Annotated in this window: 43 protein-coding genes and 1 pseudogene; 16 read left to right on the top strand and 28 right to left on the bottom strand. The window is 57.7% G+C overall.

Annotated elements, in window-relative coordinates; translation table 11 throughout:
* Nucleotides 1–25: 25 nt before the first annotated feature.
* Genes Q7U76_09350 through Q7U76_09360 form a run of 3 tightly spaced genes read left to right on the top strand, consistent with a single transcriptional unit; the run spans nucleotide 26 to nucleotide 4139 of the window.
* Entirely contained in the window at nucleotides 26–1075 is a 1050-nt protein-coding gene (locus Q7U76_09350) for an ATP-binding protein (GenBank protein MDO8356581.1), read from the top strand.
* The gene (locus Q7U76_09355) at nucleotides 1072–3597 is read left to right on the top strand and encodes an ATP-binding protein (GenBank protein ID MDO8356582.1); all 2526 of its coding nucleotides are present in this window, start codon (nucleotides 1072–1074) and stop codon (nucleotides 3595–3597) included. The genes Q7U76_09350 and Q7U76_09355 overlap by 4 nt, the downstream gene beginning before the upstream one ends.
* Nucleotides 3549–4139: a DUF3365 domain-containing protein gene (locus Q7U76_09360; protein ID MDO8356583.1), complete on the top strand. Its 591-nt coding sequence runs from the start codon at nucleotides 3549–3551 to the stop codon at nucleotides 4137–4139. The genes Q7U76_09355 and Q7U76_09360 overlap by 49 nt, the downstream gene beginning before the upstream one ends.
* Nucleotides 4140–4175: 36 nt before the next feature.
* Here Q7U76_09360 and Q7U76_09365 read toward each other — a convergent pair whose 3' ends face one another.
* From Q7U76_09365 to Q7U76_09385, 5 genes and pseudogenes are all read right to left on the bottom strand, one after another.
* A complete protein-coding gene (locus tag Q7U76_09365; GenBank protein MDO8356584.1) occupies nucleotides 4176–5273 on the bottom strand; it encodes an AI-2E family transporter in 1098 nt (365 codons plus the stop codon).
* 33 nt (nucleotides 5274–5306) lie between these two features.
* On the bottom strand, nucleotides 5307–5762 hold the full coding sequence (locus tag Q7U76_09370; protein ID MDO8356585.1) for a polymer-forming cytoskeletal protein: 456 nt from the start codon (nucleotides 5760–5762) through the stop codon (nucleotides 5307–5309).
* Nucleotides 5763–5823: 61 nt separating this feature from the next.
* The gene (locus Q7U76_09375) at nucleotides 5824–8121 is read right to left on the bottom strand and encodes a PBP1A family penicillin-binding protein (GenBank protein MDO8356586.1); all 2298 of its coding nucleotides are present in this window, start codon (nucleotides 8119–8121) and stop codon (nucleotides 5824–5826) included.
* Between the two features lie 263 nt (nucleotides 8122–8384).
* On the bottom strand, nucleotides 8385–8690 hold the full coding sequence (locus Q7U76_09380) for an acid-shock protein (protein ID MDO8356587.1): 306 nt from the start codon (nucleotides 8688–8690) through the stop codon (nucleotides 8385–8387).
* Nucleotides 8691–8797: 107 nt separating this feature from the next.
* Nucleotides 8798–8887 (bottom strand): annotated as a pseudogene (locus Q7U76_09385) (cupin).
* A 129-nt stretch (nucleotides 8888–9016) separates the two neighbouring features.
* Here Q7U76_09385 and Q7U76_09390 point away from each other — a divergent pair.
* Both Q7U76_09390 and Q7U76_09395 read left to right on the top strand, forming a co-directional pair.
* Nucleotides 9017–9262: a hypothetical protein gene (locus tag Q7U76_09390; protein MDO8356588.1), complete on the top strand. Its 246-nt coding sequence runs from the start codon at nucleotides 9017–9019 to the stop codon at nucleotides 9260–9262.
* Between the two features lie 69 nt (nucleotides 9263–9331).
* On the top strand, nucleotides 9332–9694 hold the full coding sequence (locus Q7U76_09395; protein ID MDO8356589.1) for a response regulator: 363 nt from the start codon (nucleotides 9332–9334) through the stop codon (nucleotides 9692–9694).
* Between the two features lie 16 nt (nucleotides 9695–9710).
* Here Q7U76_09395 and Q7U76_09400 read toward each other — a convergent pair whose 3' ends face one another.
* Nucleotides 9711–11126: a sodium:solute symporter family protein gene (locus tag Q7U76_09400; protein MDO8356590.1), complete on the bottom strand. Its 1416-nt coding sequence runs from the start codon at nucleotides 11124–11126 to the stop codon at nucleotides 9711–9713.
* 256 nt (nucleotides 11127–11382) lie between these two features.
* Here Q7U76_09400 and Q7U76_09405 point away from each other — a divergent pair, with 256 nt between their 5' ends.
* The 3 genes from Q7U76_09405 to Q7U76_09415 all read left to right on the top strand — a co-directional run bounded on the left by Q7U76_09405 (nucleotide 11383) and on the right by Q7U76_09415 (nucleotide 15009).
* A complete protein-coding gene (locus Q7U76_09405) occupies nucleotides 11383–11733 on the top strand; it encodes a hypothetical protein (protein ID MDO8356591.1) in 351 nt (116 codons plus the stop codon).
* 340 nt (nucleotides 11734–12073) lie between these two features.
* On the top strand, nucleotides 12074–12754 hold the full coding sequence (locus Q7U76_09410) for an FKBP-type peptidyl-prolyl cis-trans isomerase (GenBank protein ID MDO8356592.1): 681 nt from the start codon (nucleotides 12074–12076) through the stop codon (nucleotides 12752–12754).
* Between the two features lie 404 nt (nucleotides 12755–13158).
* Nucleotides 13159–15009: an ABC-F family ATP-binding cassette domain-containing protein gene (locus tag Q7U76_09415; GenBank protein ID MDO8356593.1), complete on the top strand. Its 1851-nt coding sequence runs from the start codon at nucleotides 13159–13161 to the stop codon at nucleotides 15007–15009.
* A gap of 54 nt (nucleotides 15010–15063) precedes the next feature.
* On the opposite strand, the gene Q7U76_09420 is transcribed toward Q7U76_09415, so the two are convergent.
* The 3 genes from Q7U76_09420 to Q7U76_09430 form a co-directional block, all read right to left on the bottom strand.
* Nucleotides 15064–15678 (bottom strand): response regulator, encoded by a 615-nt coding sequence (locus tag Q7U76_09420; protein ID MDO8356594.1) that lies wholly within the window; start codon nucleotides 15676–15678, stop codon nucleotides 15064–15066.
* A gap of 25 nt (nucleotides 15679–15703) precedes the next feature.
* The gene (locus Q7U76_09425) at nucleotides 15704–18382 is read right to left on the bottom strand and encodes a PAS domain S-box protein (protein MDO8356595.1); all 2679 of its coding nucleotides are present in this window, start codon (nucleotides 18380–18382) and stop codon (nucleotides 15704–15706) included.
* A gap of 284 nt (nucleotides 18383–18666) precedes the next feature.
* Nucleotides 18667–18804 carry a hypothetical protein gene (locus tag Q7U76_09430; GenBank protein MDO8356596.1) on the bottom strand — a complete coding sequence of 46 codons (138 nt, stop codon included), beginning with the start codon at nucleotides 18802–18804 and terminating at the stop codon, nucleotides 18667–18669.
* A gap of 225 nt (nucleotides 18805–19029) precedes the next feature.
* Here Q7U76_09430 and Q7U76_09435 point away from each other — a divergent pair, with 225 nt between their 5' ends.
* Entirely contained in the window at nucleotides 19030–20280 is a 1251-nt protein-coding gene (locus tag Q7U76_09435; GenBank protein MDO8356597.1) for a murein transglycosylase domain-containing protein, read from the top strand.
* 47 nt (nucleotides 20281–20327) lie between these two features.
* Here the strand turns inward: Q7U76_09435 and Q7U76_09440 are convergent, their stop codons facing one another.
* Nucleotides 20328–21905, bottom strand: coding sequence for a hypothetical protein (locus Q7U76_09440; protein ID MDO8356598.1), 1578 nt, complete (start codon nucleotides 21903–21905; stop codon nucleotides 20328–20330).
* Nucleotides 21906–22435: 530 nt separating this feature from the next.
* Between Q7U76_09440 and Q7U76_09445 the strand changes: the two genes are divergently transcribed.
* A complete protein-coding gene (locus Q7U76_09445) occupies nucleotides 22436–23560 on the top strand; it encodes a hypothetical protein (GenBank protein ID MDO8356599.1) in 1125 nt (374 codons plus the stop codon).
* Nucleotides 23561–23709: 149 nt separating this feature from the next.
* Here the strand turns inward: Q7U76_09445 and sigZ are convergent, their stop codons facing one another.
* On the bottom strand, nucleotides 23710–24318 hold the full coding sequence (sigZ, locus tag Q7U76_09450; protein MDO8356600.1) for an RNA polymerase sigma factor SigZ: 609 nt from the start codon (nucleotides 24316–24318) through the stop codon (nucleotides 23710–23712).
* A 34-nt stretch (nucleotides 24319–24352) separates the two neighbouring features.
* Nucleotides 24353–24799: an ArsI/CadI family heavy metal resistance metalloenzyme gene (locus Q7U76_09455; GenBank protein MDO8356601.1), complete on the bottom strand. Its 447-nt coding sequence runs from the start codon at nucleotides 24797–24799 to the stop codon at nucleotides 24353–24355.
* 382 nt (nucleotides 24800–25181) lie between these two features.
* On the opposite strand from Q7U76_09455, the gene Q7U76_09460 reads away from it, so the two are divergent.
* Nucleotides 25182–26786 carry an NAD(P)/FAD-dependent oxidoreductase gene (locus Q7U76_09460; GenBank protein MDO8356602.1) on the top strand — a complete coding sequence of 535 codons (1605 nt, stop codon included), beginning with the start codon at nucleotides 25182–25184 and terminating at the stop codon, nucleotides 26784–26786.
* Here Q7U76_09460 and Q7U76_09465 read toward each other — a convergent pair whose 3' ends face one another.
* The 3 genes from Q7U76_09465 to Q7U76_09475 are packed head-to-tail and all read right to left on the bottom strand — an operon-like array spanning nucleotide 26787 to nucleotide 29096.
* The gene (locus Q7U76_09465) at nucleotides 26787–28028 is read right to left on the bottom strand and encodes an FAD-dependent oxidoreductase (GenBank protein MDO8356603.1); all 1242 of its coding nucleotides are present in this window, start codon (nucleotides 28026–28028) and stop codon (nucleotides 26787–26789) included.
* Nucleotides 28029–28057: 29 nt separating this feature from the next.
* Nucleotides 28058–28648: a DNA-3-methyladenine glycosylase I gene (locus Q7U76_09470; GenBank protein MDO8356604.1), complete on the bottom strand. Its 591-nt coding sequence runs from the start codon at nucleotides 28646–28648 to the stop codon at nucleotides 28058–28060.
* Between the two features lie 34 nt (nucleotides 28649–28682).
* The gene (locus Q7U76_09475) at nucleotides 28683–29096 is read right to left on the bottom strand and encodes a hypothetical protein (protein MDO8356605.1); all 414 of its coding nucleotides are present in this window, start codon (nucleotides 29094–29096) and stop codon (nucleotides 28683–28685) included.
* A gap of 208 nt (nucleotides 29097–29304) precedes the next feature.
* On the opposite strand from Q7U76_09475, the gene Q7U76_09480 reads away from it, so the two are divergent.
* The gene (locus tag Q7U76_09480) at nucleotides 29305–30087 is read left to right on the top strand and encodes a carbon-nitrogen hydrolase family protein (protein MDO8356606.1); all 783 of its coding nucleotides are present in this window, start codon (nucleotides 29305–29307) and stop codon (nucleotides 30085–30087) included.
* A 7-nt stretch (nucleotides 30088–30094) separates the two neighbouring features.
* Here Q7U76_09480 and Q7U76_09485 read toward each other — a convergent pair whose 3' ends face one another.
* The 6 genes from Q7U76_09485 to Q7U76_09510 all read right to left on the bottom strand — a co-directional run bounded on the left by Q7U76_09485 (nucleotide 30095) and on the right by Q7U76_09510 (nucleotide 34194).
* Complete coding sequence (locus tag Q7U76_09485) at nucleotides 30095–30571, bottom strand: GNAT family N-acetyltransferase (protein MDO8356607.1); 477 nt, start codon at nucleotides 30569–30571, stop codon at nucleotides 30095–30097.
* Between the two features lie 208 nt (nucleotides 30572–30779).
* A complete protein-coding gene (locus Q7U76_09490; protein ID MDO8356608.1) occupies nucleotides 30780–31310 on the bottom strand; it encodes an alpha/beta hydrolase in 531 nt (176 codons plus the stop codon).
* A gap of 39 nt (nucleotides 31311–31349) precedes the next feature.
* The gene (locus Q7U76_09495; protein MDO8356609.1) at nucleotides 31350–32021 is read right to left on the bottom strand and encodes a DUF3365 domain-containing protein; all 672 of its coding nucleotides are present in this window, start codon (nucleotides 32019–32021) and stop codon (nucleotides 31350–31352) included.
* Between the two features lie 363 nt (nucleotides 32022–32384).
* A complete protein-coding gene (locus tag Q7U76_09500) occupies nucleotides 32385–32849 on the bottom strand; it encodes a hypothetical protein (protein MDO8356610.1) in 465 nt (154 codons plus the stop codon).
* Between the two features lie 131 nt (nucleotides 32850–32980).
* Nucleotides 32981–33556 carry an outer membrane beta-barrel protein gene (locus Q7U76_09505; GenBank protein ID MDO8356611.1) on the bottom strand — a complete coding sequence of 192 codons (576 nt, stop codon included), beginning with the start codon at nucleotides 33554–33556 and terminating at the stop codon, nucleotides 32981–32983.
* 29 nt (nucleotides 33557–33585) lie between these two features.
* Nucleotides 33586–34194 carry an outer membrane beta-barrel protein gene (locus tag Q7U76_09510; GenBank protein ID MDO8356612.1) on the bottom strand — a complete coding sequence of 203 codons (609 nt, stop codon included), beginning with the start codon at nucleotides 34192–34194 and terminating at the stop codon, nucleotides 33586–33588.
* 414 nt (nucleotides 34195–34608) lie between these two features.
* On the opposite strand from Q7U76_09510, the gene Q7U76_09515 reads away from it, so the two are divergent.
* Nucleotides 34609–35247 carry a hypothetical protein gene (locus tag Q7U76_09515; GenBank protein MDO8356613.1) on the top strand — a complete coding sequence of 213 codons (639 nt, stop codon included), beginning with the start codon at nucleotides 34609–34611 and terminating at the stop codon, nucleotides 35245–35247.
* A 94-nt stretch (nucleotides 35248–35341) separates the two neighbouring features.
* Here Q7U76_09515 and Q7U76_09520 read toward each other — a convergent pair whose 3' ends face one another.
* Nucleotides 35342–36076 carry an NADH-cytochrome b5 reductase gene (locus tag Q7U76_09520; protein MDO8356614.1) on the bottom strand — a complete coding sequence of 245 codons (735 nt, stop codon included), beginning with the start codon at nucleotides 36074–36076 and terminating at the stop codon, nucleotides 35342–35344.
* Nucleotides 36077–36387: 311 nt separating this feature from the next.
* On the opposite strand from Q7U76_09520, the gene Q7U76_09525 reads away from it, so the two are divergent.
* Nucleotides 36388–36579, top strand: coding sequence for a DUF2934 domain-containing protein (locus Q7U76_09525; GenBank protein ID MDO8356615.1), 192 nt, complete (start codon nucleotides 36388–36390; stop codon nucleotides 36577–36579).
* 61 nt (nucleotides 36580–36640) lie between these two features.
* Here the strand turns inward: Q7U76_09525 and Q7U76_09530 are convergent, their stop codons facing one another.
* The 3 genes from Q7U76_09530 to Q7U76_09540 all read right to left on the bottom strand — a co-directional run bounded on the left by Q7U76_09530 (nucleotide 36641) and on the right by Q7U76_09540 (nucleotide 38384).
* Entirely contained in the window at nucleotides 36641–37057 is a 417-nt protein-coding gene (locus Q7U76_09530; protein MDO8356616.1) for a hypothetical protein, read from the bottom strand.
* A gap of 258 nt (nucleotides 37058–37315) precedes the next feature.
* Nucleotides 37316–37873 (bottom strand): pyridoxamine 5'-phosphate oxidase family protein, encoded by a 558-nt coding sequence (locus tag Q7U76_09535; protein ID MDO8356617.1) that lies wholly within the window; start codon nucleotides 37871–37873, stop codon nucleotides 37316–37318.
* Between the two features lie 40 nt (nucleotides 37874–37913).
* Nucleotides 37914–38384: a cupin domain-containing protein gene (locus Q7U76_09540; protein ID MDO8356618.1), complete on the bottom strand. Its 471-nt coding sequence runs from the start codon at nucleotides 38382–38384 to the stop codon at nucleotides 37914–37916.
* Between the two features lie 302 nt (nucleotides 38385–38686).
* Here Q7U76_09540 and Q7U76_09545 point away from each other — a divergent pair, with 302 nt between their 5' ends.
* Entirely contained in the window at nucleotides 38687–38905 is a 219-nt protein-coding gene (locus Q7U76_09545; GenBank protein MDO8356619.1) for an addiction module protein, read from the top strand.
* Nucleotides 38902–39201: a type II toxin-antitoxin system RelE/ParE family toxin gene (locus Q7U76_09550; protein MDO8356620.1), complete on the top strand. Its 300-nt coding sequence runs from the start codon at nucleotides 38902–38904 to the stop codon at nucleotides 39199–39201. The genes Q7U76_09545 and Q7U76_09550 overlap by 4 nt, the downstream gene beginning before the upstream one ends.
* 40 nt (nucleotides 39202–39241) lie before the next feature.
* Here the strand turns inward: Q7U76_09550 and Q7U76_09555 are convergent, their stop codons facing one another.
* The 3 genes from Q7U76_09555 to Q7U76_09565 all read right to left on the bottom strand — a co-directional run bounded on the left by Q7U76_09555 (nucleotide 39242) and on the right by Q7U76_09565 (nucleotide 42193).
* Nucleotides 39242–39973 (bottom strand): MBL fold metallo-hydrolase, encoded by a 732-nt coding sequence (locus tag Q7U76_09555; GenBank protein MDO8356621.1) that lies wholly within the window; start codon nucleotides 39971–39973, stop codon nucleotides 39242–39244.
* A 248-nt stretch (nucleotides 39974–40221) separates the two neighbouring features.
* Nucleotides 40222–40950, bottom strand: coding sequence for a hypothetical protein (locus Q7U76_09560; GenBank protein ID MDO8356622.1), 729 nt, complete (start codon nucleotides 40948–40950; stop codon nucleotides 40222–40224).
* A 526-nt stretch (nucleotides 40951–41476) separates the two neighbouring features.
* On the bottom strand, nucleotides 41477–42193 hold the full coding sequence (locus Q7U76_09565) for a hypothetical protein (GenBank protein ID MDO8356623.1): 717 nt from the start codon (nucleotides 42191–42193) through the stop codon (nucleotides 41477–41479).
* Between the last annotated feature and the right edge of the window lie 116 nt (nucleotides 42194–42309).

Here is a 42309-nt window from a genome sequence, read left to right on the forward strand (position 1 = left end):
ACTCTGCCATAGGGAGACCGCCTGAATGGAACATTCCGACCCTACCAAGGTCGCCATTCTGGGAGCAGGTCGCGGCGGCCGCGCGCTGTTGGATCTGCTGCACCAAATCCCGTCGATTGAGATCGTCGGCATTGCCGACCGTGATCCAGCTGCGCCAGGGCTGCAACGCGCACGTACGCTCCACATCCCCGTGACCACCAATGTGCCGGACTTGATCGACAACCACGGCGTACAGCTCATCATGGATGTCACGGGCAATCCGGAGATGGAAACCTATCTGAAGGCCCATAAACCTCCTACCACGGATATCCTGAGCGGCTCCGCCTCCCGCCTACTGTGGGAATTGGTCCAACACGAATCCAAGCTCGAAGGCGAACTCCTCCAGGCGGAAAAACTTGCCGGAATCGGCTCATTCGCGGCGGGCATTGCGCATGATATCAACAACCCCCTGCAACTCATTTTAGGCTTGGCGGAAAACCTCGCAGAGGAACGTGACTTGGCAGCTGTCCACGAACAAGCGTTAGACATCATCGAAGCCGTCAAACGGACGAGTGCCATCTGCCGGGACCTCACCCGCTACTCACGACGCGCATCCCCGCATGAAGACATATCGGTATCGATCAACGCAAAATTGGACGAGGCACTGAAGATCGCACGTTATGCATCGAGCTTTCACGACATCGAGATGATCAAACAATACCAGCCCGGCGCCGCCGTCAAAGGGAACCCCGATGAGCTCCTCCATGTCTTCGTCAACCTGATCACCAATGCGGTTCATGCGATGGAGCAGGCGGGCGGCACATTGACGCTCGAGACCAGAGTCCTCGGCGGACAGGTCGATATTCGAATCTCCGATACAGGCAGTGGCATCGCCCCGGAGAAAATCCCCGAGATCTTCGAGCCGTTTTTCACGACGAAGGCTCCGGGTAAAGGCACGGGCCTGGGACTCTATAACGTCAAAACCATCGTCAGCAAAATGCATGGCCATATCACGGTCGAGAGCAAGGTCGATCAGGGAAGCACCTTTACCTTGACCTTCCCCCATGCCCAACCGGGCGAAGAGGGATGTCTATGATGACTCCCGCAGCCCCTCCAGCGCGCACCGACTCGAGATGGGGGCTCCAACTCAAACTCATTCTCTCCATGTTGCTGGTGGGCGTGGTTCCCCTCATGGTGGGCCTCGGCCTCGCATTTTGGCAGGGCTCGCGCGAGATTCAGACGGTCAACGGCGAAAGCTTCAAGGCCCTGGCTGAGGAGTCGGCCAGAAAAATCGATCTCTTGGTATCAGACGAAGTGGCACGGACGTCACGGATTGCGGCTGACCCTTTGATTGTCCGTGAGCTGGAGCAACGGCGCGATGCCCTCCTGGACATGACCGACGATGAACGCCGCCGCACGGTGGGAAAGCGCAAGAAAGGCTGGGAGGACAAAGATCCCATAGCCGTCCAGGCCATTACGGGAAGCAACATAGCCAGCCTCCTTCAGGAATATTTCTCGGGAGCCAAGAGTGAAGCCGATCAACTGATCCCGCAAGTCGTCCGATCCGCCACCAAGATGTTGTATGTCACCGACATCGAGGGCAACCTGGTAGCCGCGTTGACCACAATCCCTCCCTTTGCCAATAAAGATACGGTCTGGTGGAACGGCACCTTCCATCACGGGGTCGGGCAACTCTTCATTGAAGATGTGCACTTCGATGAGCGAGCCCAGACCTATGTCATCACCATCTCGCTTCCCATCATGGACCGCATCCGGTATGGGACGATTGGGGTGATCCATCGCGTGATCGACGCCAAGGACTTTTTCTCGCCCTCCATCGCGCCGATTCGCTTCGGCAAAACCGGACATGTGATGCTGATCGACCATCGCGGCATCGTCATCAGCTGTCCCATTCTGCCGACCGGCGTCTCGCTCTCCGACGTACAGCTCATTCCCCTCGTCACGCCCTTTCACCCAGGTTGGGTCAGTGCTCCAAGCGATGGCCACGGCGGACAATCACGCTCGATTATTGGATTCGCCCCGGTGCCGGAAACCAGCCGTGCCACCAACGGCGACCTCCTCAACGGATCCTGGCATACCTTCGTGTGGCAAGCCTCCGACGAACTCTTTGCTCCGATTCGTCACTTGCTCACCTGGATGGCCGTCTTCAGTCTCGTCTCCGTCGGATTGATGGCATCGCTCGGCTACCTGGCTGCCAATCGAATCGTCACACCCGTGCGCCGATTACAGGCCGCCGCACAATTGATCGGACGCGGTGAGCTGCTGGAGCCCATCGACATTCGGACCGGCGATGAAATTCAGGATCTGGCCGACGAGTTCAATCGCATGCATCGTCAATTGGAAACGGCCTTTGCAGGCCTGACCGATCAAGTAGCGATGAAGACACAACAAGTGGAGTCCTTGATTCACTCGACAGACCAGATCCTGGATGCCGTCCCGACCCCGATCATCATGGTCAATCAAAACGAACAGGTGCAGTACATCAATCGGGTCGGACGGGATTCCTTTCAGTCCATACTGGACTCGACCCAATCGATCCCGTTATTCGAGATCCTCCCCGTCGATGCCGCAGTACGCGAACACCTGCGAACAGAACTCAGACGTGTGCGAAACGGAGAGGATGTCGCCGCCCTTGCATCAGGAGCGGAAGATGCCGTGGTCGTCAACCGCGCCCGTGACCCCTTGGCCCCCGCGATGGGCGCGGCAGATCCCAGCAGCCGGCAGGACATTCAGATTGGATCACGGCGTTATCACTATCAGTGGTTCCGCATGGCAGGGGGCAACCAGGGAGAGGATCGGATCGGCCTGGTCTTCAGGGACACGACAGACGACAGTCGTCTTCAAGACCAGCTCATCCAAGCCGAGAAATCTGGCAGTCTCGGAACCCTTACCGCTGGAATCGGGCATGAGTTGAATAATCCGCTCTTCGGCATTCTCGGGCTGGGAGAGGCCATCGAAGACGAAACCAGCCTCGAACGTATCAGATCCTATGCCCGCGATATCGTCCAGCATGGCCGTCGAATGGCTGCGATTATTCGAGACTTCACCGGCGTCACGACCCGCGAAACATCGGACCAGCGGCAACCGGTCCACCTCGAACGAGAGCTCGATCAGGCCATCGCGACACTCACTGGCAGCATGGACGTGGCAGGACTCACGATCGAGAAAACCTACGCAGGAGACACCACGGTGCTCGCCCTCCCCGACCAACTCCGACAAGCCTTCACGAATCTATTGATGAATGCCATCCAGGCGATGAAGGGCCGTGGCTCCTTGCGCCTCTCGACGGTCCTGGCCAATACATCCGTCGTGACCACGATTGTCGATTCAGGCCCCGGCATTCCGAAACAACATCTGACGAAGATTTTCGATCCGTTCTTTACGACCAAGGGACAAGGCGACGGATCCGGACTTGGCCTGACCGTCGCGCGCCGGATCATCAAGAAATTTGGAGGGGACATCAGGATTGAGAGCCAGGAGGGAAACGGCACCTCGTGCATCGTCACCCTCCCGGTGATCCCGCTTTCGCCATCCCCACAGGAGGCTTCATGCACCGAATCCATGTCTCGCTCTGCGCCGCAACCCTCAGCGTCTTAATCGCTGGGTGGTGGGACCCGTCTGCCTTCTCTGCCAAAGAACGCCCGGGATCGCCCGGCATTCCAGTGGAGAAAGTGGCGGCTTATCTCTACGCCGTCATCAAGGCCGATCGCACGGTCTACACGACGGAGATCGTCAATCGGCTCCAGGAAAAAGGCGTCACCACGGCGTCTGAACATTGGGAACAGGAGAACGCGCTCATGTTGCCGGCCCAGTTCCTCCAGCATGCCGGCAAGCTGGCAGCCGAGAGCGGAAGCGGAATCCGGTATCGACTGATCAGTCTCTGGCCTATTTACCGCCGCAATGCGCCGGCCAGCGACCTGGAGCGAAGCGCGCTGGAGTCTCTCAGGAAGAATCCCGATCAGCCAGTCACGGGAATCGTCACCAGCGGGCGCAAACAGTTTTTTCAGGCCATCTATCCCGACGTCGCCGTGTCACCGGCCTGTATCAACTGCCACAACAGCCATCGCCTCAGTACGAAACGGGACTTTAAGCTCAACGATGTCATGGGCGGGATTGCGATCACGATTCCGCTGGAATAACGGAGGTGGCGAGAGGCACATGGCTAGGGGCTAGAGTTACGACGGTGCGGTGGGATTCGGGGATACAACGGGAACCGGAGCGTGATAGTCCTCACGGTAGATGGCAATCACCGTCATCAGAATGCTCATGAGGATCGGCCCCACGAACAGCCCGATCAGACCATAGAGCGCGAGACCCCCGAGAATGCTAAAGACGAGAAACAGCACCGGCATCTGGACGTCCTGTCCGATGAGCCAGGGCCTCAGAAACTGATCGACGGTCGACACCACGCCAACCCCCCAGATCAGCATCACCAGCGCCTTCCCCATCGATCCGACCGTGAGAAAATACATCACGACAGGACCCCATACGAAGGCCGTGCCACCGAACGGTAGCGGCGCGAGGAGGATCGTGAGCGCGGTGAGCACCACCGCAAAAGGAGCGCCCAGCACGGCATAGGCTGCGCCGGCCAACAGGCCCTGAGCGATGGCAGTCAGGAGTACGCCCTTCACGACGGCGCGAATCGTGATATCCATTCGCGCAAAAATCTTCTGCTTCTGCGCCTCCCCGAGCGGAACGAGCTCGTAGAGAAACTGGAGCCAGCGGCGACCATCCTTGTACAGAAACCAGAGCGTAAACAGAATGATGAGAAAATCACTGAGCAGAATAAAGGCGTTTTTGAGCAGGTCGCTTAATTGATCGATAAAAAACTTGGAGACCACTTGCGCACTCGACCGAACCAACGCCTCTAACGCGTCAGGCTGCAGAACATAGCGTCCGATCAGACTGTGGAGGGTGCCTCCGATCACCGGCAGCTTCGAGAGCTGTTCCGGCAAACGCTGGATCCCACCGGCTTCGATCCAGGTCTGCACCGCCAGCTCTGCGCCGACCGCTTCTCGCACCAGCATCACCGCCATCAGCAGCACCGGCACGACCACCATGGCCAAGACGCCCAGGGTCAGGCACCAGGCTGACAGGGCATCGCGCCCGCCCAAGCGAGAGGTCAACCGCACGTGAAGTGGAAACGTCATGTGCGCGAGAATCACCGCCCACAACACGGGAAGGAGAAACGGCTGAAACATCAGAGCAATCTGATAGAGGAGCAGTGAGAAAAATGCGAAAAATACGGCGGTGAAGAGCTGCGGCTTTGTCATGAGTTGGCTACGAACAGGAGAGAACCGGCAGACCTATCGGAGCACTTCGCCTCGAGAATCTTTATCGAGCACCACAACCTGCTTGGCCCGGTGTGCGGAGAGATCCCGGACGCTGCCCGGCAACTTCGGTTGCTCCTCAGGCCAGGAGGTCACTCCCATATCCGTGATCCCTTGCATCTTGGCGCCTTCTTCCATGATGAACAACGGCGTATGGACTTCTCCAATGAGTGTCGCCGTCTTCAGCAACTGCACGCGCTCCATGGCCGTCACCTTGGCCTTGATGCGACCGCTGCTGATCACCGTGCCGGCCGTAATCATGCCCTGCACGAGTCCGTCCTCGCCGATGATGACTTGCCCCTTGGTCTGAATTACGCCGTCGAGACGGCCATCGATCCGCACCGTCCCATCGACATGGATCTCGCCCTTCAGCAAGACCCCTTTGGCTAACAGAGTAATGTTGTCATCTCCGGCAAAGCCACTACTTTTCATACGTCATTCCCCCTTCACACTCCATCATTCACGCAGCTTACACCATTCGTCTCAGCGCGGCCTAGGAGAATCCAAAAGTATGCCGGAGCCGTTCCCAGATTCCTCCTCCATGCACTTCACAATAGACGCTGGGCTCCGTGCCCTCGATGAACACCTCCGGCGCCTGTTCAGGGCACTGAGACGTGGCCAACTGCCCGGTCTTCGGATCGATGGTGCGGGCCACGACACCGGAGGGCATCACGAAGGCAGGAGCATTCGGTGGGAACACCCGCTGTGCAAGCTCCATCCAGATCGGCAACGCCGCCTGCGATCCCGTGAGACGCAGCGGCCGTTCATCGTCGAATCCCACCCAGACCCCGATCACCACGTCGGACGTGTAGCCCACGAACCAGGCGTCGCGATAGCCGTCGGTGGTGCCGGTTTTCCCAGCCACCGCACCTTGAAATCCGATCGCCCGGGCCTTACTCGCCGTGCCCCGCTGCATCACGCCTTCGAGGAGAGACGTCAACACATAGGCCCCCTGAGGCGATGTTGCCTGTTGCCGATTCGGCACGGCATTCCAGAGCATATCGCCCTGCCGATCCCTCGTCGTACGAACCGCCGTCGGCTTCACCGCGATCCCTCCGTTGGCGACCGCCCCGTAGGCCGCCGCAATCTCCAGCAACGACACCGACGAACTGCCCAACGCCACCGACGACAGATCTTCGCCGATGGCGCTCTTCACGCCCAGGCGATGCAACAGCTGCACGATCGGCTTCGTCCCCACGGCCTTGGCCACACGCACGGCCGGAACATTGAACGACTGTTCCAGCGCATGCCGCATGGTGACATGGCCATGAAACTGTTTATCGTAGTTCTGCGGTGACCATGGACCGGTCTCCGAGTCAAACGTCACCGGCTCGTCCGCCAACAAACTCGCCGCCGTCAGACGGCCTGCCTCGCCTTCACGAGCTGCCTCCAGCGCCGCAAGATAGACGAAGGGTTTGAAAAGCGATCCCGGTTGCCGCCGTGACTGCACGGCACGATTGAATTGACTCCGCCGGTAATCTCGCCCTCCGACCAGCGCTAGGACTGACCCGTTCTTCGGATCGAGCACGACCACCGCCCCCTGCACCGGCTCCAGCCCACTCGTGAGATGGGGATGCGCCGCCTCTAACTTCGCCAAGCCCTTCTCCAAAGACTCACTGGCTGCCTGTTGGACCATGGGATCAAGCGTGCTGTCGATCCGCAAACCCTCCGGCAACGGAACGACACCGGCCTCTTCCACTTCCCGCAGCACCGCGTCGACAAAATAGGGCGCATCGGTCAACAGGTCTTCTGACGGAGTCACACGTACCGGTTCATTCACGGCGCGCGTCCAGACCTCTTCCGACAGGACCCCGGTCTCCCTTAACCGGCGCAAGACAACATCGCGCCGCTGCTTGGCCAGCTCGGGATGTTTCGTCGGGGCATAACTATTCGGCCCCTTGATCAAGCCGGCAATCATGGCAATCTCTTCGACCGTCAATTCCCCCAGCGTCTTGCCGAAATAGCGATGCGCGGCCTCGCCCACCCCGTAGATCGACAGGAATCCCGCCTGCCCGAGGTAAATTTCGTTCAAGTAACTTTCGAGGATCTCCTGTTTCGAATACTTCGCTTCGAGAATCAGGGCTGCCAAGGCTTCTTTGAATTTTCGTCCCATCGTTCGCTGCGGCGAGTAGAACAGATTTTTCGCCAGTTGCTGCGTGATGGTACTGCCGCCCTGCACCACACCACCCTTGGTGACATTGGTCCAGAGCGCCCGCCCGACGGCCACCGGATCGATGCCGAAATGGGAATAGAACCGGCCATCTTCGATGGTGAGAACCGTGGCGATGACGTGAGGAGGAATTTGCGCCAACGGAATCCATTCGCGCACCTGACGGGACGCACCTCGCACACCGCTCAAGAGTTCAGGCTCCAGAAAGATGGGAAAGAGCGGAGCACCATCGACCGGAGACCGGACATCCGTCACTCGCCCCTGCTCTAACGTCAACGTCACCTTCGTCGCACCGACATGGCCCTCCGGCTGCGGATGGAGATAAACCGTCAGCGCCTCATCGGTCAGCTGATAGTCACCGGGAAACTGCACCTGCACGGTCACTCGCCGATAGCCTAACCGTTGTAGCCGCTCAAGCAGATGGCTGTGCGCCAGCGAGAGATCTGGGTGCAGCAGAAAGGGTCCACTGTACAGACGCAGCGGCGGATGCTCGTCGCTCTTCGGCAGGGCAAGACTCATCGAGAGGATCGCACCATAGATCGCGAGTCCGGCTAGGCCGCTTGCGATCAGCGCCAGCAGCGCCCCCACTCCCCGTTTTATCCATGGATGCACAATCGCCATGAGACTCGCTCCTTCCCGAACAGCATACGCGATCGTTCACGAGGATGCGAAACGCCCCTATCACGAAGCAAGCCTGATCCCGCCACCATTGGATGGTCATACACACGGTTACCTCGAAAAGAGGGACAGAAAAAGCATGATGGCAGAGGCGCGACGGAGGATGTGACGGAGTGGGTGCTGAACAATAGAGCACTGGGGAACCGGGGAGACGGAAAGTAATCGCTTCCGTCTCCCCGCCCTAGTGGGCTGATGACACAAGTCCTTTAGGGCTTGCTCATATCGCCGCCTGCGCCAGGCGCTTCCTTGGCGGATTTTTTCTCGGCCTTGCGCTTCGCTCTCTCAGCTTTGCGTTCGGCTTTGTGGCGATCCTTCGCGGCTTTACGTTCGGCCTTCTTCGCCGCACGATCCATCTTCGGGCTGCCTTCCGCCTTCATCTCTCCGGACGCCGGAGCAGTGGCCGCTGCTGGCGCAGTCGGAGCAGGCGCAGGAGCTGTCTCCTGTGCAAAGGTCGATGCGCCAAAACCAAGGGCGACGAGTAAGGCCATGGCAGACAAGATCACCTGTTTCATCGAATACACCTCCTCGGGACGTTAAATGGAAGGAACCGTTTCACCGGAAAAACCGCGCTATCATAATGGGAAATCGGAGCGTTGCCAAGACTCACCATACCTCTGCCTCAGACAGGATCGCGATGCACCGTAGTCGGCGAAAAGGCCGGCAGACAGACCGCGATATATTCCGCCCCATCAGGCCCCGCCTGCCGTACCGAATATTTACACAGCTACCCTGCCCCCCCTTCCGAGTTACTTCCTCCGGGTCTACCGTTCTCCAGGGATTTCGCTATCCTCTTCATAGCGGACAGGAGTTTCTAGACCGACGACCGAGGAGGGCGACCATGCATTGCTCACGCTGCTACAGTCTCATGGCGAAGGATCATCTCTTGGTGTTCGAGGGCGCCACCGGACGCATGTGGATGGACGGGTACCGATGCATGAATTGCGGGCATGTCCATGAATCCCCTATTCAGCAGTATCACCTGTCGCGACGAGAGCCTGTGTCCGCACACCCGCGCAACGAACCAGACTACCAGGGCGAAGATGTCCATCTGGGAGCTGAGTCGTTCGTCATGCAAGCAGCCTAAACGGGTCTCTCCAGGGGGAAAGCCCCACGAGATGCCTGAGCGGCACAATCCAACTCTGGCCGGAGGAACATGGCTACAATTCTAATCGTTGACGATGACGCATCCATTCGAACATTCTTGTGCCGCATCCTGGAAGAAGACGGCCATGAGGTCCGCGAAGCGGCCGATGGGCAGATCGGCCTCAGGTTGTATCGCCAAGACCCGACCGATCTGGTGATTACCGACATCCTTATGCCGGAACGGGATGGGATGGAGGTCACACTCGCGCTGACGCGTGAATTCATGGAGGCCAATGTCATTGCCATGAGCGGTGCGACAGATGCCCGGAGTCTTCTGGACATCGCCAAACTTTTCGGCGCACAGCACGTCATCCAAAAACCCTTCACGATTGAAGAGATCCGACGTCTCGTGCGCACCACATTGGAACAGTAGCGGAGGCCCCGGCTGCCTACCTCGCGCCAGAGGCCTGCGACGGCCATAACGATCCGGCGATCATGCCGGCCCCCGCAATCAGAAAGCCAACAAGCTGCGGCGGCCAGATGGCAGTCGGCGAACCGAAGCCTTCGAGTGCCAGCCAGCTCGTGAGACCAGCCACAATGGCCCAGCGTGCGCCCTGAGTCGTCGCGCGTTTCCAATAGAGCCCCGCGAACAGAGGAATGAACGCCGCCACCAACGTCACCTTATAGGTGTTCACCACCATCTTGTAGATGCTGGCGTCCGACCAGAGGGCAATCGCCAAGACCGTCACGGCAAACCCGACCAAGACCACACGCATCAGACGAAGAAACGCTGCATCGTTCAATGGCGACAACATCGGCTTAATGACGTTCTCGCTCAAGGCCACCGACGGCGCCAGCAACGTGGCGCTCGAACAACTCATGACCGCCGAGAGAACGGCGCCGAAGAACAGAATCTGAGCCACCATCGGCGTGTGCTGCAGAATCAACGTCGGCAGAACCAATTGGGAATCCTGCTCCAACAGCAGACCGAACTTCACAGGGTCCACCATTGTCGCCGCATAGGCCAGAAACATCGGAACAAAACAGAAAAGGAAATAGAGCGTGCCACCCAGTAACGCCCCCCTCACGGCTGTTCGTTCGTCCTTCGCCGAGCTGATGCGCTGGAAGACATCTTGTTGAGGGATCGACCCCAACATCATCGTCATCCAGGCGCCGAGGAACGGAATCCAGGCCGAGAGCGTCGCCGGGGGAAAGAAGTCTAACTTTCCGGCAGCCGCGGCATGGTCGATGACCGTGCCCACTCCCCCCGCCAAGCTGCTCACGACAGACGCGATATAGAGCAGCCCCCCCATGATCACGGAGATTTGAACAAAATCCAGGATCGCCACGGAAAACATCCCGCCGAACGTCGTGTAGGTCAAGACGAGTGCTGCGCCGATCACGATGCCGACCGACTGACTGACCACGCCCTCGGTCACTACGTTAAGGACCAGCCCCAACACTTTGAATTGGGCCGCAACCCAGCCCAGGTACGACGCGACGACGCAGAGGGTGCAGAGGACTTCAATGCTGCGGTCATAGCGAGCCCGATAGTAATCGCCGACGGTTAACAGATTGAGACGATAGAGACGAGGGGCAAAGAAGAGTCCGGCGAGAATCAGACACATGCTCGACCCGAATGGATCGGCGACGACGCCCCGCAATCCCTCTTTCACGAACGTGGCAGAAATTCCGAGCACCGCTTCTGCGCCGAACCACGTCGCAAAAACCGTCGCCGTGACAATCGGCAGCGGAAGACTCCGACCGGCGACCGCGAAATCCTTCGTGGTATGGACCCGCCTGGCGGCAACCAGCCCGATCCCGACCGACAGAAACAGATAGAGAATGACGAATCCAAGAATCATAGGAACGGCTTAGGCATCCTTGTGGGCGGATTCTAGCGAGGCTTCGATAAGGGTGCAATGGAGGAGTAGCACGGCAGGCAAACGCATGTTAGGCTAAAACGAGTTGCTGCCAGGAGGGCGCCATGAACGATCACGCAATCCGTCACAACTCTGCGAGAACAACAACCAGGCCTTGGCCATGGCTTCTCGGCGGCGTCATGGGAATCGGCATGCTGTTGGCTTCGCTGCCAGCCCAGGCGAGCGAGTCCCAGACCCCGTGGGAATGTTCAAACTATACCGGCGACGCCCATACCGCCGTTGTTTGGCGGCCTTCGTCGAGTCGCAGCGCGATCAGATCGCAGCACTTCAAGCACGCGTGCAAGCCCAGCAAGACACCGTCAATCAACTGAAAGCCCAGATGGATCATCAAGCCGCCGGCGCAGCAATGCAACAGCCACTGGCCCAACCACCCACCATCGTGCAAGTGGCCCCTCCCCTCTATACCTATCCGCCTGTGGGACTCGGCCTCTATTTAGGGCGCCCCTGGATCTACAGACAACCCTACTATTACCCTCCCTACATCTTCGGCCCCCGCTACTATGGACATCACCGGGGCCACCGCTGGTAACGAGGGAACCCTGCGACCGATTCGTTTTCTTGCGCGTAGCCTGCAGGATGCTCAAACGGTCCGTTCAGCAAGGCCGCAGGCGAGTCGAAACCGGAGGCGTACCCGTGGGGGCGCACGGTGCGACGAATAAGGAGCACCACGTTTGTGCGCGCCGCCGAGTGGTGAGGCGGCCGGGTCACCGTTGAGGATTTCGATGAGCTGAGAACGAAGCTGGCGATTTTTTTCAGCACCCTGTTAGGCATAATTGTCTTGAGCCCAGCCCCCACATCGCATACTCTACAAAACTTCGGGACTTGCGATATCAGGTCCGCTGCCGTCACATACAAAGAAAGGACAGCTCATGCGCTTCGTTGTCTCCTGTTTGATCGCCTTACTCAGCCTTGGAACCAGTGCGGCATTCGCTGCAACTCCGGAGCCCACGAATGATGAACAAAAAACCCTCTATGCCCTGGGATTGGCCATTAGCCAATCGCTTGGCGCCTTCAGCCTGACCGAATCGGAGCTTGATCTCGTGAAGTCCGGCATCACAGACGGGGTCTTTAAAAAAACTCCCAAAGTAGAGCTCCAGACATTCGGCCCCAAGATACAACAACTGCAACAGGCCCGCGCGTCGGTCGTCGCAGAAGTGGAAAAGAAAGCGGGAGCCACGTTCCTCATGAAAGCCGCCGCCGAATCCGGTGCCAAGAAAACCGAATCCGGTGCAATCCTCATGACCATCAAGGAAGGCAAAGGCGCGAGCCCGAAAGCCACGGATACGGTCAAGGTGCACTACCATGGCACACTGACCGACGGGACGGTCTTCGATAGTTCCGTCAAGCGGGGCGAACCGGCCACGTTCGGACTGAACCAAGTCATCAAGTGCTGGACGGAAGGCGTACAAATGATGAAAGTCGGCGGCAAGAGCAAGCTGACCTGCCCGTCGGCTCTCGCCTACGGCGACAAAGGCGCGCCCCCCACGATCAAACCAGGCTCGACGCTCATCTTCGAAGTCGAACTCCTCGAAATCGTCGCAGCCAAGTAACTCCACAGGGTAGTCCTCACAAGGTCGAGCGGGACATTCTCCCGCTCGACCTCGTACCCTTCACTGCGCACGTCCACTCATCCGTTCCTCCCCGAAGCCAGTAAGGGCGCGAGGAGCTTTCGACTGCGGCCGTCGAGCGAAGTTACAGATGGCCATTCCAAGCTCGCTCGTTACCTCTTCAGGGATGGGGGCCGGTTGATCTTCCACTGCGCGCGTCCAACGAGGGCCTTCTGAGGCTGCGCGTTGCGCGAGCACGGAAGATCATCGGCCCCCATCCCCGCCCCCCTTGTAGTTCTGCCGTTTACCCCGTACACTGATAGCTTCGCGATCCAGCCTGGCCTGAATAGTCCTGCCCGATCGTCCATTCAGCAATTTCGTTCACCATTCATTCGGTCACTAGAGCTATGCCACCAATAATTCTCTTGAGCTGCCAGTCCATCAGCAAAACCTACGGCGTGAAACCGCTGTTCTCCGATCTCTCGGTCGGGCTAGCCGAAGGCGATCATGTCGGGTTGGTCGGGCCCAACGGCTCCGGCAAATCGACCTTGCTCAAGATCATGGCCGGACTCGAAGAACCGGATGAGGGCACCAGATCGGTGCGCAGGCAACTCCGCATCGGCTATGTGCCGCAAGAACCGTTATTTGACGGAGCCCATACGATCGAAGAAGTGCTCGCACAGGTCCTGATCGACGAAGGTCTGGACCCCCATGAACATAGCGGCCGCACGTCCGCGGCCCTCAGTCTGGGAGAGTTTCCTTCAGCCGACCAGGCCACCGCCGCACTCTCAGGAGGATGGAAAAAACGCCTCGCCATCGTCCGCTCGCTGATGCTGGAGCCGGATGTCCTTCTGATGGACGAGCCGACCAACCATCTCGATGTCGAAGGGATCCTCTGGCTGGAACGCTTGTTACGGGCCGAAGCCCGCGCCTTTCTCGTCGTCAGCCACGATCGGCGTTTTCTGGAAGCCGTGACGTCGCGGATGATCGAGATCAATCGCAGCTACCCCAACGGGGCGTTCGAGGCCAAAGGCAACTACAGCGACTTTCTGGAGCAGCGGGATGCTGCGCTCCACGCACAAGCCAACTATGAAGCGTCATTGGCTAATCGAGTCCGGCGCGAAGTAGAGTGGCTCCGCCGCGGTCCCAAGGCCCGCACGACGAAAGCCAAATCGCGCATCGACTCAGCCGGTCGTTTGATCGAGGAACTGAACAGCGCCGACGCCCGGAAAGACCAGGGGACGGCCGGCATCAATTTCACCTCATCGGGACGCAGGTCGAAACAGTTGGTCGAAGCCACACAACTCTGCAAATCGCTTGGTGGAAGGCCGATCGTCACGAATCTCGACCTGCTGCTCGGACCGGGCCAGCGGATCGGATTGCTGGGTCCGAACGGAAGCGGAAAGAGCACGCTGCTGAAGCTGGTGGCGGGCACTATGAAGCCGGATGCAGGCACCGTCACCCGCGCAGACAAGCTGCGCGTCGTCACGTTTGAACAACACCGCGAATCGCTGGACCAATCCTCCTCGCTCCGGCGAGCCCTCGCCCCGCATGGCGACTCGGTGGTCTATCAAGACCGCGAGGTGCATCTCGTCTCCTGGGCGAAACGATTTCTTTTCCGGGCGGAACAGTTGGATCTCCCGGTCTCCCGCCTCTCCGGAGGCGAACAAGCGCGGCTACTCATCGCCAGGCTGATGCTCCAGCCAGCCGACCTCTTGATCCTCGACGAGCCGACGAACGACTTAGATATTCCGACGCTGGATGTGTTGGAAGACAGTCTGGTGGAGTTTCCAGGCGCCTTGATGCTGGTAACACACGACCGATGGCTCTTAGACCGCGTCTCCACTATGCTACTCGCACTGGACGGCACAGGCCAGACCGAATGGTTCGCCGACTATGCACAATGGGAATCTGCACAAGAGCGCATGAGGGAAGAGCAGAGTCGTACGGCGACGTCACGGCCATCCAAAGCATCCCGCGCCGAGTCTGACGCGACGCCAAAAGCCAAAAAGACAGGCCTGTCCTATCGGGAGCAAAAGGAATGGGCGAAGATGGAGCAGAGGATTCTCCAGGCCGAAGAGACCATCGCAACCTGTCAGGCCGCAGTGGAAGATCCCGCCATCGCCTCCAATGCCGCGGCGCTACAAGAACGATCCGCCGCACTGGACGCAGCGAAAACAGCAGCAGAACGGCTCTATGCACGCTGGACTGAGCTCGAAGGAAAACAGACGGAGTCGGCAGGCCAGCCCCAGGCCTGACCGCTGCGGTTCATCTGGCTGGTCTCGTCAGACCAGATCGACCAGAACAACGCGTTATCCTCCGCAACGAGTGCAGACTCCTGACGTAATCTTGGCATTGAGCTTTTCTTCCAGATAGTCCTCAAGTCGTAGCCAGAGCCCGCCGCTCGTCCGAACTCGTTTGCACTTGGCGCAAAGGCAGAGGGTCCCTCGAAGCGTTTTCAGTTCTTGCACAGTCCGGCCCAACTCCTTCGTCTTGGCATCAAGTTCGCGCTCGCGCTCTTCCCGGTTATCGTATTCCTCCTTCAAGGTCATCGCCATCGAGACACGCGCCACCAACTCTGCTGGAATCACCGGTTTTCTGATGTAATCCGTCGCACCGGCCGTGTACGCAGCAGTCAGATCAGACGCATCTGTTTGTGCCGTCACCACAATCACAGGCAGATGTTCGAACCGCTCTTCCGACCTGATGCGCCGGCAGGCCTCCAGCCCATCCATATCGGGCATCAAGAGATCCATCAGCACGACGTCGACTCGAGCGGAGGAACGGCCATCGGCGCCGATACCCAAATACTCCAATGCCTTCGCGGCCGACTCCGCAAACAACAACGATCGATAGCCTGCAGCCTGTAGCGTGGCCGCCAGCATGTCGCGCTGCTCTTCAAAATCATCGACGATCAGGATACTCATCGCGGCGTCTCCTTGTGGTTCCTTATTACAAGTGGAATATGCCGTCACCCGCTTCCGAACAGGCCCCTTCAGCCTCCCGGAGCGCCGCAACCAACCGCTGCACTTCCACGGTCACTCGCTCGAAGTCATGATCGAGGGCAGCCGCCTCAAGGGCGCTGCCGATCAATCCTATCGTGTCTAACCCGTACGAACCCGCAAGCCCCTTAATGCGATGGCCGATTGTTCGAATCGTATCGGCATTCTGCGCGACGATCGCGGATTGGAGGATCGTCACATCCTGCTGCCGATTACGCACGAATTTTGGACGAAGCGCCTGCAGGCTCTGCTCGAACGTATCCTCTTTTCCGGCTCGCGGGCCCTCACTCGGACCGGATACGGTCTCTTTCCTCGGCGCAACCATGTATCGCTGGATCACATCGAGAATCGTCGCGACCTTGACGGGTTTCGTCACAAAGTCGGTACAACCGGCCAGCAAACTGTTCCGTTGCGCCTCGCCATCGGCATTCGCGGTCAACGCCACGATCGGAACCCGGGGCCGGCCCTGCGTCTCCTCCCAAGCCCGAATGGCTCGCGTCGCCGCATACCCATCCATGCCGGGCATTTGGAGGTCCATGAACACGAGATCGTATCCGCCCGTCTGATATCGTTCGACAACGCCGGTGCCGCTGGCGGCGCGATCCATCCTGTGGGGAGTCCCGCGAAGATACAGCGCCATCAAATCTTGAGACTCCACGCAATCCTCAGCGAGGAGGATCTTCAAGCCTCTCTCACCCGGAACCTGACCGCCTGCTGTCGCCATCTGGACTGGCAGGGCCTCTCGCTCGGACAGGACTCGCTGCGGCTGATTCTCCGTCACCACCTCAAACCGAACAATTACCGTAAAGGTGCTGCCCAGCGCAGGCTTGCTCTCGACCAGAATACGTCCTCCCATCAGGCCAACGAGTTGCTGACAGATGGCAAGCCCCAAACCGACTCCACCATAGGACCGGCTTGCGCGGGAATCGACTTGCAAAAACCGATCAAAGATCTTTTCGTGCTGCTCGGGAGGAATGCCGATTCCGGTATCTGCCACCACAAATCGCACGGTGCCTCCGTCCGGCGAATCAGGCACCGGCCCGACTCGGACCTCCACGCCCCCCTCTGCCGTAAATTTGACGGCATTCCCGATGAGGTTGAGCAAGACTTGCTGGAGACGCAGGGCGTCTCCCAGAACGAGTGCCGGAAGACCTGGATCGGTGGACAACGAAAGAGCCAGCCCCTTCGCCTGGGCTTTCTTGGTCAAGAGCCCTACGGTATCCTCGACCAGTTCTCGAAGCGCAAACGGCTCTTGCACCAACTCCAGCGTGCCGGAATCCACTTTGGCCGCCTGCAGAAGATCTTCAATCATGCGGAGCAAGCCGGAACCGGCCTTCTCGCACCGCTTCAAGAGATCGGCCTGATCGGACGAGAGCGGAGTCCGGAGCAGAAAATCCGTCAGGCCGATGATCGCGTTCAACGGCGTCCGCATCTCATGGCTCATATTCGCGAGAAAATCACTCTTGGCTTGACTGGCTTCTTCAGCCGCTAACCGGGCTTTCACAAGCGCGACCTCGATCTCTTTGCTTTCAGTAATGTCCTCCGAGATACCTAGCAGATATTGTGGCGTGCCGAGGGAGTCACAGATCGGAATTTTCTTCGTATGGAGCAGGCGCAGGCCTTTGGCCCTGCTCTGAATGGTCTCTTCGGGAATATTGACCAGCGTACCGCCTGACAACGCTTCACGATCTTTCGCCGTAAAAAAGTCGGCCTCTTCTTTGGAGAAGAAATCGTAGTCATTCTTGCCCAGAAGGTCCGATCGGGAATAACCGAGCAATTCTTCGCCGGCCTTATTCAATCGCACAAAACGAAGATCCTTGGCGTCCTTGACGAACACCATATTCGGCAAATGCTCGAACATGGATTCGATGAACGCCGTGGTCTGCCGAAGCGCATCCTCCCCTCGTTTTCTCTCGCTAATGTCGCGAATGAACGACGAGAAGAACATCTGCTCGCCGAGGCGCAGAGGGATCACGGTGAGCTCAACAGGAAACTCCTCGCCGCTTTTTCGGAGGGCCGTAATTTCAATCCGCCGTCTGAGAATCGCTTCCTGTCCCGTCTTGAGATATCGCTGCATCCCTGCGGCATGGGCTGCGCGATATTGCACCGGGATAATCAGTTCCGCCAGAGTCACACCCACAGCTTCCGCCCGCGTAAACCCAAACGCCACTTCCGCTTGCGGGTTCCACTCGACGACCAGGCCGCGTTCGTCCATCGTGACGACGGCATCCAAGGCGCCTTCTACGATCGCGTGGATCCGCGACTCCGCTTCGAGCCGGGCACGCAACGATCGGCTATCGAGATACAGCAGACCCGCCATCAACCAGAGAGTCCCCACACCGACCGCCCGATTAAAGACACCCGCAGTCGGATCTCCTGCCTTCACCAATAAGACCGCGCCACTCAAGACCAAGACCGACCAGAGCAGCGTGGAGAGAAGCAGCACCCGCGAGGGATAGAACCGTGACACCACGAATGCCAGAAAGAAGTAGAAAACCCAGGGAGCAAAACCAAGCGGGACGTAGAGATCGAGGAGAAAGGTGCCGATGGTGGTGACCCAGACAAATGCCGGAACTACAGGCTTCAGCCTGACAAACCACGGATGAGTCATCAGTTCAAGGTTCGGCATGCTTCACATCACCGGTATAGAGGGATGCCCTTCGGAAAAATCACAGTCGGCCTAATTCTTCTATCGATGCGAAATCACCAAGCTCAAGCCATGTCACGACCTTCCCTCGCAGAGAGCAGTCAAGAAAATGGCCAAAGGGCTTGGCGCGATACCCTCAAGGAAAATATAACGTCAAAAAGTGGGTAGACCTACGTAATTCAAGAAATGTACAAACCGAGGGAAACCGCCCTGCCGCCATGGATCGGACAGCAGGGCTTCGCAGAAATACCGAGATACAGAGAGGGCTATTCGAGCGGAATACGAGTCCTGTTCTGAGCCAGCCACTGGTCGAATGTCTGCAAGGCGGGGTTCAACGCGCGCGACTGGTCGAGATTACGCGCTCCGCAAAAGACCGATTCAAAGTCACGTTTGAATTGAAACATGTTGCCCAGATCCTCGGCCCCAGGGAAACCAAAGCTACGATACACCTTGGTGTCACGGCATTATAGCGCACGGATTGGCTCAAGGCCTTAGCCAGCGCGGCGGCCATCTGTACACCGGTCAGGTGCTCGCCTGCGATGCCGACCGTCTTGCCGATATATTCACGCCCTTTCTTGAAGATGCCAAGCGCGCACTTGTAGCTTGCTACAAATTCTGTACAATGCCCCATGCGCCCATCAACCTCGCTCACCACATTGCTCATCGCCACCCTTGCCTTCGCCACAGCAGGCTGTGAGACAACCGACCGGATCCTCACAACCGCGGAGCAAATCGCGAAAGGCCGGACCGGCCAGACCATCATCGATCTTGCCGAGGGAAAAGACCCGGCACAGATCGCCAGGCAACGTCTCGACCAATACGCGCGCGATCCTGAAGCGCTGCTCCGAGATCTGCGCGCCGCACAGAAAGACTTTGAAGCCATTCTCACCGCCCTCGGGGTGAACGTCGGAAAGACCTGGGGAAAAGAGGAGGTCAAACTCCCCGAACAGAAGAAATATGTGAAGTACACGCAGAACTACAAAAGCCGGGCGATCGTCGACTTTGACGCGGGCGAGATCCTGGTCGAGACGCTGGACGAGCAGGATCCCCAACGCAGTCTCAAGAATGCCCTGGTCACAACGATCCTGACGCCGGAAGATCCCCGCGCAGTCGATTTATTTTCCGACAAAGAAATCGTCCTCACCGGCGACAAAATGCCCTACTTGTACGGCCTTGTTCTCGATCAGCAACGTAAACCGGTGCGCACGCCGGCAGAGGCCGAGCCCTTTGCCTCCTACCTTCTTGAAAAGAAATCTGCGACGCGGGTGATCGACCAGGAGGGAACCAAGAAAACCGCCCACTACGTCAAGATCCCTATGGTGTCCAATCTCGCCGTGAAGCAGGCGGACAAGTACCGAGCGCTGGTACACCAATTCGCCGAACAATACCGCATCAGCCCGAGCCTGGTCTTCGCCGTCATCCGCACCGAGAGCAACTTCAACCCCTATGCCGTCAGCTCAGCCCCGGCCTACGGACTCATGCAACTGGTCCCCACCAGCGGCGGACGAGAAGCCTACCGGAAGGCCAAAGGCAAGGACGTCTCGCCTTCGCGGGAATACCTGTTCGATCCCGCCAACAACGTCGAGCTAGGGAGCGCCTATTTAAATGTCTTGATGTTCAACCAACTGGAGAGTGTGACGCACAATGTCTCACGGGAATACTGTGTGATTGCAGCCTACAATACTGGGCCGAGCAACGTCTTCCGCACGTTTTCGCGAAACCGGACTGAAGCCGTCAACCAAATCAACAGCCTCCAGCCATCCGGCGTCTATGACCAGTTGCGCAAAAAGCTGCCCTACGAAGAGACCCGCCACTACTTAGAGAAAGTCACCGGCTATCGCAAGGCCTTCATCAGCTCGTCGGAAAACCCCGGCCACTAAGCATCACCACCCTATAGGCCCTGTTCACGGGCGCACAGGGATACAGATCAGTACCACAACGCCCACTGACCGAACTCGCTCGACCCCAGAAATTCTTTGAGCTCCTGAGGCGCTGACTCTGGCAGCAACGACGCCAGTAAACCATGCCCGCCCAATGCGGCAAGTTCTCGCCACAGTTCGTCAGGCAGAGGTCCGTCGATGGACGACTGCATGATGCCGGTCAGGACATACAGCAGAATCGACAGATTGTGGGAGGTGGTGAGGTCATAGGGATAGGAATAGGTCTTGGAGAACTGAAGGTTTCTGAGTATGTCGACCACCACAAGTTCATCCCGCACGCGATCAGGATGGAGATCGAGCGACATGCCTTTCGGCAGACGGGTGAAGCCTTGCCGGTCCCAGGCAAAAATTCTGGCAAGGTAGGTTCGCAACGTTTCGCGATATTCAGCCGGCAATATCCCCGGTGGCTCCTCCAGCCACACACCCACATCGATCGGCTCATTCCTGCGTAGCGCATGCAGCAACCGATTGCCCGCATAGAGACGCTGGCGAAGCGGCACTTGGGGCTTTTCAAGCAAATCGAGCAACACGGTCTCAATCTGACGGAAGGACTCCCAGGGGATCTCCAGGCCAGGCGCGAGGCGAAAACCGTTCGGCTTCCGCACCGGAGCAAGAAACAGGCGCTCGCGCACATCGAACTGACGCTCTGCCAACAAGGGCCCCAGACGATTCCGGACGCTGCCGCACACCAGACTCGTACTGACGGAGACGCCTTCAGGCGTCTCCGCAAAGGCAAAGGGAAACACGCCACAGGGTCCGAAGGGCTGGTGACCAAGCGTCTCATGGATTAAACATTGGCGCTGTTCATCCATGAATCGGCACGTCTCGTGATTATCTTTTAGCTGCAACTGACCGTCCGCACGAACCTCCAACTTGGTGCCCTTGAGAGCCGGCTTGATATCCTCCCACGGGATCGCGTCGATCAGGACTTGCGCGGCAGGAGCTAACGCGATGTGGTAGTCGAACTTACAACAGCCACCGCTCATGTGGCAGCTAAAGCGCGACTCGGGCAGAAAGCTCAGATGCACACCCGACTGCCGAAACAGGCGACAGTACGAAGCATCCAGGGAGCTCCGTGGGAGAACTGGCTGATCGGAGAGCATCCAGGGATATTCTGCGAGCGTCTGTACGAGCCCCTGATTGTAGGACCAATTCTGCACGTCGGACGCGATGGTGCACCACCCTACGCGCCACTGCCCACCATCGCGACGAATCCCCAACCCCACGATCGCAGATTGGCCGTCGCCCAACTCCATGGTTCTGAACCACCCCACCACCGCACTCTTGTCTTCTTCCACGTTCTCTGCAAGCAGGTCGACCTGATCGAATACCGGCAGCGTCCCGATACCCTGCATGCACGCGCGACGATGTGCCTGCGCAAAAGCCTCTACGTCCGTTTCACCTTTTCTGAGTACGCGTCCTTCGAGCGCGATGGGAGCTTCATCGGCATAGAGATCGTACAATAATGGGCCGCCGTCAGGGTCGGCATGAGCCGCAAGAAATTCCTGGAAGAGGACCAGAACAACTGCGACCTCCTGCGGCAACGGGGCGAGTACTGGGATCATCGATCCTCCTTGGGATTCGTTACGAGCATGAGAGAAGAGCGCGCACGTGCCGTCGCCTCGTACGCCCTGCGGATAGATTGCGCGCTCGAATGTCTCCCACGAGCGATCTGCGTCATCATCCCGTGGTGCTTAGCCGATATCGCAAAGGATGTGCCTCACATGCCCTGTGCCGTCTGCAGTGAATTCTCATGACCAACTGACTTTCTGAGAGCAGTTCAGATGCTGTACAGGATTAATCTGCCGAGTTGCTGGGCAACTTTCGACCTAAACAGGGATCGTGGCTCTGAGAGGAATCCCCCACCGGGCCATGTTACTGTTCGGCAATCTCTAGGTTGAACCAACGACAAATAGCTATCCCCCGATCACGCCGACCGCACTATTCCAAACTGGAAAGCCCTACCTCTGTAGGGGGAATTAGGGGACAATTTGCATGTCATTTTAGTTGACGTTTTTCCGCCAAGTACGGTACGAAAGACCGGCGCGAGATTACCTATGTAGCGGCATCTCAAAAATTAAATTTGGAGGACTTCGTGAAAGCTACTCCCCATATCGCACGGTGGGCGTTTATGCCGGCATTGATGCTCCTAGCTGGCTGTGCAGACAAGGGCGTGTATAACCTACAGACCCCTGCCGCATCTCAGATTGAGCAATATGTCGATGCGACCAACGTGAGCAAATTGCCGAACAAGCGCCTGGCTATCGCCAGTTTCGGCGTAGAATTCCAGACGAGGGTCTTCCACGAAACGAAACAAAAGCGGGGAGGCGATAAGCCTGCCTCTATCACGACCGTCGACAATGTCGAGCAGGACGCCCTGCAGAAGATGACGGACGATCTCTACGCAAAGCTGGTAACCGATCTCAAGGCTGCAGGGTATGAGATCATCACTCCCGATGCGCTCAAGGCGCAGCCCAAGTACCAACAATTGACCGGCGATGCCCAAGCCTCGGCTGCGCCGCAAGCCATCACGTTCAAGCTCGAAGGCTCCCACGGAGGTCTCGGCGATTTAATCGTCGAAACCCTCGGCGCCGAAGGTACCTGGAGCAAAGCGACCGTCTTCTCGCCCGCGGCCACAGGGTTCTATCTTCCTGCTACTGGCGCAGGATCGAGGCTGGAAGCATTTTCAGCCGCCCGTCTGGCAGGTAACCTGGCCAAGACCGGTGAAGTGGCCGCAAAAGGCGGCACTCGCGGAACACTCACGGTGCCCGCACAAGAACAGCAACTCGCCAAGGACCTCAACGCCTCTCTCCTCAAGGTCTACTATGTCGTGAGCCCCGTCCGGACGTGGGAAGACAGCGGAACCTTTCCGGGGAAAGACTGGCCAAAAGGCAAAACCCTGAAATACGAGATGGGAGCCCTGTCTCTGACGGACCGCCCTATGATGGGGAGCTATCTCGCACGTGGTAATACCATTATCGGGGAGGGCGAGACCCATTGGGCGATTCGAACATCAGAAGGCACAGGATTCGGCATCAGCGGCGGGATCGGTGGCGGCATGCTCGGCAAGAAGGGAACCCCGCCAAAGGACGGCGACGTGTTGGTCCAACTCAAGAAAGATGTGCAAATCGATGCGGCCGATGAGAGTACGAGCGGCATCCAGGCACATCTCAAAGCCGTTCAGGAGATGTTCATCGCAAAGTTGACAACAGGGAAATAGGATCGATTCCTAAGCGACTCGTGGGGGCACCGCATACAATAGTGTGGTGCCCCTACAGTTTGATTATTTCCCCACGCAGATTTCCCCCCGTACACTGACGAGAATCCGCCCATGTAGCCCTCTCAAATATGACGCTCCAGCGCCGCCCCCTAGTCCGTCGATCCACCACAAGGATCACCGCCGGCACCGCGCACCTCATAGTCAATTACCTCGCGGCGGCAATCCAAATGGATCAAACAACAGTCATCCAGCATCTGTTTGAGCAATTTCCGCCCTCGCTGCACACGTGACTTCATTCCAGACAACGAAAGACCTAAGCGCGTTGCTGCAGCCTGCTGGGTAAGGCCCTCCACCTCAACCAAGGTAACCGCCTGCCGATAGTCCTCCGACAACCGCTCGATCATAGGACGGAGACAGCCGGCCAACTCCCTGCGGAGTTGACCGGAATCCTCAGACGATCTCACAGACAGGGACACAGGATACAACGTCTCAAGGTCGCTCGCGAGGCCGACCGGCCGCTCAGGTTGCTTGTCTTGCACACGGTAATAATCAATGATCGCATGCCGCGCAATCCGATAGATCCACGGCAGCAGACGACTGTGATCCTTGAGCCCCCCAAGCCCTCGCTGCATCCGGATGAAGACCTCCTGCGAAAGATCTTCGACTGCCGCCTCATCGGTCACACGTTTCCGAATGAAACCGTGCAGCCCGCGTTGGACCTCGCCCCAGATATGCTGACTGTCCGGCATCATGCTCATCACCCTCCGGTGTCTGTTTATACGGTAACTCCCCTTATGAAGCCGTGCAAGCAGCAGACCTGGCCGCTCCGTTGCTCTTCGGCACACAACAGCCGGTATTTTTCAGTGGCCCTGTCACCTCTAACTGCTCAAGTACGGTGAAGACCTCCCACACGTTGCCGTCTGGGTCCGTAAACCAGAGTTTGTCCTGCCGCGCGAAGCAACAGGCGATGCCCTCTTCAACCTTTCCCAAAATGCCCTGTTCTTGCAGCCGTTGTTTCCACATCGCGATCTCATCAACCGATTCGACTTCGATGCCAAGATGGTTCACCCTACTGACCTTCTCTGGAGATGACACCAGCGAGAAATTCAGGGCCGGCTCCCTCAGATCGAACTTGGCATAGTCCGTCGTCTGTTTCTGCGGCGCCACACCGAAAACCTTCCGATAGAACTCAACCGAAGCAGGCACGTTGCGCACATCGAGAGACAGGTGAGGTCTCATGGGGTTCTCCTTTCGAGTGAACGGGAAGGCACCATGCCTCCCCTCACTTCTACAGACGGAGGAATCCTGAAAAGGACGCAAGAACCGACTGGTTAATCTGGTTTGTTTGGTCTATCTCGTTTATCTGGTTGAACCAGACCAACCAAATGAACCAGAGAAACCACGGCCGCTATGGAGAGCCGGACCCACTTCATGTTCACAACTTAGTGCGCTACACTGCAGGCTGCAGATACAGAGAAACCTTGTACAGGACGCTCAAAAGGGCGATCCAGCAAGGCCGCAGGCGAGTCGAAACCGGAGGCGTACCCCAAGGGTACGTTGAGGATTTCGATGAGCCGAGAACGATGCTGGTGGACGTTTTCAGCGTCCTGCAGGAACAGGCATGAGAGATAAGAGCTACGACGCGATTATCATCGGTGCCGGTCACAATGGACTCGTGACGGCTTGCTACCTGGCCAAGGCTGGATGGAAAGTCCTGGTGCTGGAACGCCGCTACATTGTCGGTGGCGCCTGCGTCACGGAAGAAACCTTCCCCGGCTTCAAGGTCTCCACCGCCGCCTATGTGAACAGCCTCTTCCGGAAAGAGATCATCCAGGATCTTGGCCTCGAGTCCTACGGACTGAAGATTCTTGAACGCAATCCCTCCTCGTTCACACCTTTGCCCGATGGCAGGCATCTCTTGCTCGGTCCCGATCCTTCGCTGAACCATCGGCAGATTGCCAAATTCAGTCTCAAGGACGCGAACGCCTACCCAGCCTATGAAACCATGCTCGAACGGATGGCGATGGTCCTCGAACCGCTGCTGACCATGCGACCTCCGAATCTGGCGAAACTTGGCCTGCAGGACCTCTGGACTCTCTATCAAGCAGGAAAACCGTTCCAGGCCATGGGGCCTGCCATGAGTGAGGCCTTTGAGATCCTCACTGCCCCGGCGCGGCAAATTCTCGATCGCTGGTTCGAATCGGATGCACTCAAGGCCACCCTCGCCACCGATGCCGTGATCGGGGCGATGGCCTCCCCTTCAACTCCGGGAACCGCCTACGTCCTCTTCCACCATGTAATGGGAGAGACAAACGGGAAACGCGGCGTCTGGGGCTATGTGCAGGGAGGCATGGGCGGGATCACCCAATCATTGGCAGCCGCCGCCCGCGACCTCACGGTCGAGATCCGTTGCGAGGCAGAGGTGGCAAGAATTCTCGTGAATGACGGCACCGTTCGTGGAGTGGCCTTGGCCAACGGAGAAGAATGTTATGCACCGGTCGTCGCCAGCAATGCGGATGCGCAGGTCACCTTCACCCGCCTGCTGGATGCAAAGCAGCTTCCACAGGAATTTTCAGACGCAATCAGCCGCATCAGCTATGACAGCGCCTCGCTGAAGATCAACGTCGCACTGAGTGAACTGCCTGACTTTCTCGCCTGCCCCGGTCTGGAGCCAGGCCCGCACCATCGCGGGACTATCCACATCAGCCCGGACATGGACTACATCGAACGGGCGTTCGACGATGCCAAATATGGACAGCCCTCCCAACGGCCCATTCTGGAATGTACGATCCCCTCGGTCGTGGATCCCACGGTGGCCCCGCCAAGCCGACACCTCATGTCGATCTTCGTGCAGTATGCCCCCTACAAGCTGCGTGGTGTCACCTGGGACGATCTACGGGAGAGTTTTGCCGACCGTTGCTTCGCCCTCTTGAACGAATATGCGCCGAACTTTCAGCGTGCCGTGATCGCCCGGCAAGTCCTGACACCGCTCGATCTCGAACGGACGTTCAATCTGACAAGCGGTAATATTTTCCAGGGTGCGATGACCCTGAACCAGCTCTTTGCCTGCCGGCCTGTGCCGGGATTCGCCGACTACCATACCCCCATCAACGGCCTCTATCTCTGCGGCGCAGCCGCCCATCCTGGCGGAGGAGTCATGGGCGCAGCCGGCGCAAATGCCGCGCGGGAAATTCTCCATTCCTCACGCCGTTTTCCCCCCTTCTAGTCAGCCTCCAGCCTGCAGAGTCTCTACGGCGGATGTCTGCACATGCTCCGGCCGAAATCCGAGTCCGATCATCCGGGCGGGAATCCGGCGGAGGGATGGAAACCGTGCCAGCAGCCGGACCGCGAAGGGCGGCATACGTTTGCCCGATCCGCTGAGGACCGGCCTGATGACGCGATTCTGAATCGCGAGCTGCACTCGCTGAGTCATGTTGGTCGGCCACTCACGCCGCTGCTGAACCAGCTGAAGATCCTGAGTGGTTAATTGTCCCGCACGGAGGGGTGCAGCCAGCAGATTCGCCGTCGCAACCGCATCCTGAATGGCGAGATTGATGCCAACCCCACCGACCGGAGACATGGCATGAGCCGCATCGCCAATGCAGAGAAGGCCTGGGCGATACCACTGGCGCAGTCGGTCAACTTGAACCGTCAAGAGCTTGATCGGCTCCCAATCGTGGAGTTCGCCGACACCGTCGGCCATGAACGGCGCGAGCTGTGCAACCGCATCACGAAATGCCGGTAGCCCTTTCGCCCGGATCTGCTCCAACGACCCTTTGGCAATCACGAAGCCACATTGCCAATAGTCGCCGCGATTCAGCATAATAAAAATTCGACCAGCCTCGAACCGGCCAACCGGGTCTACCGGATCGCTTGGCCGCCTGGACAGACGGAACCACAGGACGTCCATGGGTGCGCCGAATTCTTCCACCGACAAGCCCGCGTGGGATCGCACGGTCGAGTGCCGCCCGTCCGCTCCCACCACCAGACTCGCCCGCACCTCAAGCGGACCATCCGGCAGGTTCGCCCGAATCCCCACCACAGAGCCAGCCTCTTCGATCAGGCCCGTGACGTCGGCCTGCATCAGCAATTGAAAGCATGGATATCGAGCGCCCTCCTTCGCGAGAAAATCCAGAAAGTCCCACTGCGGGGTGAACGCCACGAATCGGCACTGTGTCGGGAGAGTCGAAAAGTCCGCAACGGTCAGCGCCAGGTCGCCGAACTGTCCATTAATCCGCGAAACTTTCTGATGGGGCAAGACGAGGAATCGATCCAACAGGCCCAATTCATACAGCACCTCAAGCGTCGAGGGATGAATCGTGTCGCCCCTGAAATCGCGAAGAAAGTCGGCATGTTTCTCTAAGACCGCCACCTCGACGCCTGCACGGGCCAAGAGCAGACCCAGCATCATTCCCGCCGGGCCGCCACCTGCAATGCAGCAACGCACCGACAGGGTCTTCATAGCCAGGACTCCTTCTTTACTGCAGACGAAGACCGCTAGCGACGAGAACGGATGAAGCAATCGGCCGTGTGGTCATCCACAAGACCCGCCGCTTGCAGGTAGGCATAGATGATCGTGCTGCCGACGAAGCGAAAGCCTCGCGTCTTGAGATCTTTCGACAATGTGTCGCTCACCACATTTGTCGCCGGAACGTCTGACATTCGCTTCCAACGATTGACGATCGGCTCCCCGCCGACAAACGACCAGACGTAGGCATCAAACGAACCGAACTCCTTCTGCACTTCCAGAAAGGCTTGCGCATTGGTCACAGCCGAGTCGACTTTGAGCCGGTTGCGAATGATGCCGGGATTCGTCAACAACTCGGCCTGCTTTGTCGCCGTGAATCGCGCCACCTTTTTCGGATCGAACGCTGCAAAGGCTCGACGATAGCCCTCTCGCCGTAGCAAGATCGTTTCCCACGTGAGGCCCGCCTGAGCTCCCTCTAGCAGCAACATCTCGAAATGCTTCCGGTCATCGTGAATCGGCACCCCCCACTCACGGTCATGATAGGTGATGAAATGGGGCTTGATCCCGACCCAGCCGCAGCGGGTCTTCTCATCCAAAATTGCAGGAGCTAGCTTGGTCATCGGCGTGGATTCGGCTTCAACCTCCAACCGCCTTCTATGTCGAGATGATAGTCATAGACCATTTCGGCTTCATGCGACCGAAATCGGTCCGCGCGTGGTGCCGAAGTGCACGATTCGAATCGAGTACGACCGGCCCGCCAGGCCCACGCCAAAACACCACCCAATGCCAGAACGCACGGCCCCGGTCTTCGTGCCATTTAATGGCCAGCAACGCCAGATCCGGCAAGGCCTCCCATGAGGTAAAGCGCGCCTCTGTTCGAGCCAATCGGAAACCATATTCCTTGAGCAGCCGACGGACATGGTCCGTCTCGGACCATAATGCCGGATCGTCGGCAACGATGCCGAGCCGATTCGCCATCCGCTTCGCCTGATCGTAATTGATGCCCGCCAGCGCTGCCACGCTCGCAATGCCGCAACCGGTTCGTTCGAGCTGGACAACTGGTTTCATACACACCTTAACATGCACTACGTTCCACGGTGACTGCCACCCGGTTCAGAAACCAACTCCCGCCTGTATCCTTCGCCACAACAACCCGCGCATTCTTCCTCGATCCCGACACCCTGTCAAGACGATGCCATTGCCGATTTCTGGTATCAGGCCTGCCTTCGCCTGTGGTACGTTCGAAGCATACGCGCCAACCGATGAGTCGAAGACCATGCCGATAAACACATTACGCATCGCGCTGCTCCATCTCGCGCCGATCCCGGGCGACCTCGCACGGAACCGGCGGCTCGTCGAAACGGCGGTGACCGCGGCCGCACGACTCGGCGCAACCTGGATCATCACACCCGAACTCATTGTCACGGGCTATACCTTCGCCGACAGCATCGGAACGGAATGGATTCTGCCGCAGCCCGACTCGTGGATGACGCACATGTCCCGGCTCGCGGCCCAACTGCGCGTGACCCTGTTCCTCTCCTGCCCCGAACAGGACCGGAAGTCCGGCAAACTCTACAACAGCCTCTTCGTCATTGCCGCGGATGGGACCATCCTCGGCGCACATCGAAAAATTCATACCTTGCGGGTGGGATCTGAAGCTTGGTCGACACCCGGCACAGAAGCTATCGCCCTTCCCGTCGCTCCGTTCAACAGAATCGGCATGATGATCTGCGCGGATGCATACACTTCGGTGATCGCTCGAACCCTACAGGCTCAAGGAGCCCAGTTGCTGATTTCGTCAGCCGCCTGGGCCCCGGGCCATCATGGCCCGAACGGCGAATGGGAACGATGTACCGGCGACACAGGGCTCCCGCTCATCGTCTGCAACAGGACCGGACCAGACAAGACCCTCGATTTCCGCCAAGCCGAGACGGTCGTGACGAAGGACGGCCGACGACTCCTGTCGTTATCGTCGGCACGATCGGCCATATTCACAATCGAGTGGGATCTAGAGACGCAGACGCTGGCGACGCAGGACTACCACACGCACTTCCTCTAGCCGCCGGCTAGAGATCGATCTTCAGTTTTCGGCCGCCAGAAATACTGAACCCCTGCTGCTGATAGAACGCCAGAGTCCTGTCGAATTGAGGAAGCGGTGGCGTGGTCACTTCGATTCTGCTCCATCCTCTTGCCTGCCCCACACCCTGAGCCTCCGAGATCAAGGTCGCACCGACTCCGCTCGACCGATAGGCGGGACGGACAAATAGTTCAGGGATCGTTCCAAAAGAACCTTCCGCATAGAGGGCATAACATTCGTAGAGCGCCAAAAAGCCGAGCGGCTCCGGCTGCGCCGCGTCGCGGGCCACCAACACGATGTACGTGCCATCTTCGATCCAGGATCGAGCCCGCGCTTCCGTCACCTCCCGATCAACACTAAACGCCTTGGTGCCAATCGAGGCCATGATCTCATGAAGCAACTCCCCGACCATCTGTGCAATGACCGGTGCATCATTCGGTTGGGCGTGATCGATACGAAGTTGCATCAGTTAATAGACCAAGGAAGAACAATGTTGCACGCGAAGACTTCGAGCGGCCGCACCTATAGCACAGCAGAAAACCATTCCAGAAGAATGCTCAAACAGTTCGTCCGGCAAGGCCGCAGGCGAGTCGAAACCGGAGGCGTACCCTTGGGGGTACGTTGAGGATTTCGATGAGCCGAGAACGACGCTGGCGGACTGTTTCAGCATTCTGCTAGACGATAAATTGCTGTAGTAGCGCATACCCCTCATCCCATTCACCGTGCCCGCTGTCGGCATTGATGTGTCCCGCCTGGCCGATATCGACGAAACGGCTCCCCCAGGCATTCGCACAATGTTCGGCATGGACCACCGAGCCGAACGGGTCATTGGTACTGGCGACCACGAGACTGCGAAATGCAAATGGGCCCATCGGCACCGGCGCAAACCCATGCGCCGTAGCGGGGAAACATTCGCTCTGCGGATCGGGCACCGCCACGAGAAACGCGCCCTTCAAGGCCAATGCCGAACGATGGGCCCAATGCGCCACCAGAAGACAGGCGAGGCTATGGGCCACGAGCAGGGGCGGAGAGAGACAGGCCGCCACGGCCACATCCAACGCACGGACCCAATCGTCACAGGCCGGCTGGTCCCAGTCGCCTAGTTCCACGCGCTGCCAATCGGGATGACGCAACTCCCACAGCGATTGCCAATGGTGCGGCATCGAATTACCAAAACCGGGAAGGATGAGCACGGGCGATGTCATGGCATCACAGTCATGATGGGACACAATAGAGCAGGATCGTTAGCGCACCCAGGGTGGAGGAACCGCCGAATTGGGAGTCAGCCGCTCGATTGGGGCCATCTGCCGCTTGGACGGTTCCGGTCCCAACGGGAGTCCTTCCGGCGACGCATCGCGCTTGAGCCGAACGATGACACCGCCCATCACATCCCACCGGCGAAAGTTCCGACGCGGCGCGCTGGGATGATTGTTGTGGCAATCCACACAGGACTGGACGAACGCGAGATCCGCCGAGATGGCTTTGAATTGGTCGCCGTCCACGAACGTGAGCACACCCACATCGCGATTTTTCTCCAACTGCACCAGCGCATCGCTTTCGGCGAGGGTTTTGGGGCGATTCTCAGGATTGAGAGGCGTGAGGCCGATCAACCCCATCTCGAAACCGGTCACTTGATCGGCCGCAGCTTTCACGAATTGAGCCGGAAGCGGGATGTAATGCGCATCTTTTTGCCAATCTTCCTTCGGCGCCACCCCACTGTCCCGGAGATGCTCAACCACTTCCAGGACATAGGCCGTACGAAATGCCTTGACGATTTCCAGGATGTAGCGGGCCGTCTGATCGAACGTGGGCTCTGCCGCCTTGGCCGTCCAGGCGAAAAATGAAAGCAGGACGGAGAACATGAGGATGAGGACCAGGCGACCGTAGTGCACGCGAACTCCCTTCATCAGCGTCATGTCATGCCAGTGCGCGGTAGCGACTCGTCAAGACGGAGGCCAGCCTAGCCGATTCTGACTTTGGCCGTCAACCGAGCATGCTTGGGAGCGAGATCAGAATATCCCCGTTTTTTGTTCACGCGAGAGCCTCAATAGTCCACACGTGCGGCGCAACCGAAGCACTCTCCTGCAAGACGCTCAAAACGTTCGTCCAGGGAGGCCGCAGGCGAGCCGAAACCGGAGGCGTACCCTCTGGGGCGTACGGTGCGACGAATAAGGAGCACCACGTTTGTACGCGCCGCCGAGTGGTGAGGCGACCGGGTCCCCGTTGAGGATTTCGGTGAACCGAGAACGACGCTGGCGGACGTGTTCAGCATCCTGCCGTTAGCAGGGGATATTGACGGCCGGATCGCATAACAACGGTTGGATAGTCGGAGGGGTCATATACTTGCCGGAGGGATCTTGGGATCCCATCGATCCCTTCATCGACGGGCCACCAGGCATCCCCGGGAGTCCTTGTCCGGCTGAGCCAAACCTCTTCCCAAGACTTGAACTCGCCGAGGAACCGACCCCGGAAGCCGGCAGGGCCGTGGGTCCTGCAGTCGACACTCCACCGCTCGGCGCGGCCGATGGTGGGGCAATTTGTGGCGCCTGCCCTGCTTGATTCTGAACCGCAGGCGGAGTCGGCGTTTGAGGCGGCGCCTGTGCACCACAAGGAACCACCAGCAGAGCAACGGCCAACCAGACCGACAACGAAAGAGAAGCGCTCATCTCAATTGGTTGGCGATTCACCTTCGATCCCACGGCATACTTCATAGGCTTGAGTGGTTCCTGACAAAAGATCGGCATGAAAGGATTCTAACGAGACAGAGACATCAGCGCAATGCCGCGGACGAGAGCGGGGCACGTTGAGAGATACACCGGCTCGCTCATCGGCAATCGATGAGCGAACCGGTCTCGCCTAGGAGAAGGATCTCACCCTAAAACTGGAGAGTGGCATTGATCGCCACAAGGAGCTGATTGTCGTTGTGTCCGTCGTTGTACGGATTCCGCCCACCCGTAAACCAGTCGTACCGGATTTCAGGACGAATGGTGATATTCGAATGAGCGTAGTAGTTCACCCCGCCGGTGAGGGAATAGAAACTGCCGGCGAACGGGGCGAGATTGGGGTTTCCCCGGTCTGGGGAGCCCCCGACTCTCGTCCCGGCTTCATCCCGGAACCACTCGAACCGGAGACCGGCCTTTACTTTTTGATGGAGCCGATAATAGAGGTACTGATCGATGCCATACCAACGCGCAGTGCCTCCACCGACTTTTCCATCTTCCTGATAGGCATAATGATGGTGAAATACATATTCCAAATCGTCGGTGGGATGGACGGAAACGATGGCGCTATAACGAGTCCGCTGCTCGGTCTTCGCTGCAACAGCCGTCGGCTCTTCGCCCGTAATCATGGCCAACGAGGCCGACAAAAACTTATCACTCGTGGTGTAGCTGGCCTTCATGACATAGGCAGGCTTGTCGCTTCGACGATCGAACGAGTCCCAGCCGTTCACGAGGCCCCCCTGCAGCGTGAACTGCGGGGTCACATTCCACGTGGCCAGGCCGCCCAATGGGTGAACGGACCGGCAAATTGATACGAGTACGATTTCGAATAAAAGAAATTCGCGGGCGCCGGCACCCCTTCGTACCCGACAATCGTATAGAAATGTCCCGCCTTCACCGAAAATGTCTGATTCCCCGCCTCGGCATACATCTGCGGAAGCGCGACTCCATGCTGTTCGTGATTCCACTTGGGGGAACCGGACTGATTCCGTTCGATCCCGTTGCTCTGAGTCAGGAAGTAATCATACCCATACATCGCGTCGACCCGGCCCCCCACATCGATGCCGCTCGTGCCGCGCAACGTCTTCTCCACCACGAGATACAACTGGTTCAGTTGCGGCCTATCGCGATCCACCGCGTTGTAGGGCCCGTTGAAATGCGACGTCGGGCTCGAACCGTTGAACGTATAACCTCCATCGACCCAGCCCCGCACCGAGATCGGCCAACTCTGAGGAAAGAGCCGCTGAATCGCCGCATCCCCTTGAGCCGATGAAGCCGGCGCAACAGCCTCCTCCGCCCAAACCTGGCCGACGCTACTGATCGCCCAGAGCAACCCACAGATTCCCAGTCCCAATCTCCACACCTTCATCGACCACGCCTCCTTAATTGTGAAACCTCTCGAACATGTACCCAGAACAGGGGCGCTCTCATCAACTCGCGTTCCTGCCCCTGAGTCGAACGTCAGGCCTGCATCAGCAAGAATAGTACCGAAGGCCGCGGGGATCGAAAATGTCTGGCATCCTGTAATTTCATTCAACTCTGCCGCGCTCTCACTCGGTCTAGCATCACTCCACTGTGACCAAAAGTAGATACCTGTGTGACCGCTCGTGGCATGAATGAAACAAGAGAGACTCTCACGCGGCAGGGGCAACCACGCAATTCCACACAGAGGCTTGGCATCAAGCTGGTAAAAGAGACGCTGTGGCAGGCACGGGCATGATAGAAAAATTGGACACGGGAGACCGTTCTGACCTCTGCAGCTTTTCAGCCTTCTCAACCTTCTATGGCTTCTCGGCTTTTTCCGGTTTATGAATTTCCGGCTTCTGAACTTCTGCTGCACCGTCTGTGCAGTAAGACAAGACATCGTCAAAAACGTTTCCTGAAAATTGAAGAGAATCCTGGCAGACTCCTCATACCGGGACGAAGGGATAATCGTTCCCGACACCGCAATCTGGCACCAGGCAGAAAAGTGTCCGGGTTTTCCAACATCCTAGAGCCCACAGCCTCGCTATGGCAGGCTTCACCACTAAGCCATATTGACCAGACTTTGTCCGGTCTCATCATGCACACTGTGATGGTCAACCGATGGTGGTGCACCGCACCACCCGAGACGACAATGCGTCACACTCTTAACAGGGAGGTTCCCGTGCGTGCATTCACGATCATCGCCATGGCGTTTCTGTTTGTGTGCGTAGGCATTCAAGGTGTGGCTCACGCCAATGAGATGAAAGCCGCGGTCGAAGACATGAAGGGCAAAGCGAACGCAAACGTTGAGAAGGCCAAAGGAGAAGTGAAAGCCCTGACTGAAGAGGCTAAAGGCAACAAAGTGAAGGGTGCGATGGAACGGGCGAAGGGGAAAACCAAAGCAGCCGGAGAGCGCATCAAAGGCGAGGCGAAAGAACTCAAAGCCAAGACAGAGTAAATCAGCCGAGAGTCTGTCTGCAAAGACCTCTGTGAAGAGGCGACTCTCCATGAGGTCTTTCTATGTGAAACGTCCACGCTATCGGCGGAGAGAGCTACGGGAAAATGATCGCCTGCTCGGCATGGCCGATCGCGTTGAGCGTCGTTTCCACCGCATCGACCATCGGCGGGGGACCGCAGAGAAAGATCACGGTGTCAGGGCCAGGCGGCGGCAGCTGCGCACGCAGCACAACCTCGGTAATACGGCCCCGGCCTTGCGACCAGCCTGCAGGCGGCTCATTTAAGACATGATAGCAATGGAACGTCGCATGCTCGCGCACATCCTCGTCCCATTCCTCTTTGAAGATAATGTCGGCCTCGGCCTTGTTGGCATAGACCAGAAATAATTCGACAGGGAGACTCCTGGCGAGAATCCATCGGATGATGGCAATCATCGGGGTGATGCCTGAGCCTCCGGCCACAAACCCCACCTTCTTTGCCATGCCGTCCACCCAATGGCCGCCAGGATTCGGCCCGCTCATCAGCACCCTCTCCCCGACCTCCCGGTCATGAAGATACTTCGACACCAAGCCGGTCTCGTACCGCTTCACCGTCAGATCGAAGTACCCCGTGGCGCCGGGCATCGACGATGGCGTATAGGGCCGCTTCACCGGTTTCCCGTCGATTGTCGTATGGACGTAGAGGTGGTCGCCAGGCAACAGGTCCAACGTGGCGTCGTCAGGCAAGGCAAAGCAAAACGTCTTTGTATCGTGGGTATCGCGATGAATCGAGGTCAGCTCGTAGGGTGTGGGCGTCTTCGACGTGATGCGCGTGACAGGTGCCGTAGCCATGCCCCCTATCATACGAGCCCAGGGCAACAGTCGCAACAGAAGCAGCGGAGGGGGTAGACGGCAGAGCCTCCGAAGAGCGTATGGCGTATGGCAGGAACAGGAGCCGGAGGTCCTTCTTCGTGCGAGACACGCGAGACTTGCGGAAAAAGTGGGGCAGGTCTGACGAACGACGGTTCGAGGTCACAGAAACTTCGAACCTAGAACTTTAACTGACATCGCCCCCAAAGCCCATCGACTTGCGACCATGCAAGCAGGTGCTATAGTTTGAATACCACTATTTACTCAAATTTATGCAAAAAGAAGGAGGCATCATGGCAAAGCAGCGAAAAATAACGGGAGCGCCATCCACTGCCCCTGAATCGATGGAAGATGAGATCCGGTCTCTTGCCTATCAACTGTACTGTGACGGTGGCTATCAGAATGGTCACGATCTTGAGTACTGGCTGAAGGCCGAGCAGCAAACGATGGTTCGCAGAAAGGCGCACTTGCGCAGAGTTGTCTAACCACCACGAGATTGAGGTGGTTCGTCGGAAGGTCCATGCTCCGAATCCGACCACGATTCCTTCAACAAATCCACATTCCGCCAGGAACGACAATCATGGACAGGGCTGCGGGAATATCGAGCACATAGGACCAGCCAGACCCCACTAGCGAGTACTTCGATAGCCGCCGCCAATCGGGGAGCACCGCCTTTCGTTCGTAGAACAACCAGATCGTGCCAAGCCATTCAAGAAAGCGGATCGGAACCAGCAGCAGATACCAGAGCAACATGGAATGCGTGATGCCCGAATAGGCCATGGAAGCCGCAAAGGCCATTCCGACGACAAGACCGAGGGCAGTCCGGACCGCGCCGAATTTCCAGGGAGCCACGGTGCCGATATTCCGGTACACGTCATTGAGACGGGCTCCGGCATACCCATACCCAGCGAGTTTAATCCCCGTAAATGTGATCGCACCAATGATCGATGGACCGACCGGCATGGAGTTCCCTCCCAACTCTCTGGCATGAGCGCACGCGCTCGCACCCAACACGAAACCCCATTCTCCGCCATTCCAGTCAATCGTCAACCGAAGGATGCATATTGGAATCGAGACAGGCGGGAAACCCGAACGCAGCGGACTCAGACCAGCCAGGCGCGAATGTAGCGCGTAGCAGGAACAGGAGCCGTAGCTCATATGGAAGCGAAGTGGGTCCAGGCACCATTGCGACTGGAGAGAGCAAGAAGGGTCCTGATCCCGTTATTCTTCGCCGCTCTTGGTCACGATGTGTGTCGGAATGCCGTCGAGACTGACCTGGTTCTTCTCCTCCCGATACTGCTTCAACCCCTCCTCGCCTTTCTTCTCGGCCCATTCGTTCAGCAACTCCCGGTCGCCGGTGTAGGACAAATAGGGAACCGCCATCCCGCAAGACGTTTGCACGAGGTCGATCGTCACGTCGAAAATCTGCCTCGCGCCGGGGAACGGAGGAAACAAGGAAAAGAGCTCGCGCCACTCGGGATCGCGCGGATGAACGACTCTCGCGGTGCCATAGAGCCGCAGGATGAGAGGCGGACCGTCAAAGGCACAGAACATCACCGTCATGCGCGGCTGCTGTTGAACATGGGCCGACGTTTCATTGCCGCTCCCGGTGACGTTGAGCCAGACGATTCGCCTGTTGCCGAGTACCAGCAGGGAATCCATGCCCTTGGGAGAGAGATTGATGCGACTGTCCGCCGTGGCGGTCCCGACAAAAAATATCTTCTGCTTGGCAATGAATTGGATATGGGCGTCGGAGAGTTCGCTATATCGTTGAGCCATCGAGTTCTCCCTGCCGTCGAGGGACGATCATAGAGGCAGATCACTGTCCCCAGTGCTTGAGTCTATCGAGGAATTCCTGGCCGTACTGCTTCGCGATCGCTTGCTCCAGGTCCCAGGTGATCGTGCCGACCCGGAGCAAGTCCGAGACTTCGGTGAAATACCGTTCGAGTCCTGCAGGCGACAGCACCAGCACCGTCCCGCCGCTCGCGCCGGACTGATACAGATGCGGGACCCCTTTCGGAATGTAGACAAAGTCGCCGGGAGCCGCCCGATAGACTTCATCGCCGCTATGAATCGTGTAGGCGCCGTCCAGCACATAGAACGCTTCAGCGCCGGTCGGGTGGATGTGCGATGCGGGGCCGACGTTCGGCGGATGGACCATTTCAATCAGCGAGTAGGATTCATCCAACTGCGCGCCAGGGACTTTCACCGTCATCTTCGTCCCGCGAAAGTCGATCGTATGACCTTCGCCTCGCTTGAGACCATACCCGCTCTTGTCACTGGGAATCACGGCAGACCCTCACGCACTCATCGAATTGACCATGTGAGCAACGCTTTCGTGAAACGGGATTGTGGCGGAACAGACCATGCGGTCACGGAGCTGTATCTCTCTCGCCAGAATGTCATGCCTCGCTCATCGGCAAACTCGATGGAGACATCTCCCGCAAGAAAGGCACCCATCATCGCCGAAGTAGCTGACTGGCAAGGCGAAGGCAATCCGATTCAGTTGCTATCCATTTTCTTACTCCCAGGAGCAATCACGCAACGGCTCAAGGGATTTGAATCTTTTCTGGCTTGGAGTATACTTTGCCCATGTCTATTCACCTTCCCCTCAAAGACATGACGCTCCTGGAAAAGCTTGCAGTGATGGAATCCCTCTGGGAGGACCTCAGCAAGACTCCGGACGCCATTGAGTCGCCTGCCTGGCACAAGGATGTCCTTGAAGAACGTCGCCAGCGTACCGCTCAGGGACAATCCACGTTCTCCGATTGGGAAACAGCCAAAGCCGACATTCGCAAACGGCTGTCGTGAAAATCCAGATCCTGGATAGAGCCCAGGACGATCTCATTCACGGTTTTCAATTCTACGAAGCAAGAGAACCAGGCCTCGGCGGATATTTCCTCGACTGCCTCTTTGCCGACATTGACTCCTTGCTGATCTACGCAGGGATTCATCCTCTCGTGTTTACCTACCACCGTTGCCTATCCAAACGCTTCCCCTTCGCCATCTACTACAACATGGACGGAGACCTCGTGCGCGTGCAAGCCGTATTGGACTGCCGTCGAAACCCATCATGGACGAGAACGCGCCTGGAAGCAGAACGTTAGCCGCGCAAAGCCGAGCGCAAGCGAGCCGAGCCAACAGATCCTACGATTTCTGGCCCAGCACTTCCTTGAGCACGACCGCCAGGTCGCGGAGCGCGCGAGCGCCGTCGCCGACGAAGGCCGAGCCATGCATCGTCGCCAGGGTTTTCGGCTGCAGAGCCGCCAGGCGCTGAAGTGTTGGATCCGTGAGCGTGGAATAAGGCATATAGTTGGCCAAGGGGCCCTGCTGATACTCGACCAGCACCTGCCGGCAGCGGCCTATCACATCAGCCTGCGTGGATGCCTCGACATCGCCGGCCTGGTGAAAGAGATCCGAACACAAGAGCGTCCGCTGCGTCTCCTCGAACAACAGGCCCGCCTCCCAGCAATGGGGCACATGCGGCGTATGGAGAAACCGGAAGCGGTACTTGCCGGTGGTCAACACCTCCCCCTCCTGCATCCCCAAGGCAGGCCGCGTCGCCATGCAATCATCGACGCTCACCAGCTTCCCCACCAGACTGCAGACAGCCGTAGACTGCGGGGCCAGAGCTTGCCACTCCGGCAACGACCCACACTCGTCGGCTTCCACATGGCTGAACCCGATCCATCTCACCGTCCGGGGATCCAGCACCGTCGCCACGGCATCACGCACCGCAGCAAACATCCCGCGCGGCCCCGTGTGGAACAGCAACGGTTCGGCATCGCGCACCAGGAATTGATTGAACTGCAAATTGAAATCCGGCACGAGAGTCGAAATGCGGAACAGATCCGGCGCAATCTCTGAAACAGTGGCCATGGCAGCCTCCGAGTATTAAAGAAAAGAGCCGTAGGCTATCGCTCGCACATTAACCTGTCAACGAACCCATCCTGGCAGGATTGGGCGGAACCATGGCGGCATCAGACTGGACGGAAAACCGAACGAAGGCGTGGCCGATAACGGCAGGAACACATCGATCATCACGGAGGTAGCCGACTGGCAGGGGGAAGCCTTCCGGTTAAATAGACTGACAACTTTTCTCATCCCTCTCCGCTCTGTTGTGTCCTCTAAGGTCTAGGGTTAATCCTCGCACACTCCTCACGGAGGTTTACGAATTCAGATGTGTTCTTAACTTGTTTCCATGCCTTATCCACCTCTTCATCCTCATTTATATCGGCGCATGGAACGGTTCCATACTTGACCGCGAGAACGGCCTTTCCGAGATCATTTAAAACCTCCTGCATTTTCACAGGAGTGGTATTTGCGTTTAGCTTGGCTCTCACATAGTACGCAGGTGTGTAATTTGGATCATAGGTAAGAGCATCATTAAGATGTCCGAACGCTTCCTTCCAATTCTTTGATCTGTCAAGTTCCCCGTCAGCACTATGGCTACTCATATATCCAAGCACATAGTGACTTGGGGCAATAGACCTTTCAGCACGAATAGCTTTATTGAAATAAAGCCTGGCTTCCTCCAACTCTTTATTCTTAAAAAGTCGATACCCAATGAGCCAGTCTTCTCTAGAAGTTGCTTTCAGTAGCGGGAGATCGTTTTTTGTATAGGCATAAAGAGCAATGGCCGTCGCCCGTTCAACTTCCTTTTGTCCATCCAGTCGATTATTGACAGCAAACGTGTATTGAAAGAAATGGCTCAAGACTTGGGCTAGTATGCCCATGAAGAAAAAGAATTTATAAATCCTATGCTTCTTGAGCGCATCAGGTGTGCTTGACAGCCCGGAAATTGCTGCGAGTGTCCCTAGCACGAGAACAACGAGTTCGGCTGAAAAGGTTAGCATCGTCTCTCCTATGCTGCCCCCTTAGCGTTAAGTGGGCGTCTCAATTGGCTTGATATGTTTCGCCACCACGAATTCAAGGGAGTGGGCCACTCTATCCCTATGTTCGCAAAAGGGGAATGGTCACTAAAAATGGATTGTTCACGTTTCACCGCACGGCAAGAGTCGACGAAAGGCAGGCTAGCCCTTGAGAAGGAGCGTGTCAACGGACGAATTATAGGAATGTTTGCATTTCGGAGGGAAAAGCAGTGCGCGAAGGCGAGACGAGGATGGGGCTGAGCGAATTACTACGGTTGAAAGCTCGTCGAGGGCCATGTCTGCCGTAAAGCGCTACCAGAAAATCGCCTGCATATCATACTGTCAACGAGCCCATCCGGGCGGGATTGGCTGGAACTGCTGAGGTCTCAGGCTGAGCGGAGAACCGGTAGAAGGCATGGCCGAAGGCGGCAGGAACACATCGATCATCACAGGGGGAGCCGACTCGCGGAGCGAGGCCTTCCGAGTAAATAATCTGCCCATCTCTGTTGTTCTATTTGATGAATTGAAAGACGACAAGTAACGCGAGTGCGAAACCATTCACGTAGAGAGGCAAGTGCAAATCAGTATCCTCTAACAATATGTACCATCTTGTTGAAGAATTCACTTTGCCGACCGATGCCCACGCCGTTCCAAGTTCTGCGTCTTTGTTCCATAAGCGAACTTCCTCAAACTTGATCCCTGGGAAATAGGAATCAAATTGCCGAGCGATCAAAGCCCGTACTTGATCCCACGCAATCTCACTGTTTGGGCTTGTAGATTGACCAGCACCGACCACCAATTCAAACGGATCAAAACCTGCTGGGCTTTTTGATGTAAGGAATGAATGAAGCGTCAGATAACCTGTGTGAGTACCTGCTTCAATCGAGACGCGGTAATCATGCTTCTTTCCAACAAAGGCAAGGATGCTCTCAGGGCTCATGAGATACTGCCGAATCTTCGTCCGAGTAAGCGGAAGCCTTATGGCATAAAACCAATAGCGAAAACCTGCATAGGCCGATGCCAGAGCCAGGATAACCAATAACACCCAAGGGCGATCGAAAGAGCCAAAATCTATCAACGCCGTTTGGACTTTACCGTTTAGATGCCCACCTGCAAGTGTATAGACCAATAATATCAATCCTGTGACCATAGCAAGCCGCCGCGTCGCAGAGGGATCTGGAAGGTGCGATTCTTCTTTATCTTCCGCAGATTCAACTCCCCAGTGCATAACATTCAGCCGCGTCTGACCAGAGCCTGAAAGACCTCGTTGGGCGTTTTAAATCCGAGTGATTTTCTAGGTCTACGGTTGAGCAGGCGTTCGACCCTCGCCACCGTCGCCGGGTG

The sequence above is a fragment of the Nitrospirota bacterium genome (genome assembly GCA_030645475.1).
In the GTDB taxonomy this organism is placed as follows: domain Bacteria; phylum Nitrospirota; class Nitrospiria; order Nitrospirales; family Nitrospiraceae; genus Palsa-1315.

Bases quoted from the DNA above. Each gene is read 5' to 3' on its own strand.
- Q7U76_09350 (MDO8356581.1), top strand. From the start codon at position 26: ATGGAACATTCCGACCCTACCAAGGTCGCCATTCTGGGAGCAGGTCGC.
- Q7U76_09355 (MDO8356582.1), top strand. From the start codon at position 1,072: ATGATGACTCCCGCAGCCCCTCCAGCGCGCACCGACTCGAGATGGGGG.
- Q7U76_09360 (MDO8356583.1), top strand. From the start codon at position 3,549: ATGCACCGAATCCATGTCTCGCTCTGCGCCGCAACCCTCAGCGTCTTA.
- Q7U76_09365 (MDO8356584.1), bottom strand. From the start codon at position 5,273: ATGACAAAGCCGCAGCTCTTCACCGCCGTATTTTTCGCATTTTTCTCA.
- Q7U76_09370 (MDO8356585.1), bottom strand. From the start codon at position 5,762: ATGAAAAGTAGTGGCTTTGCCGGAGATGACAACATTACTCTGTTAGCC.
- Q7U76_09375 (MDO8356586.1), bottom strand. From the start codon at position 8,121: ATGGCGATTGTGCATCCATGGATAAAACGGGGAGTGGGGGCGCTGCTG.
- Q7U76_09380 (MDO8356587.1), bottom strand. From the start codon at position 8,690: ATGAAACAGGTGATCTTGTCTGCCATGGCCTTACTCGTCGCCCTTGGT.
- Q7U76_09390 (MDO8356588.1), top strand. From the start codon at position 9,017: ATGCATTGCTCACGCTGCTACAGTCTCATGGCGAAGGATCATCTCTTG.
- Q7U76_09395 (MDO8356589.1), top strand. From the start codon at position 9,332: ATGGCTACAATTCTAATCGTTGACGATGACGCATCCATTCGAACATTC.
- Q7U76_09400 (MDO8356590.1), bottom strand. From the start codon at position 11,126: ATGATTCTTGGATTCGTCATTCTCTATCTGTTTCTGTCGGTCGGGATC.
- Q7U76_09410 (MDO8356592.1), top strand. From the start codon at position 12,074: ATGCGCTTCGTTGTCTCCTGTTTGATCGCCTTACTCAGCCTTGGAACC.
- Q7U76_09415 (MDO8356593.1), top strand. From the start codon at position 13,159: ATGCCACCAATAATTCTCTTGAGCTGCCAGTCCATCAGCAAAACCTAC.
- Q7U76_09420 (MDO8356594.1), bottom strand. From the start codon at position 15,678: ATGAGTATCCTGATCGTCGATGATTTTGAAGAGCAGCGCGACATGCTG.
- Q7U76_09425 (MDO8356595.1), bottom strand. From the start codon at position 18,382: ATGCCGAACCTTGAACTGATGACTCATCCGTGGTTTGTCAGGCTGAAG.
- Q7U76_09430 (MDO8356596.1), bottom strand. From the start codon at position 18,804: ATGTTTCAATTCAAACGTGACTTTGAATCGGTCTTTTGCGGAGCGCGT.
- Q7U76_09435 (MDO8356597.1), top strand. From the start codon at position 19,030: ATGCGCCCATCAACCTCGCTCACCACATTGCTCATCGCCACCCTTGCC.
- Q7U76_09440 (MDO8356598.1), bottom strand. From the start codon at position 21,905: ATGATCCCAGTACTCGCCCCGTTGCCGCAGGAGGTCGCAGTTGTTCTG.
- sigZ (MDO8356600.1), bottom strand. From the start codon at position 24,318: ATGAGCATGATGCCGGACAGTCAGCATATCTGGGGCGAGGTCCAACGC.
- Q7U76_09455 (MDO8356601.1), bottom strand. From the start codon at position 24,799: ATGAGACCTCACCTGTCTCTCGATGTGCGCAACGTGCCTGCTTCGGTT.
- Q7U76_09460 (MDO8356602.1), top strand. From the start codon at position 25,182: ATGAGAGATAAGAGCTACGACGCGATTATCATCGGTGCCGGTCACAAT.
- Q7U76_09470 (MDO8356604.1), bottom strand. From the start codon at position 28,648: ATGACCAAGCTAGCTCCTGCAATTTTGGATGAGAAGACCCGCTGCGGC.
- Q7U76_09475 (MDO8356605.1), bottom strand. From the start codon at position 29,096: ATGAAACCAGTTGTCCAGCTCGAACGAACCGGTTGCGGCATTGCGAGC.
- Q7U76_09480 (MDO8356606.1), top strand. From the start codon at position 29,305: ATGCCGATAAACACATTACGCATCGCGCTGCTCCATCTCGCGCCGATC.
- Q7U76_09485 (MDO8356607.1), bottom strand. From the start codon at position 30,571: ATGCAACTTCGTATCGATCACGCCCAACCGAATGATGCACCGGTCATT.
- Q7U76_09490 (MDO8356608.1), bottom strand. From the start codon at position 31,310: ATGACATCGCCCGTGCTCATCCTTCCCGGTTTTGGTAATTCGATGCCG.
- Q7U76_09495 (MDO8356609.1), bottom strand. From the start codon at position 32,021: ATGACGCTGATGAAGGGAGTTCGCGTGCACTACGGTCGCCTGGTCCTC.
- Q7U76_09500 (MDO8356610.1), bottom strand. From the start codon at position 32,849: ATGCCGATCTTTTGTCAGGAACCACTCAAGCCTATGAAGTATGCCGTG.
- Q7U76_09510 (MDO8356612.1), bottom strand. From the start codon at position 34,194: ATGAAGGTGTGGAGATTGGGACTGGGAATCTGTGGGTTGCTCTGGGCG.
- Q7U76_09515 (MDO8356613.1), top strand. From the start codon at position 34,609: ATGGCTTCTCGGCTTTTTCCGGTTTATGAATTTCCGGCTTCTGAACTT.
- Q7U76_09520 (MDO8356614.1), bottom strand. From the start codon at position 36,076: ATGGCTACGGCACCTGTCACGCGCATCACGTCGAAGACGCCCACACCC.
- Q7U76_09525 (MDO8356615.1), top strand. From the start codon at position 36,388: ATGGCAAAGCAGCGAAAAATAACGGGAGCGCCATCCACTGCCCCTGAA.
- Q7U76_09530 (MDO8356616.1), bottom strand. From the start codon at position 37,057: ATGCCGGTCGGTCCATCGATCATTGGTGCGATCACATTTACGGGGATT.
- Q7U76_09535 (MDO8356617.1), bottom strand. From the start codon at position 37,873: ATGGCTCAACGATATAGCGAACTCTCCGACGCCCATATCCAATTCATT.
- Q7U76_09545 (MDO8356619.1), top strand. From the start codon at position 38,687: ATGTCTATTCACCTTCCCCTCAAAGACATGACGCTCCTGGAAAAGCTT.
- Q7U76_09555 (MDO8356621.1), bottom strand. From the start codon at position 39,973: ATGGCCACTGTTTCAGAGATTGCGCCGGATCTGTTCCGCATTTCGACT.
- Q7U76_09560 (MDO8356622.1), bottom strand. From the start codon at position 40,950: ATGCTAACCTTTTCAGCCGAACTCGTTGTTCTCGTGCTAGGGACACTC.
- Q7U76_09565 (MDO8356623.1), bottom strand. From the start codon at position 42,193: ATGCACTGGGGAGTTGAATCTGCGGAAGATAAAGAAGAATCGCACCTT.